This window comes from Pseudarthrobacter sp. TE3704, assembly GCF_056279405.1.
Window position 1 is genome coordinate 170,593 of sequence record NZ_JBWCCJ010000002.1, and the last position, 56,905, is coordinate 227,497.

At 65.4% G+C, this 56,905-nt stretch carries 54 protein-coding genes and 1 pseudogene (2 of these 55 running past the window's edge); 30 read left to right on the plus strand and 25 right to left on the minus strand.

Annotation, left to right across the window (positions count from 1 at the left end; genetic code table 11):
- From ACZ9BC_RS04715 to ACZ9BC_RS04785, 15 genes are all read left to right on the plus strand, one after another.
- Positions 1-957, plus strand: the 3' portion of a protein-coding gene (locus ACZ9BC_RS04715) for an ABC transporter ATP-binding protein (RefSeq protein ID WP_476245394.1). It extends 762 nt beyond the left edge of the window; the window shows 957 of its 1,719 coding nt (coding positions 763-1,719); its start codon lies beyond the left edge, outside the window; it ends in the stop codon at positions 955-957.
- Positions 954-1,334 carry a GntR family transcriptional regulator gene (locus ACZ9BC_RS04720; RefSeq protein WP_079596032.1) on the plus strand — a complete coding sequence of 127 codons (381 nt, stop codon included), beginning with the start codon at positions 954-956 and terminating at the stop codon, positions 1,332-1,334. Before ACZ9BC_RS04715 ends, ACZ9BC_RS04720 begins: the two co-directional genes overlap by 4 nt.
- Before the next feature lie 49 nt (positions 1,335-1,383).
- Positions 1,384-4,308 carry an excinuclease ABC subunit UvrA gene (gene uvrA, locus ACZ9BC_RS04725; RefSeq protein WP_476244978.1) on the plus strand — a complete coding sequence of 975 codons (2,925 nt, stop codon included), beginning with the start codon at positions 1,384-1,386 and terminating at the stop codon, positions 4,306-4,308.
- Between the two features lie 69 nt (positions 4,309-4,377).
- Positions 4,378-5,094, plus strand: coding sequence for an HAD hydrolase-like protein (locus tag ACZ9BC_RS04730; RefSeq protein WP_476244979.1), 717 nt, complete (start codon positions 4,378-4,380; stop codon positions 5,092-5,094).
- On the plus strand, positions 5,081-5,749 hold the full coding sequence (locus tag ACZ9BC_RS04735) for a lysophospholipid acyltransferase family protein (protein WP_079596035.1): 669 nt from the start codon (positions 5,081-5,083) through the stop codon (positions 5,747-5,749). The genes ACZ9BC_RS04730 and ACZ9BC_RS04735 overlap by 14 nt, the downstream gene beginning before the upstream one ends.
- 68 nt (positions 5,750-5,817) lie before the next feature.
- Positions 5,818-7,878, plus strand: a complete 2,061-nt coding sequence (gene uvrC / locus ACZ9BC_RS04740) for an excinuclease ABC subunit UvrC (RefSeq protein WP_476244980.1) — start codon at positions 5,818-5,820, stop codon at positions 7,876-7,878.
- Positions 7,879-7,949: 71 nt separating this feature from the next.
- Positions 7,950-8,873, plus strand: a complete 924-nt coding sequence (gene rapZ, locus ACZ9BC_RS04745; RefSeq protein ID WP_079596037.1) for an RNase adapter RapZ — start codon at positions 7,950-7,952, stop codon at positions 8,871-8,873.
- The gene (locus ACZ9BC_RS04750; protein WP_079596038.1) at positions 8,873-9,892 is read left to right on the plus strand and encodes a gluconeogenesis factor YvcK family protein; all 1,020 of its coding nucleotides are present in this window, start codon (positions 8,873-8,875) and stop codon (positions 9,890-9,892) included. The genes rapZ and ACZ9BC_RS04750 overlap by 1 nt, the downstream gene beginning before the upstream one ends.
- Before the next feature lie 9 nt (positions 9,893-9,901).
- A complete protein-coding gene (whiA, locus tag ACZ9BC_RS04755) occupies positions 9,902-10,882 on the plus strand; it encodes a DNA-binding protein WhiA (RefSeq protein ID WP_079596039.1) in 981 nt (326 codons plus the stop codon).
- Between the two features lie 101 nt (positions 10,883-10,983).
- The gene (locus ACZ9BC_RS04760; protein ID WP_115523408.1) at positions 10,984-11,610 is read left to right on the plus strand and encodes a superoxide dismutase; all 627 of its coding nucleotides are present in this window, start codon (positions 10,984-10,986) and stop codon (positions 11,608-11,610) included.
- 261 nt (positions 11,611-11,871) lie between these two features.
- Entirely contained in the window at positions 11,872-12,882 is a 1,011-nt protein-coding gene (gene gap, locus ACZ9BC_RS04765; protein ID WP_079596041.1) for a type I glyceraldehyde-3-phosphate dehydrogenase, read from the plus strand.
- 10 nt (positions 12,883-12,892) lie between these two features.
- Positions 12,893-14,119: a phosphoglycerate kinase gene (locus ACZ9BC_RS04770; protein ID WP_476244981.1), complete on the plus strand. Its 1,227-nt coding sequence runs from the start codon at positions 12,893-12,895 to the stop codon at positions 14,117-14,119.
- Between the two features lie 101 nt (positions 14,120-14,220).
- Positions 14,221-15,036: a triose-phosphate isomerase gene (gene tpiA / locus ACZ9BC_RS04775; RefSeq protein WP_476244982.1), complete on the plus strand. Its 816-nt coding sequence runs from the start codon at positions 14,221-14,223 to the stop codon at positions 15,034-15,036.
- A gap of 50 nt (positions 15,037-15,086) precedes the next feature.
- A complete protein-coding gene (secG, locus tag ACZ9BC_RS04780; protein WP_079596044.1) occupies positions 15,087-15,341 on the plus strand; it encodes a preprotein translocase subunit SecG in 255 nt (84 codons plus the stop codon).
- 128 nt (positions 15,342-15,469) lie between these two features.
- Positions 15,470-15,868: an RNA polymerase-binding protein RbpA gene (locus tag ACZ9BC_RS04785; protein ID WP_476244983.1), complete on the plus strand. Its 399-nt coding sequence runs from the start codon at positions 15,470-15,472 to the stop codon at positions 15,866-15,868.
- On the opposite strand, the gene pgl is transcribed toward ACZ9BC_RS04785, so the two are convergent.
- The 6 genes from pgl to tkt are packed head-to-tail and all read right to left on the minus strand — an operon-like array spanning position 15,821 to position 24,037.
- Entirely contained in the window at positions 15,821-16,639 is an 819-nt protein-coding gene (pgl, locus tag ACZ9BC_RS04790; RefSeq protein WP_079596046.1) for a 6-phosphogluconolactonase, read from the minus strand. The two genes, ACZ9BC_RS04785 and pgl, sit on opposite strands and share 48 nt — an antisense overlap.
- A complete protein-coding gene (locus ACZ9BC_RS04795) occupies positions 16,629-17,570 on the minus strand; it encodes a glucose-6-phosphate dehydrogenase assembly protein OpcA (protein WP_476244984.1) in 942 nt (313 codons plus the stop codon). Before ACZ9BC_RS04795 ends, pgl begins: the two co-directional genes overlap by 11 nt.
- Positions 17,567-19,126, minus strand: a complete 1,560-nt coding sequence (zwf, locus tag ACZ9BC_RS04800; protein WP_079596048.1) for a glucose-6-phosphate dehydrogenase — start codon at positions 19,124-19,126, stop codon at positions 17,567-17,569. Before zwf ends, ACZ9BC_RS04795 begins: the two co-directional genes overlap by 4 nt.
- Positions 19,127-19,140: 14 nt before the next feature.
- Positions 19,141-20,772, minus strand: a complete 1,632-nt coding sequence (locus tag ACZ9BC_RS04805) for a glucose-6-phosphate isomerase (RefSeq protein WP_476244985.1) — start codon at positions 20,770-20,772, stop codon at positions 19,141-19,143.
- Positions 20,773-20,778: 6 nt separating this feature from the next.
- A complete protein-coding gene (gene tal, locus ACZ9BC_RS04810) occupies positions 20,779-21,894 on the minus strand; it encodes a transaldolase (protein WP_476244986.1) in 1,116 nt (371 codons plus the stop codon).
- Between the two features lie 25 nt (positions 21,895-21,919).
- Positions 21,920-24,037: a transketolase gene (gene tkt, locus ACZ9BC_RS04815; RefSeq protein WP_476245395.1), complete on the minus strand. Its 2,118-nt coding sequence runs from the start codon at positions 24,035-24,037 to the stop codon at positions 21,920-21,922.
- A gap of 445 nt (positions 24,038-24,482) precedes the next feature.
- On the opposite strand from tkt, the gene ACZ9BC_RS04820 reads away from it, so the two are divergent.
- Entirely contained in the window at positions 24,483-25,442 is a 960-nt protein-coding gene (locus ACZ9BC_RS04820; protein WP_079596051.1) for a heme o synthase, read from the plus strand.
- Between the two features lie 670 nt (positions 25,443-26,112).
- Here ACZ9BC_RS04820 and ACZ9BC_RS04825 read toward each other — a convergent pair.
- Positions 26,113-26,940, minus strand: a complete 828-nt coding sequence (locus tag ACZ9BC_RS04825; protein WP_476244987.1) for a hypothetical protein — start codon at positions 26,938-26,940, stop codon at positions 26,113-26,115.
- Positions 26,941-27,553: 613 nt separating this feature from the next.
- Positions 27,554-27,814 (minus strand): hypothetical protein, encoded by a 261-nt coding sequence (locus ACZ9BC_RS04830; protein ID WP_476244988.1) that lies wholly within the window; start codon positions 27,812-27,814, stop codon positions 27,554-27,556.
- A 989-nt stretch (positions 27,815-28,803) separates the two neighbouring features.
- Between ACZ9BC_RS04830 and ACZ9BC_RS04835 the strand changes: the two genes are divergently transcribed.
- Positions 28,804-29,349, plus strand: coding sequence for a hypothetical protein (locus ACZ9BC_RS04835; protein WP_476244989.1), 546 nt, complete (start codon positions 28,804-28,806; stop codon positions 29,347-29,349).
- 133 nt (positions 29,350-29,482) lie between these two features.
- On the opposite strand, the gene ACZ9BC_RS04840 is transcribed toward ACZ9BC_RS04835, so the two are convergent.
- From ACZ9BC_RS04840 to srmL, 3 genes and pseudogenes are all read right to left on the minus strand, one after another.
- Positions 29,483-30,865, minus strand: a complete 1,383-nt coding sequence (locus ACZ9BC_RS04840) for a vanadium-dependent haloperoxidase (protein ID WP_476244990.1) — start codon at positions 30,863-30,865, stop codon at positions 29,483-29,485.
- A gap of 240 nt (positions 30,866-31,105) precedes the next feature.
- Positions 31,106-31,276, minus strand: a complete 171-nt coding sequence (locus ACZ9BC_RS04845; RefSeq protein ID WP_476244991.1) for a hypothetical protein — start codon at positions 31,274-31,276, stop codon at positions 31,106-31,108.
- Positions 31,245-31,856, minus strand: a pseudogene (gene srmL, locus ACZ9BC_RS04850) (PheS-related mystery ligase SrmL). The gene ACZ9BC_RS04845 and the pseudogene srmL overlap by 32 nt, the downstream one beginning before the upstream one ends.
- Positions 31,857-32,100: 244 nt before the next feature.
- Here srmL and ACZ9BC_RS04855 point away from each other — a divergent pair.
- From ACZ9BC_RS04855 to ACZ9BC_RS04865, 3 genes are all read left to right on the plus strand, one after another.
- Positions 32,101-32,664, plus strand: coding sequence for a dihydrofolate reductase family protein (locus ACZ9BC_RS04855; protein ID WP_476244992.1), 564 nt, complete (start codon positions 32,101-32,103; stop codon positions 32,662-32,664).
- A 103-nt stretch (positions 32,665-32,767) separates the two neighbouring features.
- Entirely contained in the window at positions 32,768-33,625 is an 858-nt protein-coding gene (locus tag ACZ9BC_RS04860) for a class I SAM-dependent methyltransferase (protein WP_476244993.1), read from the plus strand.
- 113 nt (positions 33,626-33,738) lie between these two features.
- Entirely contained in the window at positions 33,739-36,084 is a 2,346-nt protein-coding gene (locus ACZ9BC_RS04865; RefSeq protein WP_476244994.1) for a SulP family inorganic anion transporter, read from the plus strand.
- 73 nt (positions 36,085-36,157) lie between these two features.
- On the opposite strand, the gene ACZ9BC_RS04870 is transcribed toward ACZ9BC_RS04865, so the two are convergent.
- From ACZ9BC_RS04870 to ACZ9BC_RS04880, 3 genes are read right to left on the minus strand one after another with little or no spacing between them, the layout of a single operon-like run.
- A complete protein-coding gene (locus tag ACZ9BC_RS04870; RefSeq protein ID WP_079596062.1) occupies positions 36,158-37,102 on the minus strand; it encodes a COX15/CtaA family protein in 945 nt (314 codons plus the stop codon).
- Between the two features lie 7 nt (positions 37,103-37,109).
- Positions 37,110-37,907, minus strand: coding sequence for an ABC transporter permease (locus tag ACZ9BC_RS04875; protein ID WP_258868385.1), 798 nt, complete (start codon positions 37,905-37,907; stop codon positions 37,110-37,112).
- Positions 37,904-38,872, minus strand: a complete 969-nt coding sequence (locus tag ACZ9BC_RS04880) for an ABC transporter ATP-binding protein (protein ID WP_476244995.1) — start codon at positions 38,870-38,872, stop codon at positions 37,904-37,906. Before ACZ9BC_RS04880 ends, ACZ9BC_RS04875 begins: the two co-directional genes overlap by 4 nt.
- A 115-nt stretch (positions 38,873-38,987) precedes the next feature.
- On the opposite strand from ACZ9BC_RS04880, the gene ACZ9BC_RS04885 reads away from it, so the two are divergent.
- The 6 genes from ACZ9BC_RS04885 to ACZ9BC_RS04910 all read left to right on the plus strand — a co-directional run bounded on the left by ACZ9BC_RS04885 (position 38,988) and on the right by ACZ9BC_RS04910 (position 44,170).
- A complete protein-coding gene (locus ACZ9BC_RS04885) occupies positions 38,988-39,821 on the plus strand; it encodes a helix-turn-helix transcriptional regulator (protein ID WP_079596400.1) in 834 nt (277 codons plus the stop codon).
- Positions 39,821-41,284, plus strand: a complete 1,464-nt coding sequence (gene sufB / locus ACZ9BC_RS04890) for a Fe-S cluster assembly protein SufB (protein WP_079596064.1) — start codon at positions 39,821-39,823, stop codon at positions 41,282-41,284. The genes ACZ9BC_RS04885 and sufB overlap by 1 nt, the downstream gene beginning before the upstream one ends.
- A gap of 2 nt (positions 41,285-41,286) precedes the next feature.
- Positions 41,287-42,573, plus strand: a complete 1,287-nt coding sequence (gene sufD, locus ACZ9BC_RS04895; protein ID WP_476244996.1) for a Fe-S cluster assembly protein SufD — start codon at positions 41,287-41,289, stop codon at positions 42,571-42,573.
- Between the two features lie 24 nt (positions 42,574-42,597).
- Positions 42,598-42,957 (plus strand): non-heme iron oxygenase ferredoxin subunit, encoded by a 360-nt coding sequence (locus ACZ9BC_RS04900; protein ID WP_476244997.1) that lies wholly within the window; start codon positions 42,598-42,600, stop codon positions 42,955-42,957.
- Between the two features lie 79 nt (positions 42,958-43,036).
- Positions 43,037-43,825: a Fe-S cluster assembly ATPase SufC gene (gene sufC, locus ACZ9BC_RS04905; protein ID WP_079596067.1), complete on the plus strand. Its 789-nt coding sequence runs from the start codon at positions 43,037-43,039 to the stop codon at positions 43,823-43,825.
- Positions 43,826-43,837: 12 nt separating this feature from the next.
- A complete protein-coding gene (locus ACZ9BC_RS04910; protein WP_066275677.1) occupies positions 43,838-44,170 on the plus strand; it encodes a metal-sulfur cluster assembly factor in 333 nt (110 codons plus the stop codon).
- A gap of 78 nt (positions 44,171-44,248) precedes the next feature.
- Here the strand turns inward: ACZ9BC_RS04910 and ypfJ are convergent, their stop codons facing one another.
- Positions 44,249-45,130 (minus strand): KPN_02809 family neutral zinc metallopeptidase, encoded by an 882-nt coding sequence (ypfJ, locus tag ACZ9BC_RS04915; RefSeq protein ID WP_476244998.1) that lies wholly within the window; start codon positions 45,128-45,130, stop codon positions 44,249-44,251.
- Between the two features lie 59 nt (positions 45,131-45,189).
- On the opposite strand from ypfJ, the gene ACZ9BC_RS04920 reads away from it, so the two are divergent.
- Both ACZ9BC_RS04920 and ACZ9BC_RS04925 read left to right on the plus strand, forming a co-directional pair.
- Positions 45,190-46,596, plus strand: a complete 1,407-nt coding sequence (locus tag ACZ9BC_RS04920; protein ID WP_476244999.1) for a class I adenylate-forming enzyme family protein — start codon at positions 45,190-45,192, stop codon at positions 46,594-46,596.
- Positions 46,586-47,773 carry a thiolase family protein gene (locus ACZ9BC_RS04925; RefSeq protein WP_476245000.1) on the plus strand — a complete coding sequence of 396 codons (1,188 nt, stop codon included), beginning with the start codon at positions 46,586-46,588 and terminating at the stop codon, positions 47,771-47,773. The genes ACZ9BC_RS04920 and ACZ9BC_RS04925 overlap by 11 nt, the downstream gene beginning before the upstream one ends.
- A gap of 18 nt (positions 47,774-47,791) precedes the next feature.
- Here the strand turns inward: ACZ9BC_RS04925 and ACZ9BC_RS04930 are convergent, their stop codons facing one another.
- The 5 genes from ACZ9BC_RS04930 to ACZ9BC_RS04950 all read right to left on the minus strand — a co-directional run bounded on the left by ACZ9BC_RS04930 (position 47,792) and on the right by ACZ9BC_RS04950 (position 51,000).
- The gene (locus ACZ9BC_RS04930) at positions 47,792-48,415 is read right to left on the minus strand and encodes an energy-coupling factor transporter transmembrane component T family protein (RefSeq protein WP_476245001.1); all 624 of its coding nucleotides are present in this window, start codon (positions 48,413-48,415) and stop codon (positions 47,792-47,794) included.
- On the minus strand, positions 48,412-49,149 hold the full coding sequence (locus ACZ9BC_RS04935) for an energy-coupling factor ABC transporter ATP-binding protein (protein ID WP_476245002.1): 738 nt from the start codon (positions 49,147-49,149) through the stop codon (positions 48,412-48,414). Before ACZ9BC_RS04935 ends, ACZ9BC_RS04930 begins: the two co-directional genes overlap by 4 nt.
- 8 nt (positions 49,150-49,157) lie before the next feature.
- Positions 49,158-49,799 (minus strand): biotin transporter BioY, encoded by a 642-nt coding sequence (locus ACZ9BC_RS04940; RefSeq protein WP_476245003.1) that lies wholly within the window; start codon positions 49,797-49,799, stop codon positions 49,158-49,160.
- A gap of 290 nt (positions 49,800-50,089) precedes the next feature.
- Positions 50,090-50,530, minus strand: coding sequence for a VOC family protein (locus tag ACZ9BC_RS04945; RefSeq protein WP_476245004.1), 441 nt, complete (start codon positions 50,528-50,530; stop codon positions 50,090-50,092).
- Between the two features lie 59 nt (positions 50,531-50,589).
- Positions 50,590-51,000, minus strand: coding sequence for an SHOCT domain-containing protein (locus ACZ9BC_RS04950; RefSeq protein WP_476245005.1), 411 nt, complete (start codon positions 50,998-51,000; stop codon positions 50,590-50,592).
- A gap of 301 nt (positions 51,001-51,301) precedes the next feature.
- Between ACZ9BC_RS04950 and ACZ9BC_RS04955 the strand changes: the two genes are divergently transcribed.
- Positions 51,302-51,838: a hypothetical protein gene (locus ACZ9BC_RS04955; protein WP_476245006.1), complete on the plus strand. Its 537-nt coding sequence runs from the start codon at positions 51,302-51,304 to the stop codon at positions 51,836-51,838.
- Positions 51,839-51,945: 107 nt separating this feature from the next.
- Here ACZ9BC_RS04955 and ACZ9BC_RS04960 read toward each other — a convergent pair whose 3' ends face one another.
- Positions 51,946-53,010, minus strand: coding sequence for a spore photoproduct lyase family protein (locus ACZ9BC_RS04960; protein WP_476245007.1), 1,065 nt, complete (start codon positions 53,008-53,010; stop codon positions 51,946-51,948).
- A gap of 116 nt (positions 53,011-53,126) precedes the next feature.
- On the opposite strand from ACZ9BC_RS04960, the gene ACZ9BC_RS04965 reads away from it, so the two are divergent.
- Positions 53,127-53,966: a hypothetical protein gene (locus ACZ9BC_RS04965; RefSeq protein WP_476245008.1), complete on the plus strand. Its 840-nt coding sequence runs from the start codon at positions 53,127-53,129 to the stop codon at positions 53,964-53,966.
- Positions 53,967-54,020: 54 nt separating this feature from the next.
- Here the strand turns inward: ACZ9BC_RS04965 and ACZ9BC_RS04970 are convergent, their stop codons facing one another.
- The 4 genes in view from ACZ9BC_RS04970 to ACZ9BC_RS04985 are tightly spaced (at most 2 nt apart) and all read right to left on the minus strand, a layout consistent with a single transcriptional unit that may run on beyond the window.
- A complete protein-coding gene (locus ACZ9BC_RS04970) occupies positions 54,021-54,551 on the minus strand; it encodes a copper oxidase (RefSeq protein WP_476245009.1) in 531 nt (176 codons plus the stop codon).
- Positions 54,529-54,990, minus strand: coding sequence for a multicopper oxidase domain-containing protein (locus ACZ9BC_RS04975; protein WP_476245010.1), 462 nt, complete (start codon positions 54,988-54,990; stop codon positions 54,529-54,531). The genes ACZ9BC_RS04970 and ACZ9BC_RS04975 overlap by 23 nt, the downstream gene beginning before the upstream one ends.
- Before the next feature lie 2 nt (positions 54,991-54,992).
- Positions 54,993-56,366 (minus strand): multicopper oxidase domain-containing protein, encoded by a 1,374-nt coding sequence (locus ACZ9BC_RS04980; protein WP_476245011.1) that lies wholly within the window; start codon positions 56,364-56,366, stop codon positions 54,993-54,995.
- Positions 56,363-56,905, minus strand: partial view of a hypothetical protein gene (locus ACZ9BC_RS04985; RefSeq protein WP_476245012.1) — the 3' portion only. 141 nt of this gene lie beyond the right edge of the window; 543 of the gene's 684 nt are visible here — the last part of the coding sequence; its start codon lies off the right edge, out of view; it ends in the stop codon at positions 56,363-56,365. The genes ACZ9BC_RS04980 and ACZ9BC_RS04985 overlap by 4 nt, the downstream gene beginning before the upstream one ends.

Consider the following 56,905-nt stretch of genomic DNA (forward strand, 5'->3'; position numbering starts at 1 on the left):
GCGGGAGCGATGACCATCGGCGGCATCCAGGCGTTTATCCAGTTCAGCAGGCTCTTCAGCCAGCCCGTCGGGCAGATTGGCGGCCTGCTCAACCTCATCCAGTCATGCGCTGCGTCCGCGGCCCGCGTGTTCGCCCTGCTGGATGCGGAGGAGGACCCCGCGCAAAGGGGCGGGGATACGCCCGTCCCCGAGGATGGAACCATCGTCTTCGAGGACGTGACCTTCGGCTACCCCGGCTCGCCGCCGGCCGTGCGCAACCTTTCGTTCACCGCGGAGCCGGGACAAACGGTGGCCATCGTCGGCCACACCGGAGCCGGAAAAACCACTGTGGTGAATCTCCTGTTGCGCTTCTGCGAACCGGGTTTGGGCCGAATCACCCTGGGAGGCATTGATACTGCCACCATCTCCACAGACCGGCTGCGGGGGCAGTTCGGGGTGGTGCTCCAGGATGCGTGGCTCTTCGCCGGCACCATCAGGGAGAACATCGCCTACGGGCTGCCCGGTGCCACCGAGGTCGGCATCCTGGCCGCGGCGGAGGCCAGCTACGTGGACCGCTTCGTCCGTTCCCTCCCCGGCGGGTACGACACCGTGCTGGAGAACGGCGGCGAACCCCTCAGCCAGGGCCAGCGGCAACTCATCACCATTGCCCGGGCCGAACTGGCAGGGCGGCCGGTCCTGATCCTGGACGAGGCGACAAGTTCGGTGGACTCCAGGACCGAACTGCTGATCCGGCAGGCAATGCGGCGGCTGCGTCATGGCAGGACGAGCTTCGTGATTGCCCACCGTTTGTCCACCGTGCGGAACGCTGATCTAATCTTGGTCATGGACCACGGACGCATCGTTGAGCAGGGCACCCACCAGAGCCTCCTGGCGGCAAACAGCTACTACGCGCGGCTCTACAACGCCCAGTTCTCCGCCAGTCCCAGGCGTACCGGGGTCCTTGAGGCGGGACTGTGAAAACCACTCCCGACTTCCCGGGGGACTGGAAACCCAACGCCGGCAGCACCGTGGCTTTGTTTGAACAGCTGCGGCTCAGGATCATTCACCTTGCGGACAGCGGCGCGCTGCCCCCGGGCACCCGGCTTCCCGCCGTCAGGGGCCTTGCGGAGCGCCTGGACGTGGCGCCGCACACTGTCGCCCGGGCCTATAAGGAACTGGAAGCGGCCGGCATTGTTGCCACGCGGGGGAGGAACGGGACCGTGGTGTGTGCACGTGACGAACGCCTCAGCGGGCTCTCCGCAGCTGCCGCGGCCTACGCCGACGCCGCAAAGTCGCAGGGCGCCACGTTCGCGGAAGCGGTGAAGCTGCTCGCGGCAGCCTACGACGCCGGCTGAGCGCGCCGCCGCGTGGATGTTCGAAGAAGTTTTCGATTAGCATTATGGGGTGCCTAAAGCCGTAGCTGAAGAAACCGCCATCCAATCCGCTTCCGTCGCCGTGCCCTCCGCTGCCGCGCTCCACCGCCCGGACCTCTCCCGCCTTGTGGTGAAGGGCGCCCGGGAGCACAACCTGCGCAACGTGGACCTCGACCTGCCGCGCGACGCGATGATTGTCTTCACCGGCCTCTCCGGCTCCGGCAAGTCCTCCCTCGCGTTCGACACGATCTTCGCCGAAGGCCAGCGCCGCTACGTGGAGTCCCTGTCCGCCTACGCCCGGCAATTCCTCGGCCAGGTGGACAAGCCCGACGTCGACTTCATCGAAGGCCTCTCGCCGGCCGTCTCCATCGACCAGAAGTCCACCAGCAAGAACCCGCGCTCCACCGTGGGCACCATCACCGAGATCTACGACTACATGCGGCTCCTCTGGGCACGCGTGGGACGGCCGCACTGCCCGGTCTGTGGTGAGCCGGTGGCCAAGCAAACTCCGCAGCAGATCGTCGACCAGCTCCTGGAGCTCGACGAAGGCACCCGTTTCCAGGTCCTCGCACCGGTGGTGCGTGGACGCAAGGGCGAATTCGTCGACCTCTTCAAGGAGCTCACCGCCAAGGGCTATTCGCGTGCCAGGGTGGACGGCGACCTTGTCCAGCTGAGCGATCCGCCCAAGCTGGGCAAGCAGTTCAAGCACACCATCGAAGTGGTGGTGGACCGCCTCGTGGTCAAGGAAGGCATCAGCCAGCGCCTCACCGACTCCATCGAAACCGCCCTGGGCCTGGCCGAGGGCCGCGTCCTGGCAGAGTTCGTGGACCTTGAGGCGGACGACCCCGCGCGGATCCGCGCCTTCTCCGAAAACCTGGCCTGCCCCAACGAGCATCCCCTTGCCATCGACGAGATCGAGCCACGGTCCTTCTCCTTCAACAACCCTTTCGGCGCCTGCGCCGCCTGCAGCGGCATCGGCACACGGCTCGAGGTGGACGAGGAACTCATCGTCCCCAACCCCGAGCTGTCCTTGTCCGAGGGCGCCATCGCCCCCTGGTCGCTGGGAACAGCCACCACCGAGTACTGGAACCGGCTCCTGGAGGGCCTCGCCAAGGAACTCGGGTTCTCGATGGACACCCCCTGGGAAAAGCTGGGCAAGGACGTCCGCCAGACCGTCCTGCACGGCAAGGACCACAAAGTGGTGGTGCAGTACCGCAACCGCTTCGGCCGGGAACGCAAGTACAGCACCGGCTTTGAAGGGGCCATCCAGTACGTCCACCGCAAGCACGGCGAGACCGATTCCGACTGGGCCCGCGACCGCTACGAAGAGTACATGCGGCAGATTCCCTGCCCCGCCTGCAACGGCGCGCGCCTCAATCCTGCGTCCCTGTCGGTGCTCATCAACGGCAAGTCCATCGCCGACGTCGCGGCCCTTCCCATGCGCGACTGCGCGGAGTTCCTGAACAACCTGGTCCTGACCGGCCGCGAAGCACAGATCGCACACCAGGTGCTCAAGGAGATCCAGGCACGCCTGACCTTCCTCCTGGACGTGGGGCTGGAATACCTGAACCTGGAACGCCCGTCCGCCACCCTCTCCGGCGGCGAGGCGCAGCGCATCCGGCTCGCCACCCAGATCGGCTCTGGCCTGGTGGGCGTGCTTTACGTGCTGGACGAGCCCTCCATCGGGCTGCACCAGCGCGACAACCGGCGCCTCATTGACACCCTCACCCGGCTCCGGGACATGGGCAACACCCTCATCGTCGTGGAACACGACGAGGACACCATTCATGTTGCCGACTGGATCGTGGACATCGGACCGGGCGCCGGTGAACACGGCGGCCAGGTGGTCCACTCCGGCTCCTACAAGGAACTCCTCGAGAACACCGCATCGCTGACCGGCGATTACCTGTCGGGCCGCAAGAGCATCGAAGTGCCGAAGAAGCGCCGCAAGTACGACAAAAAGCGCGAACTCAAGGTGGTGGGTGCGCGGGAAAACAACCTGGTTAACGTGGACGCGGCGTTCCCGCTTGGCCTCTTCACCGCGGTGACGGGCGTGAGCGGCTCGGGCAAGTCCACTCTTGTCAACGAGATCCTGTACAAGGTGCTGGCCAACAAGCTCAACGGTGCCAAGCAGGTAGCGGGGCGGCACAAGACCATCCACGGGCTGGAGCACCTGGACAAGGTGGTCCACGTGGACCAGAGCCCCATCGGGCGGACGCCCCGCTCCAACCCTGCCACCTACACCGGCGTGTTCGACAACATCCGCAAGCTCTTCGCGGAGACCACTGAAGCCAAGGTCCGGGGCTACCTTCCCGGCCGCTTCTCCTTCAACGTCAAGGGCGGGCGGTGCGAAGCCTGCTCCGGTGACGGCACACTGAAGATCGAGATGAACTTCCTGCCGGACGTCTACGTCCCGTGCGAGGTATGCCACGGTGCGCGCTACAACAGGGAAACCCTGGAAGTGCACTACAAGGGCAAAACCATCGCGGATGTCCTCAACATGCCCATCGAGGAGGGCGCGGAGTTCTTTGCGGCGTTCTCGCCCATCGCACGGCACCTGAACACGCTCGTGGACGTGGGCCTGGGGTACGTCCGGCTCGGCCAGCCCGCCACCACGCTTTCCGGCGGTGAGGCGCAGCGCGTCAAGCTGGCGGCAGAACTGCAGAAGCGGTCCAACGGCCGCAGCGTGTACGTCCTGGACGAGCCCACCACCGGCCTGCACTTCGAGGACATCCGCAAGCTGCTGATGGTCCTGCAGGGGCTGGTGGACAAAGGCAACACGGTCATCACCATCGAGCACAACCTGGATGTCATCAAGAGTGCGGACTGGATCGTGGATCTTGGGCCCGACGGCGGTTCCGGCGGCGGCCAGATCGTTGCCACCGGCACGCCGGAGCAGGTAGCCACCTCCACCACCAGCCACACCGCCACCTTCCTGTCCGAAATCCTGGGCTAGAGCAGGAGAAGTATTCCGCTGCAGGCATGCGAGTTTCAGGCACTGCTTCTGTCGTGAGAAACTAACCCGGTGACTTCAACAACAGTGCCCGTGATCTTTGACCTGGACGGCACTCTTGTCGATCCGGCCGGTGGGATAACAGACGGAATCGCCTCAGCCCTCCGCGGGCTGGGGCTTCCCGTCCCCGGCCAGGACCTGCTCGAGGCGATGATCGGCCCCAAGCTGAGCGATTCGCTCCTCAACGTCGCCAAGGTGCCGGCCGGCCTCCTGGACGAGGTCATCCGGCGCTACCGGGAGTACTACGTGGCCACCGGCATCGCCCAGAGCCGGCTTTACCCGGGCATCCTGGAACTGCTGGAGGCCTACGCTGCCGCTGGCCGGCCGGTGGCAGTCGCAACCCAAAAGCCGCAGAACCTGGCCCGGACGGTCCTGGCCCACCACGGCATCGACGGACTGTTCCTCAGCATCCGCGGCTCCGCGGATGACGAAACGGCCGTGGACGGCGTTCCCCTGGGGAAGACCGAGATCATTGCCGCAGCACTGCGGGACCTCGAGACCCAGCACGCAATCATGGTGGGGGACCGGGCGCAGGACGTCTCCGGGGCCATCGCCAACGGGCTCGACTGCATCGGTGTGGCGTGGGGGTTTGCGCCCGACGGCGAACTGGAGGCCGCCGGTTCAGTTGCCGTTGTCAGCACTGCGGAAGACCTGGCAAAGGCCATCGACCGGCTGCAGGCCATCCACAGCGCAGCCATGAGCGAGGTGACCAACGATGGAAATGTTTGAAGCCGTCCGCTGGACCACCCGCACCCTGATCGCCGGCACCTGCCGGCCATCCGTCGTCGGCATTGAAAACGTCCCCACCGACGGGCCGTTCATCGTCGCTCCCAACCACCTGTCCTTTTTTGACAGTGTCATCGTGCAGGCACTGATGCCCCGCCCGGTGGCTTTCTTCGCGAAGGCCGAATACTTCACCACCGGCGGCGTCAAGGGCAAGGCCATGAAGGCCTTCTTTGAATCGGTGGGGTCCATTCCCGTGGAACGCGGCGAGCAGGCCGCCAGTGTCCAGGCGCTCAAAACCCTGATGGACATCCTGGAATCCGGCCGTGGAATCGGCATCTACCCGGAAGGCACCCGCTCCCGCGACGGCATCCTGTACCGCGGACGCACGGGGGTGGGCTGGCTGGCGCTGACCACCGGGGCGCCTGTGATCCCGGTAGGCCTGATTGGGACGGAAAACCTGCAACGGGCAGGCGAGAAAGGCGTCCGGCCGCAGCACTTCACCATGAAGGTGGGCGAGCCGCTCTACTTCGACAAGACCGGGCCGGACCACTCGCTGCCTGCGCGGCGCGAAGTGACGGACCGGATCATGGATGCCATCGCCGAACTCAGCGGGCAGGAACGGTCCACCAGCTACAACCAGAGCAAGGTCATCGAGTAGGCCCTGCCAACGGGGTGCCGGTCAGCGGCACGGCAAAGCCACCGGCCGCGGATCAGTAGACTATATAGGTGGCAAATCCAGCAAGTTACAGGCCCAGGACGGGTGAGATTCCCACCAACCCCGGGGTTTACCGGTTCCGTGATCCCCACGGCCGGGTCATTTACGTGGGCAAGGCGAAGAGCCTCAGATCGCGGCTGAACTCCTACTTCGCCAACCCTGCCGGGCTGCTTCCGAAAACCTACGCCATGGTTCATGCCGCCAGCAGCGTGGAATGGACCGTGGTGGGCAGCGAGCTGGAGTCGCTGCAGCTGGAATACACCTGGATCAAGGAATTCAAACCGCGGTTCAACGTGGTGTTCCGGGACGACAAAACCTACCCCTACCTCGCAGTGACCATGGGGGAGAAGTACCCGCGCGTCCAGGTGATGCGCGGTGACAAGAAAAAGGGCACCCGCTACTTCGGCCCCTACACCGCGGGCGCCATCCGGGAAACCATGGACACCCTGCTCCGGGTCTTCCCGGTGCGCAGCTGCAGCGCCGGAGTCTTCAAACGGGCCCAGGCCAGCGGGCGCCCGTGCCTGCTGGGCTACATCGACAAATGCGCGGCACCCTGCGTGGGCCGCATCTCCCCGGAGGACCACCGGGCCCTGGCGGAGGACTTCTGCGCCTTCATGGGCGGGGAGGCCAAGCGCTTCATCGCCAAGCTGGAAAAGCGGATGGCAGAAGCGGTGGCCGAACTCGACTACGAGCATGCAGCCAGGATCCGCGATGACATCACCGCCCTGCGCAAGGTCTTCGAACGCAACGCCGTGGTGCTCGCGGAGGACACCGACGCCGACATCTTCGCCCTGCACGAGGACGAACTGGAAGCCGCCGTGCAGGTGTTCCACGTCCGCGGCGGCAGGATCCGCGGCCAGCGCGGCTGGGTCGTGGAAAAAGTGGAGGACTCCACCACCCCGGACCTCGTGGAGCACCTCCTGCAGCAGGTCTACGGCGGCGACGGCGACAGCCACGGCCGGCTGCCCCGCGAAGTGCTGGTTCCGGTGGAGCCCAGCAACACCGGGGAACTGGCCGAGTGGCTTGCCGGCATCCGGGGCGCCAAAGTGGACATCCGGGTCCCGCAGCGCGGCGACAAGGCAGCGCTGATGTCCACGGTGCGTGAAAACGCAGAGCATGCGCTGAAACTCCACAAGACCCGCCGGGCAGGAGACCTGACCGTCAGGTCGCAGGCGCTCCAGGAACTTCAGGAGGCGCTGGACCTGCCCGTGCCGCTGCTGCGCATCGAATGCTTCGACGTTTCGCACGTCCAGGGAACCAACGTGGTGGCCTCCATGGTGGTGGTGGAGGACGGTCTGCCCAAGAAGTCCGACTACCGCAAGTTCTCCGTCACCGGACCCGCAGCCGCGGACGATACCGCCGCCATGCACGACGTCCTGACGCGTCGGTTCCGCCACTACCTGCAGGACAAGTCCGCCCAGGTGGACGAATCCGCGCTCAACCCGGAGCCCCTGAGCCCTGAACCGCTGGGCCCTGAAACGCCGGGCACCGAACCAACCACGGCACCGGCACCGGCACCGGCACCCGAAGGCACCGTACTGGACAGCACAACCCCGGCGCCCCGCGCGAAGTTCGCCTACCCGCCCAACCTGGTGGTGGTGGACGGCGGCAAGCCGCAGGTCAACGCGGCGGCGCGCGCCCTCGCGGACCTTGGCATCGATGACGTCTACGTTGTGGGCCTGGCCAAGCGCCTCGAAGAGGTCTGGCTTCCGGACAGCGACTTCCCGGTCATCCTTCCCCGCACCTCGCAGGGCCTCTACCTGCTGCAGCGCATCCGCGACGAAGCCCACCGCTTCGCGATCACGTTCCACCGGCAGAAGCGTGGAAAGGCCATGACGGTATCCGCGCTGGACGGTGTGCCGGGGCTGGGCGCGTCCAAGCGGAAGGCCCTGCTGGCCCATTTCGGGTCCGTCAAGGGCGTCAAGGCAGCCACCGCGGAGGAACTCTCCCAGGCGAAGGGCATCGGACCGGCACTGGCCGGCGCCATCGTGACCCATTTCTCTGCTGAGGGTCCGGCCGCAGCCACGGTACCGGCCATCAACATGACCACCGGCGAAATCATCGAAACTTAGCTAGGGTAAAGAGCGGGGTTTCCGCCAGTGCGGCCGCCCCGCGTGACAACAACAGAAACGGGGCGTACTTAATGGCAGACACGACGGCGGAATCCGGAGCCGGGCTTGACGGGATGCAGCCCGTAAAGCCGCTCGAAGCGGAGCTGCTGGTGGTCACCGGGATGTCCGGCGCCGGACGGAGTACAGCCGCTGACGCCCTCGAGGACCACGGCTGGTACGTCGTGGAGAACCTGCCGCCGCAGATGCTGGGGACGCTGGCCGAACTCGTCTCGCACGCCCCGCAGTCCATCCCGCGCCTGGCCGTGGTGATCGACGTCCGCAGCAAGGGCCTCTTCGCGGACATCCGCGCCGCCCTGGGAGCCCTCGCCGCCAGCGGCGTCACCTTCCGCGTGCTGTTCCTCGACGCCAGCGACAACGTCCTGGTCCGCCGCTTCGAGCAGGGGCGCCGGCCCCACCCGCTGCAGGGCGGCGGGCGCATCCTCGACGGCATCGCGGCGGAACGCGAGCTGCTCCAGGAACTGCGCGACAGCTCCGACGTCGTGCTGGACACCTCCGGCTACAACGTCCACGGCCTGGCCACGGCCATCACGGAACTGTTCAGCGAAACCGGCCCGGTGGCCCTCCGCCTGAACATCATGAGCTTCGGCTTCAAGTACGGCCTGCCCGTCGATTCCAACTACGTGGCCGACGTCCGGTTCATCCCCAACCCGCACTGGGTGCCGCAGCTGCGCCCGCACACCGGGCTGGACAAGGACGTCAGCGACTACGTCCTCGAAGCCGAGGGCGTCAAGAACTTCGTGGACCGCTACGTCATGGCCCTCGAACCCGTCCTGGACGGCTACCGCCGGGAAAACAAGCACTACGCCACCATCGCCGTGGGCTGCACGGGCGGGAAGCACCGCTCCGTGGCCGTCGCCGTCGAACTTTCCAAGAAGCTGGCGCAATACCCGCGGGTCACGGTGACCACCACGCACCGGGATCTGGGCCGCGAATAATGGCGTTGTTCACCGGCGCACTGCCGTTGGTCCCGCCTGCCTCCGGGACAGCGGCGGCGCAGCAGGACAAAGGCCCCAATGTCGTCGCCCTCGGCGGCGGGCACGGCCTGGCGGCCTCCCTTTCGGCGCTGCGCCTGCTCACGTCCCAGCTCACCGCCATCGTGACGGTAGCGGACGACGGCGGCTCTTCCGGGCGTCTGCGCGAGGAGTACGGCGTCCTCCCGCCCGGTGACCTGCGCATGGCACTGTCAGCCCTTTGCGACGATACCGACTGGGGACGCACCTGGCGCGACGTCATGCAGCACCGCTTCCGGCCCGGCAACGGCCCCGGCGGCTCCCTGGACGAGCACGCCATGGGGAACCTGCTCATCGTCACACTCTGGGAACTGCTCGGCGACGCCGTCGCCGGCCTCAAGTGGGCAGGTGCACTGCTCGGCGCGCGCGGCCAGGTGCTGCCCATGTCCACCGTGCCGCTGACCATCGAAGGGGATGTCAGGGTTACCGCACCCGACGGCGAATCCGTGCTGCAGACAATCCACGGGCAGGCACGGTGCGCCGTTGCAGGTTCCCTGGAGCAGGTCCGGCTCCTGCCGGAAGCCGCCCCGGCCTGCACCGAAGCACTCACGGCCATCGAACTCGCGGACTGGGTCATCCTGGGCCCGGGCTCCTGGTACACCTCAGTGCTCCCGCACCTGCTCCTGCCCGAAATGCGGCAGGCGCTGTGCCACACCCCAGCCAAACGCTGCCTCACCATGAACCTCGCCACGGACACCAAGGAAACGTCGGGCATGACGGCCGCCGACCACCTCCACGTGCTGCGCCGTTACGCTCCGGAATTCAGCGTGGACGTCGTCCTGGCGGATCCCGCCTCCGTTCCGGACCGGCAGGAGTTCGAGAAGGCAGCCGCGATGATCGGCGCCGAGGTGGTCTTGGGTAAAGTAGGGGCGTCGGTTCGCCGGCCCGTCCATGACCCCCTGCGTCTGGCGACGGCGTACCAGGACATTTTTGGGAACAGTTAGGAAGGTGCCATGGCACTGACAGCATCGGTCAAGGAAGAACTGTCCCGTCTGGACATCAAGAAGTCATCAGTGCGCAAGGCGGAAGTTTCCGCGATGCTCCGCTTCGCAGGCGGACTCCACATCATTTCCGGCCGGATCGTCATCGAGGCCGAAGTGGACCTCGCGTCCACCGCGCGACGGCTGCGGTCGGCCATTGCCGAGGTCTACGGACACCAGAGCGAGATCATCGTAGTCTCGGCGGGCGGGCTGCGGCGCGCCAGCAGGTATGTGGTCCGGGTCGTGCGGGACGGCGAGGCGCTGGCCCGGCAGACCGGCCTCCTGGACGGCCGCGGCCGCCCCGTGCGCGGGTTGCCGTCCGCCGTCGTCAACGGCTCGGCAGCGGATGCGGAGGCCGTCTGGCGCGGCGCCTTCCTGGCGCACGGCTCACTCACCGAACCCGGCCGCTCCTCGTCCCTCGAGGTCACCTGCCCCGGCCCCGAATCAGCCCTGGCACTGGTGGGCGCCGCCCGCCGGCTGGACATCCAGGCCAAGGCGCGCGAAGTCAGGGGAGTGGACCGCGTGGTCATCCGCGACGGCGACACCATCGCCGCCCTTCTCACCCGCATGGGTGCCCACGACGCACTGATGGTCTGGGAGGAACGGCGGATGCGCAAGGAAGTCCGGGCCACCGCCAACCGCCTCGCCAACTTCGATGACGCCAACCTGCGCCGCTCGGCACAGGCGGCCGTCGCGGCGGGCGCACGCGTGGACCGGGCCCTTGAGATCCTCGGCGACGACGTTCCCGAGCACCTGAAATACGCGGGTGAACTGCGCGTTGCCCACAAACAGGCCAGCCTGGACGAACTGGGGCGGCTGGCCGATCCCGTCATGACCAAGGACGCCATCGCAGGACGGATCCGCCGTCTCCTGGCGATGGCGGACAAGCGGGCCCTTGACCTTGGCATACCTGGAACGGACGCCAATGTGACGCCCGAAATGCTGGACGAGTAAGCGCCCCCATAGAATCAAAAATAATTCCGGGCGCCCGCCGTCCGGATGCACAATCCGAGAGTTACCACCCGGACCGAGTGTCCACGATATTGGAGGATTTTGTGACCGAGTACGTTTTGCCGGAACTCAGCTACGACTACGCCGCCCTCGAACCGCACATTTCCGCGCGGATCATGGAGCTGCACCACAGCAAGCACCACGCAGCCTACGTGGCAGGCGCCAACAACGCCCTGGCACAGCTGGCTGAAGCCCGCGAGAAGGGCGACTTCGCCAACATCAACCGGCTCTCCAAGGACCTCGCGTTCCACACCGGCGGCCACGTCAACCACTCCGTGTTCTGGAACAACCTCTCCCCGGACGGCGGCGACAAGCCCGAAGGTGAGCTGGCTGCCGCCATCGATGACGCCTTCGGCTCCTTCGATGCGTTCCGTGCGCAGTTCTCCGCAGCTGCCCTGGGCCTGCAGGGTTCGGGCTGGGGCTTCCTGGCCTACGAGCCCATCGGTGGAAACCTGGTCATCGAGCAGCTGTACGACCAGCAGGGCAACGTGGCGCTGGGCACCACCCCGCTGCTGATGCTCGACATGTGGGAGCACGCCTTCTACCTGGACTACGTCAACGTCAAGGCTGATTACGTCAAGGCGTTCTGGAACATCGTCAACTGGGCCGACGTCGCCAAGCGGTTCGAGGCAGCACGCAGCAACGCCACGGGACTCATCACCGTACGGTAGTGAGCACCGCCACACGCGTGTGTAACAAACTTCACATTCGGACTTAAAGAGGCCGCGATGTGGACCGTCCGCCCCCGCACTTGCGGGGGCGGACCCAGTTAAACGTAAGATAGGTCACGGAAGGCGGTTAGCCTTCAGCAATGAGGCTGGTCGCCCTCCGTATGTAAATCATCTCTGCCCAATGGCGTGCGGGATCTGTTAGTTGGCTTGAACGCCCGCTCAACTAGTAGTGCTTCATAAAGCACCAAGGAGACTGAAAAAGTGACGACCCGTATTGGTATTAACGGCTTTGGCCGTATTGGCCGCAACTACTTCCGCGCAGCGCTTGCACAAGGCGCGGACCTGGAGATCGTTGCCGTCAACGACCTCACCAGCCCCGAGGCCCTGGCGCACCTGTTCAAGTACGACTCCGTCGGCGGCCGGCTGAAGGAAACCATCGAGGTCAAGGACGGCAACATCGTCGTCAACGGCAACGTCATCAAGGTCCTGGCTGAGCGCGATCCCGCCAACCTGCCCTGGGGCGAGCTGGGCGTGGACATCGTCATCGAATCCACCGGCTTCTTCACCAAGGCCGCCGCTGCGCAGAAGCACATCGACGCCGGCGCCAAGAAGGTCCTCATCTCAGCCCCGGCGTCCGATGAAGACATCACCATCGTGATGGGCGTGAACCACAAGCTGTACGACAACGCCACGCACCACATCATTTCCAACGCATCCTGCACCACCAACTGCCTCGGCCCGCTGGCCAAGGTGGTCAACGACGAGTTCGGCATCGAACGCGGCCTCATGACCACCGTCCACGCCTACACCGCAGACCAGAACCTGCAGGACGGCCCGCACAACGACCTCCGCCGTGCACGCGCCGCCGCCATCAACATGGTCCCCACCTCCACCGGTGCAGCCAAGGCCATCGGACTCGTCCTGCCCGAGCTGAAGGGCAAGCTGGACGGCTACGCCATCCGCGTTCCCGTGCCCACCGGTTCGGCCACCGACCTCACCGTCACGGTCTCCCGCGAAACCACCGTCGAGGAAGTCAACGCCGCCCTCAAGCGCGCTGCGGAGTCCGAGGAACTGCAGGGCTTCCTGACCTACACCGATGAGCCGATCGTCTCCTCGGACATCGTCGGGGACCCCGCGTCGTCCATCTTTGACTCCGGCCTGACCAAGGTGATTGGCAACCAGGTCAAGGTTGTTTCCTGGTATGACAACGAATGGGGCTACTCAAACCGCCTCGTTGACCTTACGGAGCTTGTCGCATCCAAGCTGGGCTAGGGTTAGACACATGACATCTCACACCCTCAACGAACTCATCGCTGAAGGTGTCCGCGGGCGGTACATTCTGGTTCGAAGTGACCTGAATGTGCCGCTCGACGGCTCTACAGTCACTGACGACGGCCGCATCAAGGCCTCACTTCCAGTGCTGTCAAAGCTCACGGACGCCGGTGCCCGCGTGCTGGTAACAGCCCACCTCGGACGCCCCAAGGGCGCACCCGAAGACAAGTACTCCCTTCGCCCCGCAGCCACCCGGCTGGCGGAACTGGCGGACTTCAAGGTCACCCTCGCAGACGACACCGTGGGAGCCTCCGCCAAAGAGGCAGCAGCCGCGCTGCAGGACGGCGAGGTCCTCGTCCTGGAGAACGTCCGCTTCGACGCCCGCGAGACCAGCAAGGACGACGCCCAGCGCGGCGCCTTCGCTGACGAGCTGGTTGCCCTGACCGGCGGCAACGGCGCCTACGTGGATGACGCCTTCGGTGCCGTGCACCGCAAGCACGCCAGCGTGTACGACGTCGCCACCCGGCTTCCGTCGTACCAGGGCGACCTGGTGCACACCGAGGTGGAGGTCCTGCGCAAGCTCACCGCCGATACGCAGCGTCCCTACGTCGTGGTGCTCGGCGGTTCCAAGGTCTCTGACAAGCTCGCGGTCATCGACAACCTGCTCGGCAAGGCGGACACCATCCTGGTGGGCGGCGGCATGCTGTTCACCTTCCTCGCCGCTGCCGGCCACAAGGTGGCTGGAAGCCTGCTCGAGGAAGACCAGATCCCCGTGGTCCAGGACTACCTTAAGCGCGCGGCCGATGCCGGCACCGAATTCGTGGTGCCCACCGACGTCGTGGTGGCGGAGAAGTTCGCCGCCGACGCTGCGCACGAAACCGTTGCTGCGGATGCCATCGAGGACAGCAGCTTCGGCGCGCAGGGCATCGGGCTCGACATCGGCCCGGACTCAGCCGCTGCCTTCGCCGACCGTATCAAGAGTGCCCGGACAGTCTTCTGGAACGGTCCCATGGGGGTCTTCGAGTTCGAAGCCTTCTCGGCCGGAACCCGCGCGATTGCCCAGGCCCTGACCGAAACCGAAGCGTTCACCGTGGTTGGCGGCGGGGACTCCGCGGCGGCCGTGCGGACGCTTGGTTTCGCCGATGAGCAGTTCGGGCACATCTCCACCGGCGGCGGAGCCAGCCTGGAATACCTCGAGGGCAAGGAACTCCCGGGACTCAGCGTCCTGGACCGGTAGAGCCTTCCGGTAGTACTACCGGTCTGTCAATCCTCCGGCCGGCAGGTTGCCCGCGGCAGCCTGCCGGCCGAACACTTATCACAAACTTTTTTGGAGAATACGTGACTACGTCAACGAACGGCGCTTTCGACCGCAAGCCCTTCATCGCGGGCAACTGGAAAATGAACATGGACCACGTGCAGGGCATCACCCTCCTGCAGAAACTGGCCTGGACCCTTTCAGACGCAAAGCATGACTACAGCCGCGTCGAAGTTGCTGTCTTCCCCCCGTTCACCGATCTCCGCGGCGTCCAGACGCTCGTCCAGGGCGACGACCTGGACATCGCCTACGGCGGCCAGGACCTCTCCCAGTTCGACTCGGGCGCCTACACCGGTGACATCTCCGGCCAGTTCCTGAACAAGCTGGGGTGCACGTACGTGCTGGTGGGACACAGCGAACGCCGCACCATCCATAACGAGTCCGACGACGTCCTCAACGCAAAGGTCAAAGCAGCCTTCAAGCACGGCGTCACTCCTGTCCTCTGCGTTGGCGAAGGGCTGGAAATCCGGCAGGCCGGCACGCACGTGAACCACACGCTGGAACAGCTGCGCGCCGGAGTTGCGGGCCTCACCAACGAGCAGGCAGCCGAGCTCGTGGTCGCCTACGAGCCGGTCTGGGCCATCGGAACCGGAGAAGTTGCGGGCCCGGGGGATGCACAGGAAATGTGCGCCGCCATCCGCGCCGAGCTGGAAACGCTTTTTGGCGCCGACGTGGCCTCCAAGACTCGCCTGCTCTACGGCGGCTCGGTCAAGGCCAACAACGCCGCCGCCATCCTGCAGGAACGGGACGTGGACGGCCTGCTGGTGGGTGGCGCGAGCCTCGATCCTGCCGAGTTTGCTAATATTGTCAGGTTCGAGAGTCACCTGGTGACGGACTGATCCGTCCCGCCGCGCATACTCCCGCAATTCCAACTTTCTGAAAGGCCGTCGTGGACGTTCTTCATGTCATTCTGCAGATCCTCCTGGGCATCACCAGCCTCCTGCTGACGCTGCTTATCCTCCTCCACAAGGGACGGGGCGGCGGACTGTCCGACATGTTCGGCGGCGGCATGAGTTCGGGCCTGAGCTCCTCCGGCGTGGCAGAGCGCAACCTGAACAGATTCACCGTGATCCTCGGCGTCACCTGGGGCGTGGTAATCATTGCCCTGGGACTGATCATGCGCTTCAGTGGCGGGGACTCCTGATCCCCAACGTCTGAGGCAGCGATTCGGGGGGCACTCCCGCCGCAAGGATCTGCCAACTAAACTGTGGCTGTCGGCTATTTCGACAGCCACAGTTTTGCTTTAACAATGGCGTCAAGGCAGGAGTTGCGGTGGTCCATCCAGCGTCAGGTTTCCGCGGTACCCGCGCGGGGGTAACTGCAGGAACAGGTTCAAGCCTTCAATCCACCGAGGACCACGGGAGCGCCCTGCCGCGGATCCGGGTGTCCTACTGGTGCGCGAAGGGGCACGAAACCCAGCCCGTCTTCCTCAAACTTCCCGAGGACCAGATCCCGGCCATGTGGGACTGCCGGCGGTGCGGCGCGCCGGCCTCCAGGGACGGCCAGTCGGCGGCAGCAGCGGCCGACGACATGGACGACGGTTTCAAGAGCCACCTTGAGTACGTTAAAGAACGGCGCTCCAGCCAGGACGCGGAAGACGTCCTGGCCGGAGCGCTCGAGAGGCTACGCGCCCGCGGCGTCCTTCCGGACGAGCTGCTGCGGGACACGTGAGGCTGCGTTTTCGTCGATGAGCCACAGGGTCCGGGAGGTTCCCCGCGGACCTGCAGCCGGTACCTGGACGGGGTTGGCACCCGCGAGGGCAAGGCCCACGGCGCCGGCTTTGTCCTCGCCCGCAACCACCATCCAGACCTCGGAGGCCGTGTTGATGGCCGGAAGGGTGAGCGAGACCCGCAGCGGAGGCGGTTTGGGGGAGTTGCGGACCCCCACCACCGTCCGTTCCTTCTCCCTGATTCCCCCCTGCTCCGGAAAGAGCGACGCCACATGCGCGTCGGGACCAACACCGAGCAGGACAACGTCCAGCCGCGGCAACGCGGAAGGTTCCTCGGGCCGGTCATCGGACATGTCGGCAGCATGCTCAGCGGCGGCGGCCTCCCGGAGGCGGCGGGCGTAATCGTCCGCAGCTTCTTCCGGGCTGCCAAACTCGTCCGAGGAGCCCGGCTGGAAGACCCGCTCCGGATCTACCGGGATGCGGGAAAGCAGTGCGTCAAACGCCTGCTTTGTGTTCCGGTCAGGGTCCTGCGAACCCACAAAGCGTTCGTCGCCCCACCAGAAGTTGACCTTGGACCAGTCGACGGCGGGAGCGGCCGGAGAGTCTGCAACAGCCTTCAGCGTCCCAATGCCCACCGAGCCTCCGGTCAGCACCACAGTGGCCTCGCCGTACTTGTCCTGCACATCCACCAGTTTGGTGATGAGCCTGGCCGCGATGGCTGCCATGAGAACAGACGAATCAGGATGGATGCTTACTCTTGGCTCAACGCTCACTGGGACGGACGCTCCTTAGATTGGTACGTGGCAGTCCAATAGTAATCACTTCGCCGAAAACTTCGTCGGGGTCCAAACGGCGGAGTTCTTCGGCGAGGCAGTCGCGGAGGCTGCGGCGGGGAAGCGAGATTCGCTGGGCGGGCTGGCCCGGCTGGGTCAGTTCAGCGACGGACAGTCCCGGCCGGAAGAGCTGGACGTCCCCGCCGGGGCGGGTAAGCCGGACGCGGCGGATGCCGGTGCCGGCGGGATCCGCGACGATGGTGACGGGTGCGTCCAGGGTCAGGGTGAGCCAGGCCGCCAGCAGGATGGTGGACGGGGAGTCCGAGGCTCCTTCGACGGCGACGGCGGTCACCGGGGAGGAGTCCACCTGGTCCAGGACGGCGGCGAGTTGGATGCGCCAGTTGGTCAGGCGGGTCCAGGCGAGGTCGGTGTCGCCGGCTTTGTAGGTGGACCGGATGTTCTCCAGGGCGGCCTGCGGGTCCGGTTCGTTCGCGGAGTCGGTGATCCGGCGGTGCGCAATCCGGCCGATGGAGGTTTCACAGGCGCTTTCCGGGGCGCCGTGCGGCCACCAGGCCACGATCGGGGCGTCCGGGAGCAGCAAAGCGGCGACAAGGGACTCGGATTCGTGGGCGAGCTGGCCGTAGCCGCGCAGCACGATCACCTCGGAGGCGCCGGCGTCCCCGCCCACACGGATCTGCGCGTCGAGCCGGTCCGGGGCGTTCTTGCCGGCGTCGGCCAGCACGATGATCCGGCAGGGGTGTTCCCGGCTGGCCTCGTTCGCCGCTTCGATCGCTTCTTCCTCAAGCCCGGACTTCGTGACCACCACCAGGGTCAGGACCCGGCCGAGGGCGATCACGCCGCCCTGCTCGCGCAGGGCCATGATCTTTTTGGACACGTTCGAGGTGGTGGTGTCGGGCAGGTCAACAATCATGGCCTTCTCCAGGTTCGTCCGTCACGGGCCAGCAGCTCATCAGCGCTGGCCGGGCCCCAGGAGCCCGGGGCGTAGGGTTCGGGCTGTTCATCCAGGGTGGCCCAGTAGTCCTCGAACGGGTCAAGGATCTTCCAGGACAACTCCACTTCCTCATGCCGCGGGAACAGCGGCGGCTCACCCAGCAGCACGTCCAGGATCAGCCGCTCATACGCCTCCGGGGAGGACTCGGTGAACGAGTGCCCGTAGCCGAAGTCCATCGTCACGTCACGGACTTCCATCTGCGTGCCCGGGACCTTGGACCCGAACCGGATCGTCACACCCTCATCGGGCTGGACCCGGATCACCACGGCGTTCTGCCCGAAGTCATCCTCCCCATGGTCACGGAACAACAGGTTCGGTGCACGTTTGAACACCACCGCGATCTCCGTCACCCGCCTCCCCAGGCGTTTGCCGGCGCGCAGGTAGAACGGCACCCCCGCCCAGCGGCGGGTGTGGATGTCCACCCGGATCGCCGCGAACGTCTCCGTGGTCGAATCGGCCGGGATGCCTTCTTCCTCCAGGTAGCCCTGGACCTGTTCGCCGCCCTGCCAGCCGCCGGTGAACTGCCCCCGCGCCGAATGCGTGGACAGGTCCTCCGGGAGCTTGACCGCGGCGAGGACCTTTTCCTTCTCCGCCCGCAAATCATCGGCATTGAACGAGATGGGCTCCTCCATCGCGGTCAGCGCCAGCAGCTGCAGCAGGTGGTTCTGGATCACGTCCCTCGCGGCGCCCACGCCGTCGTAATACCCTGCCCGGCCGCCGGTGCCGATGTCCTCGGCCATCGTGATCTGGACATGGTCCACGTAGTTCGCGTTCCACAACGGCTCGAACAACTGGTTCGCGAACCGCAACGCCAGGATGTTCTGCACCGTTTCCTTGCCCAGGTAATGGTCGATCCGGAACACCGCGTCCGGCGGGAACACCGACTCGACAATGTCGTTCAGCTGCCGGGCCGACTCCAGGTCGTGCCCGAACGGCTTCTCGATCACCACCCGCCGCCACTTCTCACCCTCGGCCTGCGCCAGGCCATGCTTGGACAGCTGCCGGCAGACCTGCTCAAACGCCTTGGGCGGAATCGACAAATAAAACGCGTGGTTCCCGCGGGTCCCGCGGACATCGTCAAGTTCCTTGATCGTCTCACCGAGACGCTCAAACGCGCCGTCGTCGTCGAACTCGCCCTGGACAAAACGGATGCCCTCAGCCAGCTGGTTCCACACCGCCTCATCAAACGGCGTCCTGGCGTAGGACTGGACCGACGCCTTCACCTGACCGGCGAAATCAGCGTCACTCCACTCCCGGCGCCCAAAACCCACCAACGCGAAACTCGGCGGCAACAACCCCCGGTTCGCCAAGTCATACACAGCCGGCATCAACTTCTTGCGCGCCAAATCACCAGTAACCCCAAAGAGCACCAACGACGACGGACCCGCAATCCGGTTCAAACGACGGTCACGCGGATCCCGGAGCGGATTACGCCCCCGGGTCCCGGACCTTTTGCCGTATTCAGTTTCTGGCATGTTGCTTTTGTGCCTTAGCTTTCGGTAGCGGATGCGCGGGCGGAAAGTGCAGCGACGATGTCCTGCAGCTGCTTCACGCCGGCAGCACGGTTGGTCAGGTGCAGGCGCAGCACGGGACGGCCGTGCCCTTCCAGGACCTGGGCGTCGCCGGCTGCCTGCGCGGAGATCAATTCCCCGAACGTGAAGGGACGCTCCGGGATTTCAAGGTCTTCTGCAGGCGCAGCCGTGACCTGGAGGAACACGCCGATGGCGGGTCCGCCCTTGTGGAACTGGCCGGTTGAGTGCAGGAATCGGGGGCCCCAGCCGAATGTGACGGGACGGCCGGTGGCAGCTGCCAATTCGTCGCGGATCCCTTCCAGTTCAGCGAATGCGAGGCGGTCGAAGTACGCCTGCACGCTCAGGTAGCTGTCTGCCTCGAGGGTGCCCAGCAGTGCCTTGACGGCGGACTCCGCGGTGGCGGCATCACCGAGCCAGTCACCGCCGCGGACCTCGATGGCGCCATCGACGAATGCTGCGGCAGTGGGCTCCGGCTGGGCGTCCAGCAGGCCACGCGCTGCCACCTTGGCGGCTTCGACGTCGGGCTGGTCGAAGGGGTTGATGCCCAGCAAACGTCCCGCCACGGCGGTGGCGAACTCCCACACCATCATCTGTGTGGCCAGGCCACCTGCGATGGCCACTTCGTCGTCGCCGAGTTCGACGTCGGCATCAGCGGCCACCAGCCGTACCACCAGGACATCCGGCGCGCCGGACGTTACCTCGGGTGCCGCGGGTCCGGCCACGACCGGCAGGACGCCGGTGCCCAACTTGCCGGTGGATTCAGCGATGAGCTGTTCGGCCCAGTCGGCGAAGCCCACAATGCCGGAGCCGTCCTCGGCGATGACGATTTTGTTCCGCAGCGGCGTGGTTCCGCCCAGCGCGGTGCCGAGTGCGAGCCCGATGTTCTCGGGGGCGTCGTCATTGAGGATTTCCGCTGCTTCCTCGGCCTCGTCCAGGAAGGCCTGGATGTCCACGCCGGCCAGGCCGGAGGGAACCAGGCCGAAGGCCGTGAGGGCAGAGAAGCGGCCGCCGACGTTGGGGTCGGCGTTGAAGACGGCGCGGTAGCCGGCCTCGCGGGAAGCCTTGTCCAGCGGGGAGCCGGGGTCCGTGACGATGATGATCCGGCTGGCGGCGTCGATGCCGGCGTCGTTGAACGCTTTCTCGAAAATCCGCCTCTGGGAATCGGTTTCCACCGTGGAGCCGGACTTGGACGAGACCACGATCGCGGTCTCGGCCAACCGGTCGGCCAGGGCAGCACGGACCTGGTCCGGGTCCGTGCTGTCCAGCACAGTCAGCTCGACGCCGGCGGTGCCGGCGATGACCTCTGGGGCGAGGGAAGAACCACCCATGCCGCACAGCACAATGCGGGTGACGCCTTCAGCCCGGAGGGCGTCGCGGAGTTCCAGGATGTCCTTCACCAGCGGCTGGGAGACGGTCGCCGCCTCCACCCAGCCAAGCCGGATGGCCGACTCGGATTCTGCATCCGGACCCCACAGGGTGTGGTCCTTGGCAAAGATCCGGGTGGCGATCCGGTCCTCGACCAGAGCAGGAAGGTGCTGTTCAAGTGCCTTCTGGGCAGCGCCGGTGGCGTCGTAGCTGAGAGTGCTCATAGGGGACTAGGAAGCCTTCCGTGCAGAGGCGAGGGCGCCTTCGACGTCGGCCAGGAGTTCCTTCCAGCTGGCCACAAACTTGTCCAGGCCTTCGGATTCGAGGATGGCGACGACGTCGTTGTAGGAGACGCCGAGCTTTTCCAGTGCGTCAAGGGTGTTGTTGGCCTCGGCGTAGGTGCCCGTGATGGTGTCGCCCTTGACCTCGCCGTGGTCGAAGGTGGCGTCCAGGGTCTTTTCCGGCATGGTGTTCACAACACCGGCGGCCACCAGTTCGGTGACGTAAAGGGTGTCCGGGTAAGCCGGGTCCTTCACGCCGGTGGAGGCCCAGAGCGGACGCTGGGGGAGGGCGCCGGCTTCGGCGAGCAGGGCCCAGCGCTCGGTGGCGAACAGCTCTTCGTAGACCTGGTAGGCGAGGCGGGCGTTGGCGACGCCGGCCTTGCCCTTGAGGGCCTTGGCTTCGTCGGTGCCGATGGCGTCAAGGCGCTTGTCGATCTCGGTGTCCACGCGGGAGACGAAGAATGATGCCACGGAGTGGATCTTGGAGAGGTCGTGGCCGTTTTCCTTGGCCTGTTCCAGGCCGGTCTGGAAGGCGTTGATGACGGCGCGGTAGCGCTCCAGGGAGAAGATCAGGGTCACGTTTACGCTGATGCCTTCGGCCAGGGTGGCGGTGATCGCCTCGAGGCCTTCGAGCGTGGCCGGGATTTTGATCAGGACGTTGTCCTTGTTGACCTTCTTGTACAGGTGCTTGGCTTCGGCGATGGTGCCGGCGGTATCCCAGGCGAGGCGGGGATCCACTTCGATGGAGACACGGCCGTCGACACCGTTGGTGGCTGCTGCCACCGGTGCGAAGAGGTCGCAGGCGTCGGCGACGTCGGTGGTGGTGATTTCGAAGATGGTGTCTTCGATGGACGCGCCTGCCGCGGCCTGCGCGGCAATGGTGGCGTCGTAGTCGGTGCCGGTGGTGATGGCGGCGTGGAAGATGGAGGGGTTGGTGGTTACACCAACCACGTTCTTCTCTTCGATGAGCTTGCGCAGGGTGCCGGTTTCCAGGCGTCCGCGGGAAAGGTCATCAAGCCAGATGGAAACTCCGGCGTCGGAGAGCTGCTGGGTGGGAGTAGTCATTGTCTTTTTCTCCTGAAATCGTTTGTTAGGCCTGCAGGCCGGCGAGGGAGTCCTTGGCAGCGGCAGCTACTGCTTCTGCCGTGATGCCGAACTCCTGGAAGAGGCGCTTGTAGTCAGCGGAAGCGCCGTAGTGCTCGAGGCTGATGGAACGGCCGGCGTCGCCGACGAATTCCTTCCAGCCCAGGGCAAGTCCTGCTTCGACGGAGACACGGGCCTTGACCGCGGACGGGAGGACCGATTCGCGGTAGGCAGCGTCCTGCTTGGTGAACCACTCCACGCACGGCATGGACACAACCCGGGTGGCGATGCCTTCGGCCTGCAGTGCTTCACGGGCCTTGACGGCCAGCTGGACCTCGGAGCCGGTGCCGATCAGGATCACGTCGGCCGGGACGGTGGCGCCGTCCTTGGAGGCCTCCGCCAGGACGTACCCGCCCTTGGCGACGCCCGCGACGGAACCGAACGTGTCGCCGTCGGCCGCTCCCTCGCCGCGTTCCCACGTGGGGATGTTCTGGCGGGTCAGGACGATGCCGGCCGGGTTGGCGTGGTTTTCGAGCATGGTCTTCCAGGCAACGGCAACTTCGTTGGCGTCACCGGGGCGGACCACGTCCAGGCCCACGATGGCGCGCAGCGAGGCGAGCTGCTCCACCGGCTGGTGGGTGGGGCCGTCTTCGCCCAGGCCGATGGAGTCGTGCGTCCAGACGTACAGGGACGGGACACCCATCAGTGCACCGAGGCGGATGGCGGGGCGCTGGTAGTCGCTGAAGATCAGGAACGTGCCGGAGAACGCCCGGGTCCGGCCGTGCAGGCTGATGCCGTTCACGATCGACGCGGCGGCGTGCTCGCGGATGCCGAAGTGCAGGACACGGCCGTAGGGGTTGCCCTTCCACGCATCCGTCTGCTTGGAAGCGGGAACGAACGACGGTGAGCCTTCGATGGTGGTGTTGTTCGACTCGGCGAGGTCGGCAGAGCCGCCCCAGAGCTCGGGCAGGACCGGGCCGAGGGCGTTCAGGACCTTGCCCGATGCGGCGCGGGTGGAGACGTCCTTGCCGGCGGGGAAGACCGGAAGGGCCGCGTCAACATCATTGGGCAGTTCCTTGGCCTCGATGCGCTGCAGCAGGGCCGCGCCCTCGGGGTTGGCTGCCTGCCAGGCGTTGAAGGACTCTTCCCATTCCTTGCGGGCAGCAGCTCCCCGGTCCACCACGGAGCGGGCGTGGGCCAGGACGTCCTGGTCCACCTCGAAGGACTTGGCCGGATCGAAGCCCAGGACTTCCTTCAACGCTGCAACTTCCTCGGCACCAAGTGCGGAACCGTGGATCTTGCCGGTGTTCTGCTTCTTCGGGGCAGGGTAGCCGATGATGGTGCGCAGCGACACGATGGACGGCTTGGACGTCTCGGCCTTGGCAGCAAGCAGCGCGGAGTAGAGCTCCTGCACGTCTTCCTTGTATTCGCCGGTCTTGGTCCAGTCCACGCGCTGGACGTGCCAGCCGTAGGCCTCGTAGCGCTTCAGGACATCCTCGGTGAACGCGATGTCGGTGTCGTCCTCGATGGAGATGTGGTTCTCGTCGTACACAACAACGAGGTTGCCCAGTTCCTGGTGGCCGGCCAGCGAGGAAGCCTCGGCCGTGACGCCTTCCTGCAGGTCGCCGTCGGACGCGATGACCCAGATGGTGTGGTCGAAGGGGCTGGTGCCCGGCGCGGCGTCGGCGTCGAACAGGCCACGCTGGCGGCGCTGGGAGTAAGCGAACCCCACGGAGGAGGCCAGGCCCTGGCCCAGCGGGCCGGTGGTGATCTCCACACCCGCGGTGTGCTTGTACTCAGGGTGGCCCGGGGTCAGCGAACCCCAGGTCCGCAGCGCCTGCAGGTCCTTCAGCTCCAGGCCGTAACCGGAAAGAAACAGCTGGATGTACAGCGTCAGTGACGTGTGGCCGGGGGACAGGATGAACCGGTCACGGCCCAGCCACTCCGGGTTGCGGGGATCATGGCGCATCAGCTTCTGGAAAAGAAGGTACGCAGCTGGCGCCAGGCTCATGGCCGTTCCGGGGTGGCCGTTGCCCACCTTCTCCACGGCGTCCGCAGCCAGCACGCGGATAGTATCCACGGCGCGCTGGTCCAAGCTGGTCCATGACAGTTCTTGCTCTTCCAAATGTGGCACGAAAACCGGGCCCCTCTCTGTGCTGATGGCAGGCGGCACACCGGATCCGTTTAAAGGCACGCTGTGTGGCGCCCGCTGCGGTGTGTACCAGCCGTTCACCATCGAAACGTTGATCTCTCACTCAGCCACTGGCCAGCCCGGGAATGCGTTTTCCACCGCTTCCTTGCTGCGTGCTGATCTGGTGACAGCTTAGCTCCATTCCATTCTCCGGGCGGCGCAAATCTCACGTTTTGGACGCAATTTCCCCTTTTATGAATCAGCCTGAAGTGAGGTTGAGTTAATCTGCTCGAATCGGTGTTCGAGCGATCATGTGCGCATATCGGGCGGCCGGAAGGGGGGTGGCGGCGCGGTATGATATTCGGAGGCCAATGCCGGGCAGCGGACCTTTCCAGCCGTCCGTAGCTGCACCGCCAGACACAACTGCCACACAGAACGGGTGACTGCCACCGTGAGCACAACAGATACGCCGCTGAACGCATCCCGGGCATCAGGTGCCGGGTTTGCCCGTAAAGCCAAGGCGTATCTCGCCCTCACCAAACCCCGCGTGATCGAGCTGCTGCTGGTCAGCACGCTGCCCACCATGATTTATGCGGAGCGTGGCTTTCCTTCGATCGGACTGATCCTCGCCACCCTGGTTGGCGGCGCGTTCGCGGCCGGCAGTGCCGGGGCGTTCAACTGCTACATCGACCGCGACATCGACAAACTGATGCACCGCACGGAGAACCGTCCCCTGGTCACGGGGGAGGTCACCCCGCGTGAGGCGCTGGTCTTTTCCTGGCTCCTGGGTGCTGCCGCCATCGCCATCCTGTGGTTCGGCGCTAACCCTTTGTCCGCCTGGCTGGGGCTGGGCGCCATCTTCTTCTACGTGGTGATCTACACGATCATCCTTAAGCGCCGCACGGCACAGAACATTGTGTGGGGCGGTGCGGCCGGCTGCTTCCCGGTGCTGATCGCCTGGGCAGCCGTCACCAACACCGTGGAATGGCCCGCGGTCATCCTCTTTATGGTGATCTTCCTGTGGACCCCGCCGCACTACTGGCCGCTGTCCATGCGCTACGGCGAGGACTACCGCAACGCCAACGTGCCCATGCTCGGTGCCATCGCCGGCGCCAAGGTGGTGTCGGTGCAGGTGGTCCTGTACGCCTGGGCCATGGTGGTGTGCTCGCTGCTGATGGTACCGGCCGGCGGGGCGGGCTGGGTCTACACCGCCACGGCTGTGGTGGCCGGCGCCTGGTTCCTCTACGAGTCGCATTCCCTGTACAACCGGGCACAGCGCGAGGACATCTCCGACAAGCGGGCCATGAAGGTGTTCCACGGCTCCATCAGCTACCTCACTCTGCTGTTCATCGCCCTGGCTGTCGACCCGTTTATCGGCCCGGCCGTCATGGCTGGCTAGCTTCAGTTCCGCCACTCCACCCGCAACGCTCTTTCACCTTCCGCTGGTTTTCCGCGGACGCTCTCTCACCACAGCCCTGATTCCGGGGCGGTGAACGGGACATGCCTGGTTGCCCAGCTGCCCGGGGGTAGGTCATTTGAGCTTTCGGCCTATCTTTCCGGGTAATCCTCAATCTGCCTTCGTCGACGCGGAGTAGAGCAAGAGGTCTATGGAGTCGCCGCGGTAGCAGCCCGTCAGTACCTTTGAGTGTGAATCCCAGCGGTATTGGCGGCCTTTTGCAGTGCTGAGGAGAGCATGTTCTGTGTGAATCGCCTAAGCCCGTCCAGAGTTGCGATGACGAGGGTGCCACCCCAATTAGTGCGTCCAAAGCCTGATCGAATTGGGGCCGTGAAGCCCGCGCTCCGGACACGGCGTGGTCAATGTAAGGTCATCGCGTAGGACGCCTGCGGTAAGAAGGTCTGCCTGTTGCCGGTCGCGTCAAAACACGTGCGTAGCCAATCAGCTTTTTTCATGGGCTGCTCCGATGTGTCACATAACTAATGGATGATTGGCGTTCGTGTCCGCGTCCAAACTCCTCGTGCCTCCTGCGTTTCGAGGCACTGACGCTATGAGACACCCAAGGTGGGGTCAGAGAAGGAGTCGGCGCCCGCGGGCGGTATCGCGTATCGCATCAGCTGGTCATTTGTGGGAGCTTGAACACGATCGAGTCGAAGACGGCGCGTGCCTCTCTTGTCAGCTCCGGATTGATCGATTCGTGGAATTGGACCACCCAGAACATAGCGCGTTCGCCGTTCAGGTGGACTACCCGATAGGTTTCGCGCTCAGCGGTGCTCGAGTACCAGCGTCCGCATTCGTTTGAGATTGATGAGTGGATGCAAAACTTGTCGCGGTCGCAGGCTTTGAAGTCCACGTCACCCTCCACGGAGTGGTCGAACTCGACGCCGGAGTAATCGCCCACCATAACCTCGACGGGAGGGGTACTGGCCGTTGACGTCTGCGCCGTCATCGCGTCGACGAACGCATTAGCCGACGGATCGAGCTTGACGAGCGCGCCCTCCCACGCGCATGCGTCCCTCGGCACATAGAGCGCGGGCCACCAACCCACGAAGACCCCATAATCATCCGGGTGATCCGGGTCGTCCTTAAACAGGCCATCGTCACTCCTCCAGCCGTCTGGGACGGTGATCTCGAAATTCTCTTGGAAGCTGGTGACGAGGTATGTACCGGGGTCGATGTCGCCTTCCGGCAGCGGTGGGACCGGCGGGACCGTGGGCGCCGGTGGGGCCGTGCGGGCCTCCGTAGTTGCTGCGGGGGATGGCGCTTCGGCGGGGGTGCACGCCGAGAGGCTTACGCACGCCAGCATTGCGATGGCGACGCCGATCGGGTGTGCGCTCCCGGCATGAGTGGGGCGGGAGCGCCGGTTTGAAGTCCACAGCCCGAGAAGCCAGACGGACAAGACTAATGTCATGGCGATGAAATGGCGTAGCAGCACACGCATGGAGGCCTCCAAAGGCAACCCTTATGCTGCGGACGTTACGCCCAGCCAACACTGACCGCAAGGGCACGCCAGAAGCAAATGCCCCCCATTTTGGACAACGGGAACGGATGGTGAGTCCCGCCGCCGGGCGACTGTGGCCATCACCGCTGGTTCGCTAAAGCCTCAGCCCCCGTGTGCCTGAAAAGGCGCTCTCCGGGCTGTTGGTGAGCTGTCCTGCAAAGGTGCACATCCCGAGTGAATTGGGCGTTCCGTACTTCATCGGATCGAGCATCCTCGCTGCCGGTGCGGCCTGGTACGTCGCCAAGCAGCCCCTACAAGCTTGGGACAGGTACCCACCGGCAGGCTAAATGCGGCTACTCGGTGCGCAAGGCTCGTAGGTGCCTTGTAAGGGCGCCATCCAAAACCCTCTCGTCTCAAACACAAGGGTTATGAGACGGCAAGGTATCCCAATTGAGAGACGCTCACCCGGAGACTAATCGGACAGGTCATGCGGGCTTCCGGTCGCCCAGGCTACACGAAGGCGAAAACTAGAGGCGCTGCACACCTCCCATCGACCGGCTGACGGGACGATGTACGGGTGGGCGTCTTACGGGATGTCCAAAACCTTGATGTTCTAGTGTTGTCGCTGGTTGTCACGTGCATCGAGAATTTGCTGCCGCCACATCCAGGCGCAAACAGCACATGTGAAGAACCCTGATATGGCCGCCATATGCGTCCAGATATTGAAGTCGCCGGCACTGGAGGAAACGATGGCAAGCCCAAGTTCAGCCACCCCTAGAAGGGCCAAAAGAATTGTGAGCCGGGGATACAGCCAATTCATTGCGGGAGGTACTCGATGCACCGACTTTTTTGAGGCTTCTTCCTGAGTGCCCATAATCCGAGCCTACGCCCCCGGCAAAGATGCCAACGAGAACCCGTAAGGGTTTCCCTCGCCTAAAGGTCGATGCTGACATATGCCCTTCGTTGACCTTGGCGGCTTATTCGTGGAGTGTTTGCTCCATGAGCAGGGGGACGCGAATCGCATTGTCATTGCTAGTTTCCGGGTTAGTGATCGCAGGAGTTGTTACCGGCGTGAGGTTATGGAGCGTCCATCAACAGACGTCGGACTGGGTCCTTTCACCAAAGGAAGTCTCTTCCAAAGTGCAATTCGCTGGACGTGAATATAACTGTGGTCCCGATCCGAGGCCTGCCGAGCACGATACGAAGGAGCTGACCTCCCAAGCTAGGACAGCAGGAGGGGCCGAGATATTTGCGCAGCCGCCTTCTACTGAAGCCAGAGTCTTCATCGTCGTACAAACCAGTGAGAAGGCTTTCGGCTGCGGCCTGATGGGTGGACCTTAGGGGCGTGTCTCCTTATTGTCGGAGCCAGATCAGGACTGAGTAGAGCGCTACTGCTAAGTTCCCTACGAAGACTGACGAGTATATTCCCCTCGCCCTGACTTGGTGTCTCGAAACCCTGGCGCCTCGAAACCTTAGAGTTACGAGACGGCAAGGTGCCAGTCGAAAAACCCTCACCGGAAGGCTAATCGGACAGCTTATCCGGGCTTCCGGGCGCCAGGGCCACACGAAGGCGAGAACCCGAGGCACTGCACCCCTTCCATCGACCGGCTACCGGGACCACGTGCGGGCAGTCCTCTTCCGAGCCGGCCACCAGGAGCAGGGGCTTCTCTCACGTGGCGTTGCGGCCGTCACCCTGTATTCTGCGCCTAGATCTGCCGCAAATCCGAGGACGTATTGAGCTTTAGAATTTGCCGGACAGCCGATCAGATACTGGGGGAAAATTGCTTAGTCGTACCATCAGCGCCTCTTTGCTCATACTCACGGCCACAGTGGCATTCCTCGCGCAAGGAATGTAGCCAAAGAATGTCGACAGCGCAGATCCTAAACATCTCCATCACCGTATTCACTACGTTGTCCATTGCCGGGGTTGCCTGGTGGGCACGCAAGCACCCCAACCGGTCCAAGGAGTATCCGGAGCAGGTCCGTATGCCGAAGGTGCTGTTGATCTTTGGCTGGCTCTGCGTGTCCGTAGGGCTCCTCATGGGCCTGTTCACCTTTACTACAGCCCGGGCACCTCTGGGTGCCCGTATAGCTTCGGTGGCGATTCTCTTAGGCGGGATGGCATTCGTCACGATGTACCGCAACTTTTACGTGGCTCCGCGCGCCTATGAAGTTGCCTTTCGCAGCGTGCTCGGCAAGGAACACTTGATTGCCTATAACGACATCGTGCACTACAGCGTAGGGACGTTGAGAGGTCAGCAGTTCCTGACAGTGAAATCCGTTCACGGTGTCAAGCTAAGCCTGAACATGAGTGCTTACGACATGACTCCATTGCTGCGGGCTATTGATTTCCGCGAGGTGACAGGCCGCTGGCCTGTAAGACCGGAGGTCGCTGTGCACGACATGTAACGCATGAAATTGACCATGGCGACGAGGACAGGGGGCCCAACAACTTAGCGTCCTCGTGAATGGGAAAAGTCCTTCGAACCCATGGAGTTTCCCTCCGGCTCAGGGTTCCACCATCGGGTCTCGTCGCAGGACGCTACCGACATGTCGCGGGCTGGAAGTAGTGACCGCTGAGCCACGACGCAACCTCGTTGCCGAGCTCGGCGCCCTGTACGGCGGCGGTGCGGAAGTGGATGCCGCCCCAGACGCGAGAATCCATGACCTCCTGTACCGCCGCGGAGAATCCGTCGAAGTGCCGCGGCTCGCCCGGGAAGCGACCGGAGTTCACGTCGAAGGCGACCTCGTCCGTGCCGAAGAACTCCTGCGCCGCGTAGAGAGTGGCGCCGCTGACGCAGCCATGACCGGACGGGTGCTCGGGGAACGGCGGTGTGCCGAGCGGCGGGACGGTCACTGTCGATGGATCGAAGAGCGGTTTCCATGTCGGATCGGCTGCCGTCTCCGGATTGCCGTCGGTGTCGGCTTCGCGGATCGCCGCCATCGGCCGCCAGAAGTTCCAGTAGTACCTGTCGTTCCAGCAAGCGACCGCGCCATCAGCGGCGGCGAGGTTGGTCATCGCGAAGAGCCGAGCCGCGTCGGGCAGGTCGAGTCCGTGCTTCACGGCGAGGCTGCGGAACACGCCGTTCCAGAGTGCTACCGGCGCGGTTTGCCAGAAGATGGCAGCAGTGGTCTGGTCGTCGGTTCGAGTGGTACTCGCGAGCGCACCGATCTCCTTGACCTCGTTGAAGTCCGCTGTGTACCCGGCACTCCTCAGCGGGTTGGGACCCTCCGAGCGGAATTGGTCGGGACTCTCGATGATGAACGGTTTGAGATTGGCCACCCAGGCGTCCGGATCGCGCGCATCGGGTGTGACAGGCCGCCAATCGCCGGGATTAGGTCCGATGTCGAACTCGAACGGAACCATGAACCCGTCATTGGTGCGGGCGAGGATCATCGCCGCCGCGGCGGCCTCACCGGCGGCGACGCCTTCATCCTTGTTCGGGCCGTCGGCGACGCCCGCGAGCGTTGCTGCGTACGCAGCATCGAGGCCAGCTACTTTGTCCGACGGGACAAGAGTGACGAGCACGTGGTGTGCGGCTGTCGAAATCGCCGCATCAAACGATGCCTCCGTCCCGACGCCGACCGAGTCGCCGTCGAGCAGATACGGCTGGTACCCGCGGTCGATGGCGTTCACTGCGTCGTACACCGCGCCTTGAACCATCGCCATGCCGCGGAGCTGGCCGTGAGCCGTGGGACGCAATGGGATGACGTGGTCTTGCGCGATGCTGCTCCACTCGATGAGGACGTCCGTGTTCGGCGGCGCCGCGTTCCGAGCGTTCGAGGCGCCGGCGCTCGACACTCCCGTTAGAACGAGTGCGGCGGTCAGTGCCGGGATCAAGCAGAGTGCCCACCGTCGGCCCGGACCGTTCCTCGAAGTCAGCGATGGTCGCCCGTGATGATCGCAAGCGTTGCTCTTCGTCATGTCGTCGGTCCTTCAATCATCGGAGCCATGTTCAAGCGAACCCGACGGAGTCGACATCTCAGTGGTGCCCGACACCGGCGGCAGGCGACCGCCCGGGGTCAGCGCAATGCGCAGTCGGTGCGGTTACTCCAAGAGTGTCCCTCTGCCAACGCGTTGTCCAGTGGAACGTGTTCGGCAGCCTGGGAGGTCGTGGGTGTCGGCAGCCCAAGCATGTGCTGCCGGCACCCCGATGTAGGAGCTTTACCCGTCGATGAGCTCCTTTACCGGCCCTTCGTGCAGGGCAAGGTAGACATCGTCGCGGATCTGGTTGGCCTGGAGATCTGTCATCGTCCTGGTAAGAGGGCGCAGCACGAGCCGTATCAGCGCGTTGGCCTGTCCTTCACGGATCTTGAGCCGCTCCTGGGCTGGCACCGGAAGTTCCAACCACGATTGAGATGTCCCGCCGAATGGGTGGCATTTGGGAGACCGGCTGCCATGGCGTCAGGTCCAACATTTGGTGTTCAACGCGCTTATCCGTAGAGCGGAGCAACCTGATGTCGGGGATGCCCTTTCGCAGCATCAGGGCGCGCTCCAAACCCATGCCAAGGGCGAGCCCGCATCACTTGGTGGGATCCAGTCCAGCTTGTGAGAACAAGTGCCCGGCCATAAGACCGCATTCGGCAAGTTCGAGCCATTCCCCGTCCATGAGAACATCAACCTGTAAGCCCTGCTCCGTATAGGGGTGGACGGCAGGGACTGCGTGCCACTGGGCACCGGGAAGAACCGCTTGAACCAAGGACGCGATCATGTCTTGAAGGTCAACGGCGCCCAGGTTTGCCCGCGAACTGACGCGCCACAGGTCTACCTGGTGCGGCGTTCCCACATGGGTGCGGTCTATGGAATCGCGCCGGTAGACCAGGCCCGGGATTACCCAGAGCTCGTCCGTCGATTCCGCGGGGTCCAGGGCTCGGAGCAACGACGGGATGGAGGCGGAGGTGTGACTGCGCAGCATGACCGTCGGATAGATGTAGCGGGAGTACCTTTGATCCCGCGTCACGTCTGATGCCTTGAAGCCGAGGTGGCCGTAGTTGTCGACCACGCCGACCAGGGGGCTGTGGCGGACGATCCGTTCCGGCACTTCCCATCTGCTGCAGAGCGCATTTGTGACACTTTGTAGGAGCACCTGCAGTGCATGGGTTTACCTCCGTCAACCGCTGGTCTGTACAACGAAGACCGCCTCACGGGAGACTGACGCCATGCGTAACCTGACCTATGGCATGAACGTGAGCGTGGACGGCTACATCGCCGCGCCCGGCGACGACCTCGGCTGGAGCGTCCCGGGCGACGAGCTGTTCCAATGGTGGTCCGACCGGGTGGGGGCGACGGGCCTGGCGCTGTACGGGCGCAAACTATGGGAGACGATGAGCTCCCACTGGCCGACCGCGGACCAGCAACCCGGCGCCACACCGGCGCACATCGAGTATGCCCGCCGCTGGCGGGACATGCCGAAAATAGTGTTCTCCTCGACGGCCCGCACGGTCGACTGGAACACCCGCCTGGTCACCAGTGACGCGGTCACCGAGATTACACGGCTCAAGGCCGATGACGGCGGCACAATGGACATCGCCGGTGCCACACTCGCCGCAGCGGCCATGCGGGCCGGGCTGATCGACCAATATTTGATCGTCACCCACCCGGTTCTGGTAGGCGGCGGCACACCGTTCTTCACCGCCCTGGACAACTGGGTGAACCTGAGCCTGGTGGAGACCCGGACGTTTCCCGATGGTGTGGTCCTGACCAGGTACGAGACCAGGCGCTGAGTGCCCGGCATTGGATCAGAGCGGGCTTCGGGCCACAAGAAGGACCGAGCAGCCGTGAGCCGAGACCTTACGTAGGCATGGGCCCGCGTTGTAATGTGACGGCGTGATCGTCCCCAATATTTCCCAAACCGCAGTGGCGGTCGCGGATCACTACGACGAACTCGATCCGATATATCGCCGGGTGTGGGGTGAGCATGTCCATCACGGTCTATGGGTGACAGGTCATGAGACGCCCGCCGAGGCCGTCGAGGCCCTGGTTGAGACGGTCGCCGACCGGCTGCGCCTTGTGCCCGGCGAGGCCTGCGTCGACATCGGCTGCGGCTATGGCTCCACCGCAAGGCAGCTCGCAAGTTCACGCAGCGTTCGCGTTACCGGCTTCACGCTTTCTGCTGAGCAGGCCCACTACGGCGCCGCGCATCCCGTACCTGACGTGGACATCCAACTCCGCGACTGGCTCGCCAACGGGCTGAACGATGCCTCGGCCAATGCCGCGTGGGCGATCGAGTCAAGCGAGCACATGGTGGACAAGCCCCGGTTTTTCGCCGAGGCGCATCGCGTGCTGTCGCCCGGCGGCCGCTTCGTGATCTGTGCGTGGCTCGCCGAGACCGATGCCAGCGGCTGGAAGGTTCGCCACCTGCTCGAACCGATCTGCCGCGAAGGGCGCCTGCCCTCAATGGGCACGCGCGAGGAGTACGAGGCAATGGCAACGGCGGCGGGGTTTACGATCGCCGGCTATGAGGATGTCAGCCGCCGCGTCGCGCGCACTTGGACGATCTGCGCCCTCCGGCTTCTGAAGGCCTTGCTCGTCGATCCCGAGACCCGGGGCCTCGCCTTGCGCGCACGCAACCGCATCTTCGTCCTCAGCATCCCGCGCCTGATCCTGGCCTACCGCACCGGCGCGATGCGCTATGGAATCTTCACGCTGTCAAAGGCGAGTGAGAGCGGGATGCCCCCGCGATAACCCCCGCCCATCAAGCGCATGACTAATTTGTCATATTGATCACGTTTGATGTCACCTGGCGTGACCGTCTGCTTACTCTGGGGTGGATCCTGCCCGCGAGCAAAAGGAAACCCATGGCACAGGCACACGATCCCACCACCGGAACCGCTTCAAGGAACGACCCCCCGCCGCAAGAAAAACCACAGGACCCAGGGGAGCTCCCCAGGTCCCGGCGTCCCCGGTTCCTCACGCACCTGGCCGCTGACGTCCCGGCGTCGCTCGTTGTGTTCCTCGTCGCGCTGCCCCTTTCGCTCGGCATCGCAGCGGCATCCGGCGCCCCGATCATGGCCGGACTGATCGCCGCCGCCGTCGGCGGCATCATCGCAGGCAGCCTGGGCGGATCCCCGCTCCAGGTGAGCGGACCCGCTGCCGGATTGACCGTCATCGTGGCCGGGCTGGTGCAGGAATTCGGCTGGCAGGTGACCTGCGCGATCACCGCGGCTGCCGGCGTCGTCCAGCTCCTGCTCGGCATCAGCCGCGTGGGCAGGGCCGCCCTGGCCGTCTCACCCGTGGTGGTGAAGGCGATGCTGGCCGGCATCGGCATCACCATCATGCTGCAGCAGATTCACGTCCTGCTCGGCTCCCAGCCGGCAGGCTCCGCGCTGGAGAACCTCACGGGCCTCCCCGCCGCCATCATCAACCTGGAGCTGCACGCAGCACTGCTCGGGCTCGCCGTGGTGGTGATCCTGCTGGGCTGGAAGCATCTTCCGGCTGCCGTGCGCCGGGTCCCGGGACCCCTGGCCGCCGTCGTGGCCGGGACAGCCCTGTCCGTGGCGTTCGCGCCCGCCGTGGAACGCATCTCCTTCAACGGATCAATCCTCGACGCCGTGGCGCTGCCCCAGCTACCGGAAGGCAACTGGCGTGCAATAGCCTTCGCCGTACTTTCCATGGCCCTGATCGCCAGCATCGAATCGCTGCTGTCAGCCGTCGCCGTCGACAAGATGCACAACGGCGCACGGACCAACCTGAACCGGGAACTGATGGGCCAGGGAGCGGCCAACATCGTGTCCGGCTCCCTCGGCGGACTGCCCGTCACGGGCGTCATCGTGCGCAGCGCCACCAACGTGGAGGCGGGCGCAGCCACCCGTGCCTCCGCCGTCCTGCACGGCGTCTGGGTCCTGGCCTTCTCCGCCCTCTTCGCCGGACTCATTCAGTTGATCCCGCTCGCCGTCCTGGCAGGGCTGCTCGTGGTGATCGGTGCCCGCCTGATCAAGGTGGCCGACATCAGGACCAGCCGCCGCACCGGCGACCTCCTGATCTACTCCGTGACGCTGCTCTGCGTCGTTTTCCTCAACCTGCTAGAAGGCGTCCTCATCGGCCTGGCACTGGCCGCGGCCAGCGTGCTGTGGCGCGTGCTGCGGGCCTCGGTTCAGGCACACCCGCCCGTCCCGCCGTCGGACCTGTGGCGGATCACCATCACCGGATCGTGCAGCTTCTTCGCCCTGCCGAGGCTGAACCGCGTGCTGCACTCCGTGCCGGACGGCAAGGACGTTGTGGTGGAGCTGAACGCCGACTACCTGGACCATGCCTTCCGGGAGGCCGTTGTCGCCTGGCGGAAGCAGTACCAGGCCTCCGGCGGGACCGTCTTGCTGGAGGAACACGGAAACACCCTCTTCCAGGATGCGGCCCACCAGGTGCCCAAACGCCAGGAAGCCCATGAGCTGCCGCTGCCGCCCCGTACATCGTGGCAGTCCGCAGGGGAAACGGGGGAGGACCCGCAGTCCCGGCGCTCCATCCTTGGCGGGATCAACAAGTACCACCGGCGCTTCGCGGACAAGGTGCGTCCGCTGGTGCAGGATTTGGCGGAAGGCCAGAACCCGGACACGCTGTTCGTGGCCTGCGTCGACTCGCGGGTGAACCCGAACCTGCTGACCAGCAGCGGCCCAGGTGACCTGCTCACCCTGCGGAACATCGGCAACGTGGTGTGCCATGACGGCCAGGATGCGTCCATCGACTCTGCGCTCTCGTTTGCCGTGAAGGGCCTGACGGTGGACTCCATCGTTATCTGCGGACATTCGAATTGCGGAGCCATGAAGGCCCTGATCGAGGACACCTCCGGCAGCGGGAACAAAGCCCTGGGCGCGGGATTCGATGCCTGGCTCAACCACGCCCGGCCGAGCTACCTGGAACTGCTGGCGGACCATCCGGTTGCCATCGCTGCGGCGGATGCCGGGTACAGCCGGGTGGACCAGCTGGGCATGGTCAATGTTGCCGTGCAGCTCAGCAAGCTGGAAACGCACCCAGTGGTTGGTCCGGCGCTGGCCAGTGGCGCCGTCGAAACGACCGGCCTCTTCTACGACATCGCGACGGCGCGGGTACTTCTGGTGACAACGTCCGGCATCGAGTTCCTGGATCCGGCGCAGGCCGCGGCCAAGGCCGGGGCCGGGGCAGCGGGTTCGGCGAAGGCGCCTGCTGGCTAAGCGGCAAGGCACCCAGCCGATACGGCAAGGGCCCCGGTTCCACGGAACCGGGGCCCTTGCCGTGCAGAGCGGACTACTCCACGGGGCTGGACCGGGCGATGTCCCAGGCGTTGGTTGCCGCGGCCATCAGCAGCGCGGCCCCGAGCATGTGCGCGGCCACCAGCAGGGCCGGAATGCCGTTGTAGTACTGGGTGAAGCCGATGACGGCCTGCAGCACGGTGACTCCCAGGAGCCCAAGGACAGCGGTGCGGAAGGGCCCGTTAATCCGGCGCATGACCACGAGTGCCAGCGCGACGGCGGTCCCGGCCGTGATCAGGTAGGCCGGCACGGCGTGGATGTGGGAGAACAGGTCCCAGTCCAGCCCGTTGCGGGGAGCGTCGGCGTCCCCGGCGTGCGGCCCGGCCCCGGTCACCACCACGCCCAGCATCACGGCGAGGGCGGAAAAAAGCGCGACGGCGGCAGTCACCGGCCGCATGATCCCCGGCAGGGCGCGGTGCCGGGCCGCCATGAACCGGCCGGTCCTGCCGAAGGCACGGTTCACCAGCAGGGTGGCGAACACCACCAGTGCCATGGACACCAGGAAGTGCAGCCCCACCACCCAGGGGTTGAGGTTGGTCAGTACTGTAATGCCGCCGATCACGGCCTGGGCCGGGATGCTGGCCAGCAGGCCAAGGGCCAGGAGGAACAGGTCCCTGCGCTCCTTCCGGAGATTCCACAGGTACACGAGCATCAGGGCTGCGACGGCGGCCAGGGCAAAGGTAAGGAGCCTGTTGCCGAATTCGATGAATCCGTGGATGCCCATCTCCGGCGTGTTGACCAGGGATGTGTCCGTGCAGCGTGGCCAGGTGGGGCAGCCGAGCCCGGAGGCAGTCAGCCGTACGGCCCCGCCCGTCACCACAAGCAGCGTCTGCCCGATCAGGGACGCAACAGCGAGGCGGCGGACGCGGGCGTCCACGGTGCGGGGCAGCCGGGATACCAGGCGGCCGGCCATTTGGGGAAGGCGTGAAGCCGTGCTCACGATGTACTCAATTCCACTTGAACCAACGGATGGCAGCTGCCCCGGCAACCAGGGTCCAGAGCAGCAGTATGAGGGCGGCGCCGCCGTTCACGGCGCCGGCGAGGAATGCGTCGCGCATGGCTTCGCCCAGTGCCCCTGAAGGCAGGAACCCCACCAGGCCCTGGGCTGCGGCCGGGAGCCTTTCTGCGGGGATCACGATGCCCCCCAATGCGCCCAGGAGGATCCACAGCAGGTTGGTGATGGCCAGGGTGGCTTCCGGCCGGACCGTCCCCGCCACCAGCAGGCCGAGGGCCGTGAACGCCGCAGCGCCCAGTGCAAGGAGTGCCAGCCCGGGAACCCAGCCGGCCGCCGGCGGCTGCCAGCCCAGGGCAAAGGCGACGGCACTGACCACTGCCACCTGCAGGCACAACACGGCCAGAACCGAGAGGGCCTTGCCGGCGATCAGCCCGCCGCGGCCCAGGGGAGTAGTGGACAGGAACCGGAGCACCCCGTAGCGGCGGTCGAAGCCGGTGGCGATGCCCTGGCCGGTGAACGCCGTGGACATGGCGCACAGTGCCAGGATGCCAGGTACGGCCACGTCGATGCGGCTCGCGCCCATCCCGTCGAGGAACGGCGTCACGGTCAGTCCCACGAGCGCAAGTAGCGGCAGCACCACAGCCAGGATCAGCTGCTCGCCGTTGCGCAGCATGGTCAGGGCTTCGTATTTGCCCTGAAGCAGCACGCGGCGGAGCAGGGTTGCGGCCTCTTGCCGGTCCGATGCCTCCGCGGTGCCGCCGGTGGCGGCACCGGATTGGGTCGGCTTCATCGGATGTCCTTTCCCGAGATATCCAGAAAGACGTCTTCAAGGCTACGCGCCTGCAGGCTCATCGAGGCGGGCATGATGTTGTGGGCCTCCCACCAGGCCGCCAACGCGGCGAGGTGTGCGGGCGTCAAAGTGCCCGTGATGCAGTAGCTGCCGGCCCGGGCTTCGGTGACATCGAGATGCGCCGGAAGTACGGCAGCAGGATCCAGCCCCGGCGGAGCCTCGAACACCAGTGTCCGGACATGCTCCGCACCTGCCTCGACGGACGGGTCGCGCTGCAGCAGCTCCCGGACCGTTCCCTCGGCAACGTTGCGGCCGCCGTCGATGATGTACACATAGTCAGCCAGGCGCTGGGCGTCATCCATCAGGTGCGTGGTGAGGATGATGCCCATCCCCGCGTCGCGCAGCTCGGAAATCAGGTCGAACACCAGCTGCCGCGACTGGGGGTCCAGGCCCGCGCTGGGTTCATCCAGGAACAGAACTTCGGGCCTGCCGATCAGCGCGGCGGCGAGGGCCAGGCGCTGCTTCTGCCCGCCGGAGAGCCGGCGGACGGTGGTCCTGCCGAAGGTATCGATCCCCAGCCGCTCGATCAGCTCATCCACCGGCCAGGGCCGGGCATACAGTCCGGCAATGTGCCGCAGCAGCGGAATGGGACGGGCCGACGGCGGCAGCCCGCCGTCCTGGAGCATCACACCTACGCGGGAGCGCAGCTCTGCCCCTGCCGCGGCGGGATCGTGTCCCAGTAGTGAGATGCTGCCGCCGGTCCTTTTTTGCAGGCCCTGCGCACATTCGAGGGTGGTGGTTTTGCCTGCCCCGTTGGCCCCCAGCAGGGCCGTTACCTGTCCGCGTTCGGCAACGAGTGAAATACCGCTGACCACCCGAAGCATTTTGCCGTCAAGGCTGGTAAGCGGGCCGACATCCTTAATGAGCCCGCTGATGGACAGAACGGGGGATTGGGGGGAACGCACCCCAGTATTCTACGGGATGTAGTATTTTCCGCCGTCCGCCGGGGAGCCTGCTGAGGTCAGCCTGTCCTTACTGGAGTGGGGGAGTAAATTACGACATGATTGTGTTGTGTATTCCATGAGCAATGCTACTGCTGTGCCTTTTGCCGGGCACGGAGCCTCCCAGGCTCCCGCAGACCGGGGCCCCGCGGCCTCCGGTCCGGTGGCCGATGCGGATGAGCGCACCCGGGACCGAGTCCTTGCGGCGGTCTTGGAGCACGGGCCTGTCAGTGCCGCCGAACTCGGCGACCTGCTCGGATTCACGCCGGCTGCCGTGCGCCGGCACCTGGACCATTTATCCCGCGCGGGCGTCATCGAAGTCAAGCGTGTTGCGCGTTCCGGCGCCGGGGCTGGCCGCCCTGCCCGCCGCTATGTCCTCAGTTCCGAGGGCCAGTCGAGCCTCGGCAACGACTATCTGGACATCGCCGCCCTTGCACTCCAGCAGTTGCAGAAAGTTGCCGGACCCGACGCCGTCCGGGCATTCGCCGTCGAGCGTTTTGCTGACATGGAACGGCGGTACGCGCCGGAAATCGAAAAGGCCGGTCCGGACATCAGCGACCGGGCCAAAGCGTTGTCCGACGCGCTGACCCGCGATAACTTTGTTTCGTCCGCGGCGTCCATCGAGGCCAAGGCCCCGCTTCCGGCCGCGCTGTCCAGCGTCCAGCTCTGCCAGGGCCACTGCCCCATCCAACAGCTCGCCGCCCGGTTCCCCGTGTTCTGCGACGTGGAGACCGAGGTCTTCTCGAGGCTCGTTGGCGTGGACGTCCGCCGGCTCTCCACGCTTGCCCGCGGCGGGCATGTCTGCACCACCCATATTCCTACAGGCAGGCTGTCTGCCCAGGGGCCCACAAGGCCTTCGGCAGCCCCCGCCAGCCTGAATGAAGTAACCAACCATCAGCAAGAAAGGCCGTGATGACGGACCAACTATCAGAGAAAGCGGTAGCCGAAAACACTGTGATCTCGGAGATTCTGGAGAAGAATCCCGAGCTCCACGGCATCGGTAACTACGAGTACGGCTGGGCTGACAAGAACGACGTCGGTGCCAACGCCCGCCGCGGCATCAATGACGAAGTGGTCCGTGACATCTCGGACAAGAAGAGCGAACCCGAGTGGATGCTCGACCTTCGCCTCAAGGGCCTGAAGTACTTCGACCGCAAGCCCATGCCCACCTGGGGTGCAGACCTCTCCGGCATCGACTTCGACAACATCAAGTACTTTGTCCGGTCCACGGAGAAGCAGGCTGCCACGTGGGAAGACCTGCCCGAGGACATCCGCAACACGTACGAGAAGCTGGGCATCCCGGAAGCTGAGCGCAGCCGCCTGGTCTCCGGCGTGGCCGCACAGTACGAGTCCGAGGTTGTCTACCACCAGATCCGCGAGGACCTCGAAGCCCAGGGCGTCATCTTCCTGGACACCGATACCGCGCTGCGGGAGCACCCGGAGATCTTCCAGGAGTACTTCGGCACCGTCATCCCGGTGGGCGACAACAAGTTCGCCTCCCTGAACACGGCCGTCTGGTCTGGCGGTTCCTTCGTATACGTCCCCAAGGGCGTCCACGTGGACATCCCGCTGCAGGCATACTTCCGCATCAACACGGAAAATATGGGCCAGTTCGAGCGGACCCTGATCATCGCCGATGAGGACTCCTACGTCCACTACATTGAGGGCTGCACCGCGCCGATCTACACCTCGGACTCGCTGCACTCCGCCGTGGTGGAAATCATCGTGAAGAAGGGCGCCCGCGTCCGGTACACCACCATCCAGAACTGGTCGAACAACGTGTACAACCTGGTGACCAAGCGCGCCATCTGCGAAGAGGGCGCCACCATGGAATGGGTCGATGGCAACATCGGTTCCAAGGTCACCATGAAGTACCCGGCCGTCTACCTGGTGGGTGAGCACGCCAAGGGTGAGACCCTCTCCATCGCGTTCGCCGGTGAGGGCCAGCACCAGGACACCGGCTCCAAGATGGTCCACATCGCGCCGAACACCAAGAGCTCCATCATCTCCAAGTCGGTGGCCCGCGGCGGCGGCCGTGCGGCATACCGCGGCCTGGTCCAGGTCCGTGAAGGCGCCAAGCACTCCGCCAACACGGTCCGCTGCGACGCCCTGCTCGTTGACACGATCAGCCGGTCGGACACCTACCCCTACATCGACATCCGCGAGGACGACGTTGTGATGGGCCACGAAGCAACTGTTTCCCGGGTCAGCGAAGAACAGCTCTTCTACCTGATGTCCCGCGGCATGCGCGAAGACGAAGCCATGGCGATGATCGTCCGCGGCTTCATCGAGCCGATTGCCCGCGAGCTCCCCATGGAGTACGCACTTGAGCTGAACCGCCTGATTGAACTGCAGATGGAAGGGTCCGTCGGATAACGATGACTGAAATCACTACTGAAAAGGCCCGCATCGGCGCGCCCTCAGCCCAGCCGTTCATCGACGGCTTCACCGAAGAAGGCGAAAGCCTGTCGCCCATCAACGCGGCAGGCTCCAAGGCTCCGCTTGCCGGCGCCTCTTCCAAGAGCCACTCACACGGCGGCGGCGAAGGCGTTCCGGACAGCTCACGCGCCGGCCGCCTCACGTCCTACAAGCTGGCCGACTTCAAGCCGCTCACCGGCCTGGAGGAAGACTGGCGCTTCACCCCGCTGAAGCGCCTGCGCGGCCTGCACACCGAGGTCCTGTCCGGCGCGGCGCCCACCGTGATCGTCAAGGGCCCGGAAGACGTCACCGTAGAGGGCGTCGGCCGCGACGACCAGCGGATCGGTACTGCCGGCATTCCTGAGGACCGCGTGTCCGCCAACGCCTGGGAGAACTTCGCCCAGGCCACGGTGGTCACCATTCCGTCGGAGTTCGAGGCGCTGACCGAAATCACCATCGACATCGAAGGCACGTCCCTTGATGCCGCCGCCCAGCACCTGGTGATCGTCGCCAAGAAGTTCTCCAAGGCTGTTGTGGTCCTGAACCACCGCGGCTCTGCCGTGGTCTCGGAAAACGTTGAGATCATCGTGGAAGACGGTGCCAGCCTTACAGTTGTCTCGCTCCAGGAATGGAACGACGACGCCGTTCACGCCTCCTCCCAGCAGGCTAAGATCGGCCGCGACGCCAAGCTCAAGCACGTCATGGTAAGCCTCGGCGGCGACCTTGTCCGCGTCACGCCGTCGGCCCGTTTCACCGCTCCCGGCGGCGAGGCTGAACTGTTCGGCCTGTACTTCGCCGACGCCGGCCAGCACCTTGAGCAGCGCCTGTTCGTGGACCACGCCGTGCCCAACTGCAAGTCCAACGTCCTGTACAAAGGCGCGCTGCAGGGCCGCAACGCCCACGCCGTCTGGGTTGGCGACGTCCTTATCCGCAAGGAAGCCGAAGGCACCGACACGTACGAGGCCAACCGCAACCTGCTGCTGACCGACGGCGCCCGCGCCGATTCCGTGCCCAACCTCGAGATCGAGACCGGGCTGATTGAGGGTGCAGGCCACGCCAGCGCCACCGGCCGGATGGACGACGAGCACCTCTTCTACCTGATGGCGCGCGGCATCCCCGAGTCCGTGGCCCGCCGCCTGGTGGTGCGTGGCTTCCTGAACGAGATCATCCAGCAGATCAAGGTCCCCTCCATCGAGGAGCGGCTGACCGAAGCTGTTGAGCACGAACTCGCACTGACGGACAACTAGAAGGTACGGAGCACGGGTTTACAGATGACTGACCAGCCAAAGGGCGAGCTTGTCTGCAAGGTGGATGACATCCAACTGAAGCAGGCGCTGCGGATCCTGATCGACGACTACCCTGTGGCGATCGTCAAGGACTCCATGGGGGAGATCCATGCGATAGGCGACACCTGCTCACACGCGGACATTTCCCTGTCCGAGGGTGAAGTGGAGGGCTGCGCCATCGAATGCTGGGGCCACGGCTCGCAGTTCGACCTGCGCAGCGGCGAGCCGCTGCAGTTGCCCGCCTACGATCCCGTCCCGGTGTTCGCCGTCGAGATCAGCGGGGACGAGGTCTACGTGGACTTCACCAATGTCCTCAACGGCGCCGAAGCTCCGAACTTCAGCTAGCACCACAGATTTACGAACCAACTTCCAGACAGAGACCGCACCGCCGCCGCCAGGCACGGTGCAGAGGAGAACAAGACACATGTCTACTCTTGAGATCAAGGACCTGCACGTCAGCATTGACACGGAGCAGGGCACCAAGGAAATCCTGAAGGGCGTCAGCCTGACCATCCGGACCGGCGAAACCCACGCCATCATGGGCCCCAACGGCTCCGGCAAGTCCACGCTGGCCTCCACCATCGCCGGCCACCCGCGGTACAACGTCACCAGCGGCTCCATCACCCTGGACGGCGAAGACGTCCTGGAGATGAGCGTGGACGAGCGCGCCCGCGCCGGCGTCTTCCTGGCCATGCAATACCCCGTGGAGGTCCCCGGTGTCAGCATGACCAACTTCCTGCGCACCGCCAAGACCGCCATCGACGGCGAAGCACCCAAGCTGCGCACCTGGACCAAGGACGTCAAGGCTGCCATGGAGCAGCTGCGCATCGACGCCGACTTCGCCCAGCGCAACGTCAACGAAGGCTTCTCCGGCGGCGAGAAGAAGCGCGTGGAGATCCTCCAGCTGGAGCTCTTCAAGCCCAAGTTCGCCGTCCTGGACGAGACCGACTCCGGCCTGGACGTTGACGCGCTGAAGGTCGTGTCCGAGGGCGTCAACCGCGCCCACGCGGAAGGCAAGATGGGCACTCTACTCATCACCCACTACACCCGCATCCTGCGCTACATCAAGCCTGACTTCGTCCACGTGTTCGTGGACGGCCAAGTTGTCGAAGAGGGTGGCCCGGAGCTGGCCGACCGCCTCGAAGAAGAAGGCTACGACCGCTACGCCAAGGGCGCCGGCACTGCTGCCGCGCCCGTCGCGGTACAGGCCTAGTCAGGACCTGCCATGACAGAAATCAACGCAGCCCGCACGAGCCTTGAGGATGTCGAAGAGGCCCTCAAGGATGTCATCGATCCTGAGCTCGGCGTCAACATCGTTGACCTTGGCCTGCTGTACGGCCTGAAGTACTCCGACGACGACGGTGCGCTGCTGATCGACATGACGCTGACCACCGCCGCGTGCCCGCTCACCGACGTGCTCGAGGAGCAGGTGGGCAAGGCGCTGGACGGCGTTGTGGACGACTGGCGCCTGAACTGGGTGTGGATGCCGCCATGGGGTCCCGAACGGATCACCGACGACGGCAAGGACCAGATGCGGGCCCTCGGCTTCAACATCTAAATAAGTACGACTAAATAAGTACGACGACGGCGGGCCACCTTTCCTGGGAAAGGTGGCCCGCCGTCGTCGTTCCTGCCGTTAAAGAGTGGGCGCGGAGAACGTGTCGCACTGGTTGATGTCGCCGGTCTCGTAGCCCTTGTAGAACCACCGCTGGCGTTGCTCGCTGGAACCGTGGGTCCACGCCTCGGGAGTGACGCGCCCGGTGGCTGCCTCCTGGATGCGGTCATCGCCCACCGCTGAAGCGGCGGACAGTGCGTCGTTCAGGTCCTGCTGGGTGAGGGCCTCCAGGAACGGCTGGCCGTCGGGGCCCGGCTGGGTTGACGCGTGCTTAGCCCAGAGGCCCGCATAGCAGTCTGCCTGCAGTTCCACGCGCACGGCGCCGGACTCAGGGCCCTGCGGATCCTGCTGGGCGCGGTCCAGGTATCCCAGGACGTTCTGGATGTGGTGGCCGAACTCATGGGCCACTACATACTCCTGGGCCAGCGGGCCGCCGGAAGAACCGAAGCGGTTTACAAGTTCCGTGAAGAACCCGGGATCGAAGTAGGCGGTGGTGTCCGTGGGGCAGTAGAAGGGGCCCACAGCGCTGGATGCCGTGCCGCAGCCCGTACTCACTGCTTCATCAAAGATCACGGTCTCCGGCTGGGGGTACTGGACGTTGTACTGCTCCAGGTAGGCAGGCCAGAAGGCGTTCAGGCTGTTAACGGTGCCGGTGATCCGGCAGTCGACGCGGGCATCGGCGTCGGCGCCAGTCTCGCACGCAGGCGCGGTGCCCTGCGACTGCGGAGCCGGGGCCGCACCGCCTGCCAGGCCCTCGAGGAGCTGCGGATTTACGCCGAAGAGCGCAGCGATCAGCAGCAGGAGCCCGCCACCGATGCCACCCCCCACCTTGGCGCCGCGGCCCATGCCGCGCCGGTCCTGGACCTGTGAAGGATCCAGCTGCACATTGTCGTTGAAACTCATAAAGTCACATTACCCTCGGGCCCGGAACTCAATCCGTCCCGGCCGGTAAAGTTGATCCGATGCCTTTCCTCAACAGAATCCAGCGCTGGGCGGACGAACGGCCGCACCACACCGCTGTCGTGGTCGCTGGCCGCCGCCTTTCCTGGGCAGAGCTCCGCGATTCAGCTGCTGATCTGGTTGCGGACACGAAATCGATTACGCCCCTCTGCGAGGCAAACTCCACGGAGTTCGCCGTAAAGCTCGCTGCCGCGGTTGCCGGAGGGCGCCAATGCGCAGTCCTTGATCCGGCCTGGCCCCGCCAGCTGCGCGAAAACATCATCCGCCGCGTGGAAGCGTCGGCGCTGCCCGCCGCAGTGGCCCCGGATGACGCCCTTGCCGACGGGCCGCCGGAGAGCACATTCCTCATCGGCCTGACGTCCGGCACCACGTCGGTGCCCAAGGCCTTCACCCGGTCCCGCCGTTCCTGGCAGCAGTCCTTCGAGGCGTCAATCGAATTCTTCGGCCTGCGCCAGGATGATGTCACCCTGGCCCCCGGCCCGCTGGCGGCCAGCCTTAACCTCTACGCGCTGGCCGAGTGCCTTTACGCGGGGTCCGAGTTCCAGACCCTGCAAAGTTTCGACGTCGGAGACGTCCACTCAGCGATCACCCACGACCGCGTCACCCGGCTGGTGCTGGTCCCCACCATGTTGCGGATGCTCAGCGAGCGCGGCCTGACGGGCTGCGTTGACGCCTCCGGCGTGCGGACCATCATCAGCGCCGGAGCCAAACTGGATGCGCGGACCCTCGAAGCTGCCCGCCGCTGGGTCCCCAACGCCACCATCTTCGAGTATTACGGCGCCTCGGAGCTGAGCTTCGTCTCCGGTGCCGGGCTGCCCGCCGGCCAGGCACCGGCTGTGGGCGGGACCGGCATTGGCCGTCCCTTTCCCGGCGTGGACGTGCGGATCCTCGACGACGCCGGGACGCCCCTTCCGGACGGGGAGTCGGGCAACATCTGCGTACGCAGCGCCCTGGTCAGCAACGGCTACCTGTGGGGCGACGACGGCCAGGCCCTGCGGTCCTTCAACGGCTGGTTCACGGTGGGGGACCAGGGTTACCTCGACGCGGGGGAGCTGCATATCCTGGGGCGGCGCGCCGACATGATCCTCACCTCCGGCAAGAACGTCTATCCGCACGAGGTTGAGCTTGCCCTCGCGGCGGTGCCCGGGGTGGCGGCCGCCGTCGCCGCGGGCATGCCGGACGACCTCCGCGGCCAGCGGGTGGTGGCCGGCGTTGTCCCTGCCCACGGGGGGATCACGGCAATGCAGCTGCGGGCGGGGCTTGAGGACATCCTGGCCAGGGACAAGCGCCCGCTGCAGTACTACGTCCTCACCGAACTGCCCGTCACGGACCGGGGCAAGGTCAGCCGGAACCTGCTGCTGGAATGGATTGATACCCGCGACCCCAGAGTCCGGAACCTTGGCGCCTGAGATCCTGCCTCCGGAGCGGCAGCCCGTTATCATCGTGGCCCGGCGGACCCCCGTGTGCCGGATCAACGGCCCTCTCGGAGCGCTGCGCGCCCACGAGCTTCTGGCTCCGGTGTTGCGGGAACTGGTGACTTCCTGCGGGGTTGAACCCGGCGCTGTCGCTGACGTGGTGATGGGGAACGCAGTGGGCGGCGGCGGCAACGTGGCCCGGCTGGCGCTGCTGGAGGCGGGCCTGCCGGTCAGCGTGCCCGGAATGACGGTGGACCGCCAGTGCGGTTCAGGCCTGGACGCGGTGGTCCTGGCGGCCCGGCTCGTGGCAGCCGGCGGGAATCCCCTGTACCTGGCGGGGGGAGTGGAGAGTACGAGTACCGCGCCGCTGCGCGCCCACCGGAACGACGACGGCGGGCCGGAGTTCTACCGGCGCGCCCAGTTTGTGCCCGCCAGCTTCGGTGATCCGGACATGGGGGAGGCCGCGGAAACAGTCGCGCAGAAGTTTGGCGTGGGCCGGGAGCGCCAGGACGCCTTCGCGCTGGCGAGCCATCGAAGGGCTCTTGCAGCAGCCCAGGCCGGGTATTTCGACGGCGAGATTGTGCCGCTGGGCACCGGTACCGGGACCGTTGCAGCGGACGACGGGCCCCGGCGCGGCCTGACCGCCGCCGTGATGGCGCGTTTCCCGCCCGTCTTCGTCGACGGGGGAACTGTCACCGCCGGAAACTCATGCTTCGACGCGGACGCCGCATCCGCCGTCGTTATTACGTCTGTCCAGCGTGCGCAGGAACTGGGGGCAGACGACGGGCTGCTGGTGCTGGGCACCGGGACGGCCGGCGTGCACCCGGAGGTCCTCGGGGTGGGTGCCGCCAGCGCGGCGCGCGACGTTCTTGACCGCGCAGGCGTGACGGCGGACCAGCTGGACCTGGTGGAGTTCAATGAGGCGTTCGCGTCCCAGACGCTTGCCTGCCTTGACGAGCTGGGCATCGACGGGGAACGGGCGAACCTCGACGGCGGGGCGCTGGCCCTGGGCCATGCCTACGGTGCTTCCGGCGCCGTCCTGGTCACCCGGCTGCTGGCCCAGGCGCGCCGTGCGGAGGCTCCGGGCGCCCTGGCGCTGGCCATGATCAGCAGTGCCGGCGGGATGGGTACGGCGGCATTGTTCCGGTACCAGCACCTTAGCAACAGCTGATTCCCTGCGGGCGGAGGTTCAGTCCTCCGCTTCGCCCAGGCCGCGGGCTGCGAGCGCCTCACCGGTCTGGCGGGCAAAGGCCACCGAGGTGATAAACACAGGCAGGACCAGTGCACGCGGATTGCGTTCGAGGCCGCGGGCCCGGGCGGAATCCCGGACATCCGCGAAGGTCCCGGCGATGTAAGGGATGCTGCGGAGCATGATCCCGATGGTCAACGCGAAGCGTTCCGGATCCGCGCCGAACCTCTTGAAAGGGCCTGCCGCCTTGACCACGCCGTCCAGGAGCTGCTGCACGGGGGTGGTCGCGGTGAGCAGGGACGCGGCAACGACGCAGACGAGGATGTTCAGGACGATCCGGGCCGCGGTGGGTGCACCCAGCTGCCACCACTGGAACAGCCCGATCACCAGCAGGACCGCGGCGAGCGGGCGGACGGCGCCCCACAGCCGTTTCAGGCCGGCCCCCGTCAGCAGGAACAGGCCGCAGAGGCCGGCGAGCACCAGCAGCGAAATGCGCCAGTCCGCGATGGCGAAGGACGCAAGGCCGCAGGCGAAGACCAGCAGGAATTTCACAGCCAGGGGCGACCGGTGGACCAGCGAATCTCCCGGGACGTAGTTGGCTAGCAGGAAGCCGTGGCCCCTCATCGTTGTGGTCCCCGCGCTTCCAGGCTGTCCAGGCTTTCCGAGCAGAGCGCGCGGTAGGCGTTTACGGCATCTGTGGCGGCGCCGTCAAAGGCGACTTTCCCTTGTTCGATGACCAGCACGCGGTCCATTTCCAGGGCGAGTTCGAGGTCGTGGGTGGACATGATGATCTGCTGGCCAAGGCCGTCCAGGGTCCTGCGCAGGAGTTCGCGGTTGCGCAGGTCCAGCAGGGTGGACGGTTCGTCCAGTACCAGCACCGCGGGATCCACCGCCAGTACGGCGGCGAGCGCCATCAGCTGGCGTTCGCCGCCGGACAGTTCGTAGATGCTTTGGTCGGCCAGGTGCAGCAGCCCGAGCCGGTCCAGGGCCGCTTCGGCGAGCCTGCGCCGCTCGGTGCCATTTTTGACGGAGCGGCGGAGCGACAGCTCCACGTCCTCCCGCCCGGTGGGCATGACCAGCTGGGAGAGGGGATCGGTAAAGACAAAGCCGACGCTCCGGCGTACTTTGCGGACGGCACGGACTGTATCCTCGCCGTCGACCGCTACCGTGCCCGCCGTGGGCTGGATGAGGCCGTTGACCAGGCGCAGCAGCGTGGACTTCCCGGATCCGTTGGCGCCAATGACCCCCACGCGCTGCTCCGTGAGCTGCAGGGTCACATCCTCCAGGAGGACCTTGGGTTCCGGCCGGTGGTCCAGCGGAACAGCTACCGCTACCTGGTCAAACGTCACGTCGGGCATGGTGGATCCTAGGCGTTGGCAGGCTGGGGAACGCTGCGCTTGACCCGGCGCACCAGGATGTCCGGGAATGCGCGGTGCAGGGCAACGGCGATGACGGCCGCGAGGATGTTTTTGATGATGTCGCCGGGGTAGAAGACCACGTCGCTCAGGAATGCCTGGCCGAGCGTCGCCTTGGTGTTGAGCGCGATGCCGGCGATGCCCAGCGAGTGCACCACCACCACGCTGGTAACGGTGGCCGAAAGGAACAGCCACAGCGCACGGGCTTTGGTGGTCCGGCGGATGACCACGGTGGCCAGCCATCCCACAACAAGGGCGGCGATGGGGAAGGCGAGGATGTAGCCGGCCGACGGTCCGGCCAGGATGCCCAGGCCGCTGCGGCCCTGGCTGAAGATGGGCAGCCCGGCGAGGCCCAGGAGGACGTAAAGGCCGACGGCGGCGAAGCCCCTTCCAGGGCCGAGCACCAGGCCGGTGAGCATCACGGCCAGGGTCTGGAAGGTGATGGGGACGCCGAAGCCGTTCACGGCGAGTCCGGGCACCAGCGCGGATCCCGCCACCAGGGCCGCGAAGACGGCGATGAGCCCGAGGTCTGTGGCGTTCCAGCGGCGCTTTTCGTTTGAGGTGCTTATGACGGCTGTGTCAGTGTTGCTCATGGCGGTCCTGTCGGGGTTGTACAAGCGGAATCTAGTGTACTGCCGACGTTACCGGCGCCGCTGTGGGGCCATTTTGTAGGGGGCCTACTAAAGCCGGTCCCTGGCTTTGACGGCTGGGTACTAACTGACTGTGACCCGCGTCCGTTTCATCTACGCGACTGCGCCGGAGCGCTTCGAGCAGAGTCAGCAAGTGCCCGCCTAAACAGGCAACGCGGGGTCAGATATCGCCCAAAAATGGGGTTTCTAAGGGCCAGACGTGACCCCGCCTTTCACTAACCAAGTCAGGCCCACTACGGAGCCTTGTTCGGTTCCTCGGCGAGCATCACGAGGATTCCGCTGGGGCCGCGGAGGTACGTGAGCTTGTAGATGTCTTTGTAGGTCGCCACCCCGCGCAGCGGATGGCATCCGTGCTTCGCCGCTACCTTAAGTGCCTCGTCGATATCGTCGACCGAGAAGGCCACGCGGTGCATGCCGATGTCGTTGGGCCGCGTCGGGTTCGACTCAATCGCTTCGGGGTGGATGTATTCGAAGAGCTCAAGCCGGCCGTGGCCGTCCGGGGTCTGGAGCATCGCAATCTTGGCATGGTTCCCGTCAAGTCCCACAGCAGTGTCGGTCCACTCCCCGCTGACCATGTCCCGGCCCACCACCGTGAGACCGAGATCGGTGAAAAAGGCGATTGCTGCTTCGAGGTCGCGAACGGCGATACCGACGTTCTCCAGTTTGATGGCCATGCGTTGAAAGCTACCAAGGCGGACCGGTCAGCTCCAGAGGCGGAGGAACGAGGGGCGGGTCAGATACCAAGTATTCGGCGCTTGGCCGCAGCAAATTCTTCCGCGGTGAGAGCACCTTGGGAATAGAGGTTCGCTATAACGACAAGATCAGCCGCTAAGGATTCCTTCGCCGCTGCTCTGCCTGCGTTCTTCACACGATGCTTTCCTGCCACGGAAGGAACGGACGCTGGCTTCGTCGTGCTCCTGGTCACCGCGTACAAAACGAGCAGGATGGCACCGAGAACTGCCACCGCAATTCCCAGGGGCATGGATATGTGGGAATGTGAGGCGGTTCCGATGACCGCTATTGCCATCCCGGCACCAGCCAATCCGACACCGGATACCCACCCTGCTGTCTCACGGAGGGGGTGCTTCCCTCTGAACTCAAAGAAAAACCCGCCGGTCTCACTCGGAGCCGTGTGCTCGTTCATGTGTGAAGGATAGACCCGCCACTCACCAGAGAACACCCCGTTTTCCAGGAGCCTCCCCTAAAGGGGCAGTCCAAAAAACTGCTCCCCCTACTACCCGCCCGTAGCGTAGCGCCGCGTTTTTGAGCAGGAGCATACTGGTTACGCCGCTCACTTCGATGGACGATAAACACGCCCGAGCGGCTCATTCACCGGCAGTTCCCGGGAAAATCTGTCGGCATCTTGGCGAAGGTGGAATATACCTTTTCACGCTTCGCATCCCTTGTAGAAACGATATCGGTCTCAGAGGGGTAGAAGATCAACGATGAATCGCACCAGGACGGGACTCCTGTCGATGGTGGCCGCAGCAGCGCTTGCCATGGGACTGGCTCCCGGGACCGCGCTCGCCCATGGAGGGTCAGGGCACGGAGGCTCGGACCACAGCGACGACTGGCGGAACAATGACGATCAGCGCCGGCTGGTCAACGTCCTGCGCCACGTCACCGACGAATATCGCTGGCTGGAGAACGCCAAGGCGGACGGTTATGAGGAAATAACCAAATGCATCGAAGAACGTGGCGTGGGGGCCATGGGCTTCCACTACGCGAGGCAGGACCTGATCGATGACAAGACCCAGGCCCGGAAACCGGAGGTTCTCGTATACATGCCGAATAAGTACGGGCGGTACAAGCTGGTGGCCATTGAGTTCATATCGACGGCGGCCGAGCGACCTTCGATTGCCGGCGTCAAATTCGAAACCGGGCCGTTCGACAAGTCCTGGGCGCTCCACGCATGGGTATGGAGGGACAACCCGAGCGGCATGTTCGCAGCCTACAATCCGGACTTGCGCTGCCCGAATTAATCTCCTGATGGTGGTCGGGCCTGTGCACGGCCCGTCGCCAACCCGCACCCTATAAATTGCCGGCTCGACGCTCCTGCACCTCGCGTGCAGGAGCGTCTCCACGTGCCTCAGAACGCGTAGCGGATGCGGCAGTAGGGCGCGATCTCCTCGATAAGCGCGGCCAGCTGCCGCACGTAGCGGCCCTTGGTCCCGGTACGGTAGCGGACATTGCTGAATCCGTTCGACGAGACCTTCGATTCCTGCAGGTCCGGGCGCCACAGCACGTTCTCGGCCTGCGGATGCCACCCCAGGTTGACCTCATGGAGCCGCTCATTGTGCGTCAGGAAGATGACTTCTGCCGCGAGTTGGGCCTTGGCTGCGGCTGTCAGGGTGGCATCAAGCTGGCGCAGCAACTCCTCCCAGTCGCGCAGCCAGGTGTCGGTGATGATGACGGGGGAGAAGTTGACGTGCACTTCGTATCCGGCATCCACAAAGTCGTTGATCGCGGCGATGCGTTCAGCCACCGGCGAGGTCCGGACGTCAATCGATTTGGCCAAAGCCGCGGGCATGAGCGAAAAGCGGATCCTGGTGTGGCCGCCATGGTCCCAGCCGAGCATCGCCGGGTTCACGTACTTGGTGGCAAAGGACAGCTTGGCGGTGGGCAGGTCGCGGAAAAGCGTAACGAGGTCCTCCACGTTGTCGCTGATCAGCGCGTCGACAGAGCAGTCGCTGTTTTCGCCGATGTCGTAGACCCAGAGTTCCGGGTCGCACTGGTTGGGCTCCAGCTTCATGCCCTGGCGGGTTGCGTGCCGTTCAAGGGCACCGGCAATCTGGTCGATGTTGGCAAACACGGTTACCGGGTTGCTGTACCCTTTGTGCCGGGGCACGTAGCAGTAGGCGCAGGCCATGGCGCAGCCGTTCGCGGTGGAGGGGGCAATGAAGTCCGCGGACCGGCCGTTCGGCTTGACGGTCAGCGCCTTCTTGACGCCGAGGACCAGCGCCTCGGTCTTGATGCGGGACCAGCGCGGCACGTTCGTTTCATCCCCGTGCAGCTCGGGGATGTTCCAGTGATTGTCGACAAGCACGACGTCGGCGTCCGGCCAGCGTTCCACGACCTCCTTGCCCCGGGGCAGTTCCAGGGCAGCGGGCTGCGCGTAGATGCGGCGGATTTGCAGCAGCCTGTTGAATTCCACGGTTCCATTCTCCCAAGGGCGGCAAGGATGGCGCAGGCAGTTAAGCCCACGGCGTGTGCAGTGGCGGCCATTAGCCCCTGCCTGGGTCATTCCCGCCGCGCTAGACTGGAGCGATCATGAACGGCGCCCGTCTCCGTCTTCTTGCCTGGGTTATGGCCCTGGCGGCCTTCCTCGCGGGCTGCACACCCGCCGTCGGCCATCTCGACGCCGTCACTGAACAACCCGCCCCAGCCTCTTCGGCCCCGCAGGCAGCGGGAGACGTCGTCGCCCCTCAGCCGGCCCCCACGTCCACTCCCACCCCCACCCCGGCTTCTGCCCCGCCCGAAGTCCCGGCGCCCGAAGTCCCGGCGCCCCAGCCATTCGCCCTCAACCTGTACCAGGAGGGGGACTTCGTGCCGCAGTACACCTTCGACTGGTGCGTTGCGGCAAGCATCCAGATGGCGCACAACCTCATCGATGACACCGGGGGCGGCACGTGGACCGATTCCGCCCAGCAAGGAGAGCTGTGGGAGATGGCGCGGGCACGGTCGTCCAACTCGTTCAACGGCGCCAACCCGCTCGGCTGGGCGCAGGTGCTGACCGAGGTTGGCATGGGGCCGTACGCCGTCGTCAGCGTTCCTGACTATGAGGACGCGCTGCAGACGGCGGCGCGCGCCATCGCCGATACCGGACGGCCGGTGGGGCTGGTCATGTGGAGCGGCCGCCACGCATGGGTGATGAGCGGGTTCGAGTCCCTTGGCGATCCCGCCGGGTTCCCGGAGTTCCCGGTCACCGGCATCCGGGTCCTGGATCCGCTTTACCCGCACGGCAGCGAGCGGTGGGGCCCTTCGCCCGAGCCCAACAGCCTGCTCACGCCCGAGCAGTTGGCCACGCAGTTCGTGGTCCGCGAGCCGCGGCGCTGGAGCAGCGACCTGCCCACCGGCTACATGCTCGTCCTGCCGCGCGCCGCTGCCTGAGCACGCCGCAACCGTTGCGCCGTTCGGGGGCCCGCCCGCCGTTCCTGACGGACCCTAATACGCGGTGACGACCACCGTGCGTGTCGCCAGGACCTGGCCTGTGATCCAGTGCAGGAAGTCGACCGCGATGGTGTACCGGCCCGCCGCCGGTGGGCGCAGCAGGAAATCGAACTTTTCCGCTGCGCCGGATTTCAGGATGCTGGTGACCAGCGGCTGCCCGACCAGAGAGGGCTGGACCGCCGGGCCGTCCGGGTTGGGGGTATTCCAGAAGGGCCTGCCATCGTGGGAGATCAGTTCGGCAATCTCCGCCGGCTTGCCCGCCGCATCGAGGAACCGCGTACGGGTGGGAAAGTAGTCGACATTCACCATGCGCACCAGCGTGGGGGCGATGCCGTCCGTGACCACGTTGGCGCGCATCGCGCTGATCGCCCATATCCTGTCCCCCCTGGGCCGGGTGGGGACCGTGCCTCCCAGGAGAACGAAGTGTTTGGGCTCGAACCGGTTGAGGCCAGCGTCGTCCCCGGACAGACCAGCTGCATGGTTCAGTTCGTGCCAGCGCGGGTCAATCGAATAGGGGGCGATCATTGTCTCGGTGGCGATGTCGTACAGCGGGCCGTCCGTCGAGTGGCGGCGGGTTCCCTTGGGGGGGCGGCGCCGTGGAACTCACCCGCGGATCGACGATGATCGGCCCGAACATACCCATTTGTACATGCAGGGGTGTGTTCACGTGGCAGTGGTAGAAATAGGTTCCGGCAGATCCGCGGTTGGGGTTCCCGGGTACGCCCACCTCCGGGCGCCACTGGTAGGTGTACTCCCCGGTGACCTCGAAGGAGGTGTGGCCTACGCCGTCGTTCCGGGGGTCGGGTTCGATGCCGTGCCAGTGGATGGTGTGGACCCTTTTGCTGGGTTCCACTGTGCCGTGGAACAGTTGCCCCTCCGTCAGCCGCAACAGCGGTCCGGGAAGCCCGCGGCCGGACCTCTCGTCCTCGAAACTCCAAAACTCGATTTCAGGGCCGTTGGGCACCTTCAGTTTCCTGTTGAAGAAATCGAACACCTTGCTGACGTCCGGACGCTGGCGGAACTCAGTTTCCGGGCTTCCTTCATGAGGCTGTCGGAGGCGAACTCCACCTGGCTTCGGTACAGGTGATGGCCGCCTGCCACGGTGCCCGGAAGCCCTGGCTCAGGAATCGTGCCCGCTGCCAGAACCCAGTCCGCCACGAGGCCGCCGGGGTACAGCCCGCCGGCCGCCGTCTGCGAGGGCTCCGCGTGGCAGTGCATTGGATACCTCCAGTCGCCACTGCGGGCGTTCCACACCTGGTCCACCACCTCGGGTGGACGCCGGACCGGAAGCAGCGACTCCTTTCGGTCCATCGGTTCGAGCTGTACGGTGTCCTCCCAGTGTTGCAGGAGGACGTCCCCGTCCGCACTGACCCGCCCGCCACTGCGGGGGAAGTCTTCGCCGTTGGCGCGCACCGTCCAGACATGGTTGCCGTGGTAGTGCAGCTGGTGGTCCACGATGCCGGCGTTGACCATCCTCATCAGCTGGCCGGTCCGGACGGCACCGGGGCTTGGCGAGGCGCTGAAGTTCCGCACATCCGTTTCGCGCGGGTGGCCGGAGGGGAGCGTGTCCTGCTCCCGGCGCTCATTGAATTCCTCATCCGTGGTGACCGCCAGCGACTGGAAGCCCGCGTAACCGTTGAGGGTGAAGTAGCGGGGTACGGCCGGTGTTGAAGCGGGGTTGACCGTTTCGCCGCGGGAAGCGATGCGGGCCCAGTTCGGATCCACGTCGTGGCACAACCACAGCCATTGCCGTTCGAACTCGGTCCCGCCCGGGAAAAGCTGCCAGGCGCTGGACGGGTCTATCACCACAAGCGCACCGTAGAGGCCGAGGGTCCGTTCCACGGATGCGTTGCCCGGGTCCGTGAACAGATAGGTCCCGGGCGGTGGTGCTTCGAACTCAAGGAGAGCCGATGTACCCGGAGCAACAGGGCCCGTCGTTTCATCCTGTTCGGCGGGTCCAGCGGTATGGAACCGGAGTTCGTGCGGTTGTGGAAGGTGGTTATGCACTCTTATCCGGACGGTGCTGCCTGTCTCGGCGATGAGGGTACGGTCCGGAAAATAGCTGGCCCAGTATTCCTTCCTGGCCAGGTACTCTCCGGGATTGTCCAGGTCGGTCTGCAGGGGTGCGGGCCTGCCGTGCGGCGGCGTCGGGGCGTCCAGGGGATACGTCCGGCTGGCTACCAGTTGTCCGTCCGCGGTGAAGACCCGCGGGCTCATCCACAGCGACGGGCTGGTGTCCGTCACCGGGGTGGGGCGCTCGCCGAAGCCCCGGTGGTACACCAGGGAGCCGTCCACCATCGGGACGTAGCCTTCATTGATATGGACGTCCAGGATGTTCATGAGCGCACCGCTTCCGCGGCCATGGGCGGCAGTGCCAGCTGGTAGGTCACGTCCCGTTGCTCGTCCGAGTAGTCCAGCTCCAGCTCGAAGGCATCGCGTGGGGCCAGGTAGCTGATCAGGATGTGCTCCGAGGCGTGCGGTGCTATGGGGCCGGGGTTCCGGTCGGAGTCGCGTGGAGTGACTGTTGTCCCTGAGGGACGCAGCTTCAGCCGCAGCTGCCCCGGGCTGAAAAGCACTGGTACCGGCCCGGCATTCCGGAGCTGCACTTCGAGCAGGACGACGTCGGACCAGGTGAGGTTTACTGGTTCGGGCCCCGCCGGGGCGCCCGGCGTCCAGTCATTGTGGCCGTGTCGGTCGAGGCGGAGCTCTTCGCTAGTGCTGACGTGCCGGGCCTGCGTGCTGCCTCCGGTGCCCCTGCCGGCGTTCATGTGTGCAGCAGCCGCGGCCAGGGTCCGGAAAGTCGGCTGGCCCTGGGCATCCAGGCGCGCAAGGCGTCCGGCCCGAATGATGGTGAGGGAACCAAAAACCGTGGCCACACT

Excerpts from the sequence above, each read along its gene's own strand:
- ACZ9BC_RS04735 (WP_079596035.1), top strand. The coding sequence starts at position 5,081 with ATGGAAATGTTTGAAGCCGTCCGCTGGACCACCCGCACCCTGATCGCC.
- rapZ (WP_079596037.1), top strand. The coding sequence starts at position 7,950 with ATGGCAGACACGACGGCGGAATCCGGAGCCGGGCTTGACGGGATGCAG.
- ACZ9BC_RS04750 (WP_079596038.1), top strand. The coding sequence starts at position 8,873 with ATGGCGTTGTTCACCGGCGCACTGCCGTTGGTCCCGCCTGCCTCCGGG.
- whiA (WP_079596039.1), top strand. The coding sequence starts at position 9,902 with ATGGCACTGACAGCATCGGTCAAGGAAGAACTGTCCCGTCTGGACATC.
- ACZ9BC_RS04770 (WP_476244981.1), top strand. The coding sequence starts at position 12,893 with ATGACATCTCACACCCTCAACGAACTCATCGCTGAAGGTGTCCGCGGG.
- ACZ9BC_RS04795 (WP_476244984.1), bottom strand. The coding sequence starts at position 17,570 with ATGATTGTTGACCTGCCCGACACCACCACCTCGAACGTGTCCAAAAAG.
- zwf (WP_079596048.1), bottom strand. The coding sequence starts at position 19,126 with ATGCCAGAAACTGAATACGGCAAAAGGTCCGGGACCCGGGGGCGTAAT.
- ACZ9BC_RS04805 (WP_476244985.1), bottom strand. The coding sequence starts at position 20,772 with ATGAGCACTCTCAGCTACGACGCCACCGGCGCTGCCCAGAAGGCACTT.
- tal (WP_476244986.1), bottom strand. The coding sequence starts at position 21,894 with ATGACTACTCCCACCCAGCAGCTCTCCGACGCCGGAGTTTCCATCTGG.
- ACZ9BC_RS04825 (WP_476244987.1), bottom strand. The coding sequence starts at position 26,940 with ATGCGTGTGCTGCTACGCCATTTCATCGCCATGACATTAGTCTTGTCC.
- ACZ9BC_RS04830 (WP_476244988.1), bottom strand. The coding sequence starts at position 27,814 with ATGGGCACTCAGGAAGAAGCCTCAAAAAAGTCGGTGCATCGAGTACCT.
- ACZ9BC_RS04835 (WP_476244989.1), top strand. The coding sequence starts at position 28,804 with ATGTCGACAGCGCAGATCCTAAACATCTCCATCACCGTATTCACTACG.
- ACZ9BC_RS04840 (WP_476244990.1), bottom strand. The coding sequence starts at position 30,865 with ATGACGAAGAGCAACGCTTGCGATCATCACGGGCGACCATCGCTGACT.
- ACZ9BC_RS04855 (WP_476244992.1), top strand. The coding sequence starts at position 32,101 with ATGCGTAACCTGACCTATGGCATGAACGTGAGCGTGGACGGCTACATC.
- ACZ9BC_RS04865 (WP_476244994.1), top strand. The coding sequence starts at position 33,739 with ATGGCACAGGCACACGATCCCACCACCGGAACCGCTTCAAGGAACGAC.
- ACZ9BC_RS04875 (WP_258868385.1), bottom strand. The coding sequence starts at position 37,907 with ATGAAGCCGACCCAATCCGGTGCCGCCACCGGCGGCACCGCGGAGGCA.
- ACZ9BC_RS04885 (WP_079596400.1), top strand. The coding sequence starts at position 38,988 with ATGAGCAATGCTACTGCTGTGCCTTTTGCCGGGCACGGAGCCTCCCAG.
- sufB (WP_079596064.1), top strand. The coding sequence starts at position 39,821 with ATGACGGACCAACTATCAGAGAAAGCGGTAGCCGAAAACACTGTGATC.
- sufD (WP_476244996.1), top strand. The coding sequence starts at position 41,287 with ATGACTGAAATCACTACTGAAAAGGCCCGCATCGGCGCGCCCTCAGCC.
- ACZ9BC_RS04900 (WP_476244997.1), top strand. The coding sequence starts at position 42,598 with ATGACTGACCAGCCAAAGGGCGAGCTTGTCTGCAAGGTGGATGACATC.
- sufC (WP_079596067.1), top strand. The coding sequence starts at position 43,037 with ATGTCTACTCTTGAGATCAAGGACCTGCACGTCAGCATTGACACGGAG.
- ACZ9BC_RS04910 (WP_066275677.1), top strand. The coding sequence starts at position 43,838 with ATGACAGAAATCAACGCAGCCCGCACGAGCCTTGAGGATGTCGAAGAG.
- ypfJ (WP_476244998.1), bottom strand. The coding sequence starts at position 45,130 with ATGAGTTTCAACGACAATGTGCAGCTGGATCCTTCACAGGTCCAGGAC.
- ACZ9BC_RS04920 (WP_476244999.1), top strand. The coding sequence starts at position 45,190 with ATGCCTTTCCTCAACAGAATCCAGCGCTGGGCGGACGAACGGCCGCAC.
- ACZ9BC_RS04930 (WP_476245001.1), bottom strand. The coding sequence starts at position 48,415 with ATGAGGGGCCACGGCTTCCTGCTAGCCAACTACGTCCCGGGAGATTCG.
- ACZ9BC_RS04935 (WP_476245002.1), bottom strand. The coding sequence starts at position 49,149 with ATGCCCGACGTGACGTTTGACCAGGTAGCGGTAGCTGTTCCGCTGGAC.
- ACZ9BC_RS04940 (WP_476245003.1), bottom strand. The coding sequence starts at position 49,799 with ATGAGCAACACTGACACAGCCGTCATAAGCACCTCAAACGAAAAGCGC.
- ACZ9BC_RS04945 (WP_476245004.1), bottom strand. The coding sequence starts at position 50,530 with ATGGCCATCAAACTGGAGAACGTCGGTATCGCCGTTCGCGACCTCGAA.
- ACZ9BC_RS04950 (WP_476245005.1), bottom strand. The coding sequence starts at position 51,000 with ATGAACGAGCACACGGCTCCGAGTGAGACCGGCGGGTTTTTCTTTGAG.
- ACZ9BC_RS04955 (WP_476245006.1), top strand. The coding sequence starts at position 51,302 with ATGAATCGCACCAGGACGGGACTCCTGTCGATGGTGGCCGCAGCAGCG.
- ACZ9BC_RS04965 (WP_476245008.1), top strand. The coding sequence starts at position 53,127 with ATGAACGGCGCCCGTCTCCGTCTTCTTGCCTGGGTTATGGCCCTGGCG.
- ACZ9BC_RS04970 (WP_476245009.1), bottom strand. The coding sequence starts at position 54,551 with ATGATCGCCCCCTATTCGATTGACCCGCGCTGGCACGAACTGAACCAT.
- ACZ9BC_RS04980 (WP_476245011.1), bottom strand. The coding sequence starts at position 56,366 with ATGAACATCCTGGACGTCCATATCAATGAAGGCTACGTCCCGATGGTG.